The sequence below is a fragment of the Halogranum rubrum genome (genome assembly GCF_900114455.1).
Taxonomy (GTDB): Archaea; Halobacteriota; Halobacteria; order Halobacteriales; family Haloferacaceae; genus Halogranum; species Halogranum rubrum.
In genome coordinates, this window is record NZ_FOTC01000001.1 from 1,532,042 (window position 1) to 1,588,695 (window position 56,654).

Consider the following 56,654-nt stretch of genomic DNA (forward strand, 5'->3'; position numbering starts at 1 on the left):
ACTCGACTTCTCCGTCTAAGGGTACGGGTGGTACGGCCCGTCGAGTCGTGGTTCGAACCCCATCGACTCCGGAACTGTCCGTGCACGCTCGCCGAAGAACGAGTCACCCGTGAAAAGCGGTTGCGCCTGTGGACTCACGACGCGCATCGCCTCGAACCCCAACCGTTCGACGTCGCGTGGCGTCAGTCGGGCCGCGTACGCGTCGAGTCCGGCGTCGGTGACGCGTTCGACGACCGTCTCCAACTCTTCGACGCCGCCGATAGGCTCGACGTTCGCGCCGCCGACGGCGGCGGCGGAGAGCGTGCTGTCGACGTCGACGAACTGCCGGGCAGTCGCCGGGAAGTCGGCGTACTCGCCGATGGCACCTTCTTCGGCCGACGCCTGCTCGACACCCATGGTGCGTAGTTCCATCCAGTTCTGGAGTGCTTCGGCGAGCGCAGACCGGGCGGCCGCCGTCGCATCGAGGTTCGCGCCCGACCCCATCGCGAACTGCGGCCACTCCTCTTCGTGTCCATCGCGGTGGACGGCCACGGCGACGACCGGTACGTCGACATCCTGTGTCACGAGCAGCGGCGTCACGGTGAGGTTCTCCGCGCGTGCTCGCCCGACGAGTTCGTCGAACACCGGGTCGTCGACGGCGAGTCCGAGCGGGTCGAACGTCGAGTACCACGCCAGCATCGTCGCGTCGCGTTCCAGCACTTCGTAGAGTCCCGACAGCAGTGCCTCGACCGGCGAGTTCCCCAACCCGAGTCCGGTCGTAATTGCGGGTTTCGTGCGCGAGGACTCCGCACCCGGCGGCGGGAACTGGACGTACTCCGCGGGGAGTAACGCCTCCTCGTCGGTGGCGAGGTCCACTCCCTCGACCCACTGCGTCGGTGTCTCAGGGTCCGGAACGCTGTAGCCGTCGGGTCGGACGAACCGTCGAGGCGACACCGCGCGTGCGAGGTTCGCTTCGGGTGCAGTCGTGAACTCTCGTCCTCGGTAGACGCCCGCGCTGTACCGTTCGAGTCCCTCACCGAGCGCCTTCATGAACGCGCGGTCCCAGTCGGGGTCGACGCCCGCCGCGAACTCGGCGGCGCGCGCGTCGCTGAACACGGCGGTGTCGGCGGTCTGTGCGAGGTAGTACGGGACCGGGAACGACTCGCGTTCGCCGACCTGCCGGACGAGGCCGAGTCGGTCGTCGAGTCCCTGCTCCGCGCGGGCAAGCGAGTCGTCGACGGCGACGTCGCGGTGAGTTCGCTCGAACGCACGAGCGGGCCGCTCGCCACAGTCACAGCCCGGAACGGGGAGGAACGCTCGCTCGGTCCCGGGAACTTCGACGACGGTCCCTCCCAGAGACTCTCCCGAGAGGAGTCGAACCGCGCGCCGTCCGGCGACTGCACCCGCGAGACGGACCGCACTTCGGTCGCCGCGAGGGCGGTCGGCGGCCGCATCGAGGTTGGAGGCGACGCGCGCACGGAGACAGTGGTAACATCCAGAATCGCCGGAGAACACAGAGATTCCGGCGTCGACGTCGTCGAGGGCGTGGCCACCGAGTCCGCCGATTTCGACGGCGACCCACTGCTCGGCGTGTTCGTTCGCCGTTACGAAACTGTCGCTACCAGCAGGTGCGACGACGACCCCCAAGTCTACGTCACTGAGGTCGGTGGCCACCGTCTCCGTGACCGTCGTGTCGATGTCGGTGAACGCCGCCCGGGCCGCCGCTGCGGCCGGACCGCTCCCGACGAGACCGATGTGCATGGGCACGTGGTCGGCCGAGAGGGAGAAAAAGCGTCGGGTGTCGGCGACGGTCATCGTTCACCCACGGTCGTGCGAGTGTTTATCACCGAAGACGCGACCATCGCCGCCGTGACCTGAGGCCCACCGAAGCACGTTTCGCGGGTGTGCGACACCGCGTGCGACAGGATAGACGGACAGAATCGGTGTCGCCTGTTCGCTCCACGGACAGTGAGCGGTGTGACCGCGCCGGTTCGTCGGACCGGTCGCCGAGTCAGAGTCAGTACGACGTCGAAGTCACGAGCGTCCCGCTTGCGTCGTAGAGGAAGACCGTGTCTCCACCGTTGTTCCAGACTGCCCCACCCTTCCCCCAGTAGAGGTCCGTGTCGGTATCCGTCCCGGAGCCAGTATGGAGCGTCACCGTCGCACCAGCGTCGAGTGTGAACGACCCGAAGGTGTACGTCTTCCCGACTTCGTCTTGCACTTCCCACCCGGTCACGTCGGCAGCCGCGGTTCCCTGATTCTCGAAGACGACGTACTCGTCGTTCAGGTTGGTGTTGTCGTTGCCAGCGGCGTCTTCGTGAATCTGTGAGACGACGACGTCCGCACTGCCGCTTCCGCCATCCCCGGTGCTTCCGTCGTAGGCGTCAAAGAGAGGGAACGACGTGTCGAAGTCCGTCGTGGTGATGACTTGAGCGTCGCCGTCGACGTTGTTCGTGTCGTCAGTGAGAGAGTCGGCGTTCACGCGAAGGTCGGTACCGACCGCCGCAGCGACGTCGTTGAGGTTCGTGCGTGCGTCCGTCGAGGCCCAGCCGCTTCCGACGAGGACGACTGCACCACCGTCGGCGGCGAACGAGGCGACGGCGTCGCGTTCGCCCTGCGTGTAGGCGTCGGCTGGCGAGGTGATGACGAGCGCACGAACACCGTCGAGGTTGCTCGCGGTGATGTCGTTGACACCTTCGAGGCCGATGTCCTGCCCTTCGAGATAGCGCATGTAGTACGCGGTGTCCTCGACCGAGAGGCCGAAGTCGCTACTGAACTGGCCGTGGCCGCCGTCGACGAGGACGTCACCCGCGTTCGACGAGAGGGAGTCAGCGAGGTTCGTCAAGAAGACGAAGTTCTCGTAGGTCGAGGTGTCGACGGCGTAGCCTTCGGCCGACTCGTAGCTCTCGTCGACGAGTTCCGCCCCGACGACAGCCGTCCGAGCGGATTCATCGACACCGACGAGCGGGATATCTGCGTACGAGACGCCGCCGTCGAGCGTTTGGTTCGTCGTCGACGCGGCGGTAACGGGGACGCGACTCGGGTCGATTGCTCCTCCCGTCGTCCGAACGCTCGCCGCACGGGGGAAGAACAAGTCGTCGACGGCGCGGTTCCGAATCGACGTAGAGTTGTCGGGGTCGCTCTGCGCCCAGAGACCGACGCCGTTCGTCCGGGCCGTCTCTTCGGCAGCACGGAACGAATCGTGCTTCGCGAACCCGGAGTCGTAGACGCGAGCGTGTCCCGTCCGTACCGCCTCCTCGTTGTAGAGCGTATCACGACTGCCGCTTCCCGCATCGTAGTAGATGTACCCGAGAACACGGCCGTACGCGTCGCGAATCGGCTCCTCGGAGTCGAACGTGACATCGACCGTCTTTCCGCTGAGTTCGTCTTTGCCGAACGTCGTCGCGTTCGACCCCCACGTCTGCAGGTAACTCAGGTCTTCGATGCCCTCCCACTCCTCGACGCGCTCTGCCCCACTATTCGTGGCTTTCTCCGGCGTGTCGATACCGAGGATACGGATGTTCTCGACGGTGCCGTCGAGGGGGACCTTCACCGTGTCGCCGTCGAGGACCTCTTGCACTTGTCCCGTGTACGTCTTCGACGGGTCGAGTTCGAGTCCCGCGCGGTCGGTGAAGTAGTCGAAGGCAGTGTTGAACTCGTCAGTGACGGGTTTGTAGTCGCCACCGGCGTTCGAGGTAGTGTCCACCACCTCGTCGTCGTTGAACCGAAACGAGAGACCGAGTTCGCTCGGGACGTCGTTGAGGTTGGCCGTCTCGTCGTAGTTGGAGTAGTCCGACTGGTCGTGGAGGAACAGCGTCCCACCGCCGGCGACGAAGTCTGCGAGTTCGTCTAGCTCGGCAGTGGTGAACGACGACCCTGGCGACGTGACGACGACGGCGTCGGCCGTCGAGAGGTCCGCCGAGAGGTTCGTGGTCGCCTGTACGTCGTAGCCGTTGTTCTCGGCGTAGGTGTGGAACTCCGAGACGGTCGAGAGTGTGTAGTACTGGCCGTGACTCTCGTCCCACAGAACCGTTCCGCTTCCAACTTCGGCGTCCCACACGTTCAGGAGGAACTCTTCGGATCCGTACTGCCAGTCCATCCCACCCTCGACGAGTATGGAGCCGAGACCGACGACACCGTCTTCGCTGGCGACGAGTGGAATCGGAACCGAGTCGCCGTAGAGCGTCGCGTCACCGGCCCCGTCGCTGTCTGCGTTGGTCGCCGTGTCCTCTGCCCAGACGGCGATAACGGACGAGTCAGTCAACTCACCGCCAGTCTCACCGACGAGACTCGACGTCGAGTCGAACACGAGTGAGTCGAGTTGCCCGGATGCCGCCGTGACACGCTCCGCTGCACGCGTCGAGAGTCCGGTTGCCGATGCCGCCGCGAGTGCGCCGATGAATGTCCGTCGTTGCACACTCTCTTCGCAGTATCACGTGGTTAAATTTCTATTGGCTATTGAATATATTAGAAGAAGTGTGTGAAAATATATCTCCCGAAAGTTGCCGAGGGGTCGATGTCTGGCGGAGGAGAGAACAAATCGAGAAGACCGCGACGGACGCGTCGCTCGACAGGAGAAAAAGCGAGAAATCGTGTCAGTTCGCTCAGTTCAGGAGGCTCTGAGCGACACCGGCGAGTTGGTCGGTGCTGGCACCGCGCAGGCGGTCGTCGCCGAGTTTGAGACGGAGGCGTGGACGGCCGACGTCGATGGGAACCTTCTCGGTGTCGATGAGGCCCATATCTTCGAGTTTCGTCTTCGTCCGCGAGAAGGTAGCCTTGCTCGCGATGCCGACGTCTTCGCCCCACTTCGAGATGTCGTAGAGGAGCACGTCGTTCTTCGCGGCGACGAGGAGACTGATGGTGACCTCGTCGAGGCCGTTACCGTCACCGCGGGCCGTCTCCAGCGAGGCGAGCACGTTGTTGAAGTCCGTCTCGGTCTCGTCGCCGATCTCCGAGCGGAGTGTGTCGCGAACACGTGAGATAGCCGGCGTGCGGAGTTTGAAGTCTGGTGCCGACTCGAAGAGGGCACCGTACGTCTCGGATGCGCTGTCGACGAACGATCCGTCGTCCGTCGTCAGGGCGGCGACGTGGTCGCCAGCGCTGACGAGCGCCATCACGGCGTCGGCGGTGATGAGCAGTGCGTTGTCGGCGCTCTCTTCGCTCGTCCGCATCGTGAGGACACCGGCGTCGATGAGGTCTGCAGCGTTGCTGGCGACGATGAAGTCGTCCATGACATCTTTCAGTACGCCCTCGTCGGCGACCAGTCGAATCGTCGGGAGGTCGTCGTCGAACTCTGTTGCAACGTCGACGAGTTCTTCGATCGTGTCAGCCGAGGGGTCGACGATGAGGAGATCGTCGTCTGCGTCGGAGAGGACAGTCCTGATGATATCCTCGATTTGGTGTTCTAGTAAATTCGAGCTCATTGTTCTACGGTCATAATAGCACTTGAGATATTTAATATTACCGCAAGAGAGTTGGAGGAAGCCCGAGAGCTAGGCGCTTATACGAGCAAAAACGTGCGATAGAAGACTGTTATTTTTCGATATATTATTGAATCCGTTCATGTTGGGCAACAATTATATCTGACTGGTGCTCAGCGGTAACGTATGCCACAGATAGAGGTGAGCTCTCGACCAGTGTTTGCATCCATCGTTCCGTTCGTCGCTCGGCATCCTCGACTCGTCCTCACGATCGTACTCCTCGTACTAGCTATCGCAGTACAAGGGACTGTGAGTGCCGAGACGACCACGCCCCTGGAACTCGGCGACCCGACGGTCGAACCGAACTCGGGTCACGATTCGGGAACGGGTCCATGAGACGTGAGTCCGACACTCACTCGTCGGAGGAGAGGACCAACTCTTTCGACCAGTGAATGTCGCCATCGTAGACGACCGGTGCGTTGGCGAGGTTCAGAAACTCAACGAGTGTGTCCCGGTCGAGTCGGTGAGACGTCGCCTGACCGATGAGATGTGACTGCTCGGTATCCGGGAGGCGTGGTTGAAAGTAACCGCCGTGTGCGGAGGGCGAGAACACCTCGTACTGCAAGTCGAACGCCCCATCGGGACGGTGAGAGAGTGCTGCCTCTGCCGGAACGTAGTTCTCGCCCTGTGCGAGCGTGTGTGTTCCGTCGCCGACGACGGCGTAGTCTTTCCCCGTCATGATTCGCCGCCGTGCGAGGCGAAGCGCCCGCTCGATGCAGAACCCGTTCATCAAGAGTCGAACGAACACCGTCCCGACACGAACGGCCTGACTGTCGAGGACTTTGTTGAACGTCACCGCGCCAGCGACGCTCCCCTTTTTGACGAGTTCGACACCTTCGTGGAACGACCCACACGCGTTGAGGAAGAACGACTGGGCGTGTGACTCGTCGAGGCTCGATATCGAGAGATGTCCGTCTCGACACCGAAGTCCAGACTCCTCACAGTGGCCGATGTAGTGAACGAGGTCGGACGGGGTCTCGAACACCTCGGCGAGTTCGTCGGTCGAGAGATGCTCACGAACGGTGATGTCGAGGTCCAACTCGGTCGCCCGTTCACGGTAGATGCGTGCGGCCTCGGCGTGTTCCTGGGCCATCTCGTTGTCGTTGAGCACCGCGACGACTGACATCGACTCGGACACCTGTTGGTGATACTTGAGTCGGTTCGTGTACGCGCCGGGAACCGCTTTGAACACGTCGATGGGGACACCGGGGGCGAGCCAACCGTGAACTCGTCCGGGGCCGAGGTCGGGGTCGACGAGGTCGACCGAGACACTCGCCTCCCGCTGGCGGTAGAAGTCGTCGAGCGAGCGTGTCAGTCGTTCGCTCCCCGAGAGCGGTTCAGACGACGGGAGAAACACGTTCGGGAGTGTCCGCAACAGAGACGGCAGCGTCTCGACGTGGTCGAGAGTCGGGTCGACGTACATCGAGAGATGCCACTGCGGAAGTTCGTCGGAGACTCGCTCGAACGGCGTCTCGATGTACGCGTCGAGTCGGGCGGCGAGAGAGCGGTCGTACAGGCGGTCGGCGTTCAATCCGAGCGTGTCCAGATGCCGCATCTCTTCGAGGTCGGTCCCGTGCGGTCCGGCGTTTCGAACCAGACAGTCGAGCATGAACACTCGCCGAAGGAGCGCCGCACACTCTCGGGGAAACTCCGGGAGCGGTGGGAGTTCCCACGTCTGGTCGGGCGTGCGAAGCGTCGGCGTCACGTTCGACTCGGTTCGGACCGTCGCTCCGAGATAGTGTGCCAACGACGACGCCGGAAAGAGATAGTCGAAACGTGGTGGAACCGTCAGCGTCACGTCGACGGCCTCCCGTTGCTCGACGACGGCGTCGGGAACGTCGAGTTCGTCGCCGAGTTCGATAAGTGGTGGGTGCCCGTGCATCGTCGGGAACGAGCGGTCGGGAGTCGTCGTCCGGTAGCCAGCAGAGAGCAACGAGAGGGCGGTCGCTAGACCGTCGGTCGTTTTGGGGACGGTTATCGTCTCGGGGGGTGACTCTACGCGACTGCGGAATCCGAGCGTCACCTCCGTTATGTCGTCAAACGAGAGCACTGCCTGTTCGTACCCCGGCTTTTCGAGTCGTGCGGCCCCATCGAAGCGCACGTAGGCTAGGATGCCGCTTTCGACGCGAACGAGGTACTGTGCGGATGGGAGGTCGACGGGTCCGACATCGCTCCCGAGTTCGAACTGGGTGTCGGTGTCGAGTTGTTCGACGACGACGAGTACCGGCGGAAAGCGAAGTTCTGACGCCGTCCCCGTGAGCGTTGCGTCGACGGGCCGAGAGAGCGACCGCTGTTTGTCGTGTGGCGTCCAATCGGTCACGTCCACCTGCATGGAGGTTTTGGCGGAATCGACAGCGCGTACCCCCGTCTCGGTCGAATCCACCTCTATCATGCCCGGTCGTTGAAAGCTTCCATGGGATACGTAAATCTCTATCGACACGGGAAATCGTGCCGAAAGCACCCATATTCTTGTGCCCGTGTTACCGAGAGTCGACATGGACTACAGTCACGTCCGGGACGTCGACCCGGCCGTCGCCGACGCGCTCGAAGGTGAAGTCGACCGACAACGCGACACGCTCGCGATGATCGCCTCCGAGAACCACGTCTCGAAAGCGGTGCTCGAAGCACAGAGTTCCGTCCTCACGAACAAGTACGCCGAGGGGTATCCCGGCAAGCGCTACTACGCCGGCTGTACGTACGCCGACGAAGTCGAGAACCTCGCTATCGACCGCGCGAAAGAACTCTGGGGTGCAGAACACGTCAACGTCCAGCCACACTCCGGCACGCAGGCGAACATGGGCGTCTACCTCGCCATGCTCGACCCTGGCGACAAGATTCTGTCCTTGGACCTCACCCACGGTGGCCACCTCAGCCACGGCCACCCCGCGAACTTCACCGGCCAACTCTTCGACGTCGAACAGTACCACGTCGACCCCGAGACGGGCTACATCGACTACGACGAGCTAGAAGAGAAAGCCCGTGAGTTCGAACCGGACATCATCGTCTCGGGCTACTCGGCCTACCCGCGCGCCGTCGAGTGGGAGACGATTCAGGACGTCGCCGACGACGTCGACGCCTACCACCTCGCCGACATCGCCCACATCACGGGTCTCGTCGCCGCGGGCGTCCACCCCTCGCCCGTCGGCGTCGCCGACTTCGTCACCGGGAGCACGCACAAGACCATCCGCGCCGGTCGCGGCGGCATCATCATGACCTCCGAGGAGTACGCCTCCGACGTAGACAAGGCCGTCTTCCCCGGGTCGCAGGGCGGCCCCCTCATGCACAACATCGCCGGTAAGGCCGTCGGCTTCAAAGAGGCGCTCCAGCCCGAGTTCGAAGACTACGCGCAGCAGGTCGTCGACAACGCCGAGACGCTGGCCGAGACGTTCCAAGACCACGGTCTCAAAGTCGTCTCCGAGGGAACCGACACCCACCTCGTGCTCGTCGACCTTCGGGAGTCGCATCCGGACCTGACCGGCGGCGACGCCGAGGACGCCCTCGACTCGACGGGCATCGTTCTCAACGCCAACACCGTCCCCGGCGAGACGCGCTCGGCGTTCAACCCGAGCGGTATCCGCGCCGGCACGCCCGGTCTGACCACCCGTGGCTTCGACGAGAAGGCGACGAAAGAGGTCGGTGACCTCATCTACCGCGTCGTCGACAACCACGACGACACCGACGTGCTGGCGGAAGTCGCCGAAGACGTGCAGGGTCTCACCGACGAGTTCGGTCTGTACGAGTAGGACGAATCAGCCTCGAACGGTCGCTCGTTTCTTCGTTGCCGTCGTTGCTCACTGATATCGCATGTCGTTGCTCACGTCCGCCGAGACGGTGGCGGCGAGGACGAGGACGACGAGTCCGACCACGAGTGCAGCCAGTACGAGCGGGTTCGGGAGGACGGCCAGCACGTCGCCGACGCCGATTGGCCCACCAGCGACGAGTGTCGCCACCCCCTCGGGGTTGGTGACGAGCACGAACAAGAAGAGGAACAGTCCGGTCATCACGGCCGTCTGAACGGCGGTCCGAACCGGATGTCGAACGAGGTCCAACGTGTGCTGGCGAACCGACCGACCGAACCGTCGTGTGTCTTGTGTCTGACTCTGAACGAACGAATCGAGTAATCGTCCACCAATCATGGGTATTGGTAGCATGCAAGAGGGATAGCTCTAGCTCCCGAACCGGAGAGTCCAGACTGTCTGTCGATTCGACAGTTGCGCACGCGCCGCCGAACGTATCGACGAGTCGGCCGTCGATTCACCGATGTCTCGGCGCTGCACACCGACTCGACGGAGCGTGTTGTGTACGGTCGTCCACCTGGAGACGGGCGCGACGAGCGGAGTCCGGCAGGGAAGTGAGCACAGTCGCTGACAGCCGAGACGTGTCCGTGACATTCGCGGCGGGGCGATACACATTCCTGTATACTTCGTGGTTTTGAGCGGACGAGATAGGCACGAACCCGAGCATTGAAGAACGTGGCCGCACGCCTCTCAGGTATGACGACCATCATCGACGGCAACGAGGTCGCCGCCGACGTCCGCGCTGGCCTCGCCGACGGCATCGAGACACTCAAAGCCGAAGGTACGACGCCAGGGCTGGCGACGGTGCTGATGAGCGACGACCCCGCCAGCGAGACGTACGTCTCGATGAAACAGCGCGACTGCGAAGAGGTGGGTATCAACGGTATCCACGTCGAAATCGACGCCGACGCGCCCGCCGAAGAACTGTTCGACACCGTCGACGAGTTGAACGCCGACCCCGAAGTCCACGGCATCCTCGTCCAGATGCCCGTCCCGGACCACGTCGACAAGCGGCGCGTCCTCCGCGCCATCGACCCCGTGAAGGACGTCGACGGCTTCCACCCCGAGAACGTCGGGCGGATGGTCGCCGGCAACGCCCGCTACAAACCCTGCACGCCGCACGGTATCCAGAAACTGCTCGAAGCCTACGACGTCGAGACCGAGGGCGCAGACGCCGTCGTCGTCGGCCGTTCGGACATCGTCGGCAAGCCGATGACGAACCTCCTCATCCAGAAGGCTCCCCTCGGCAACGCGACGACGACGGTCTGTCACTCCCGCACGAAGGACCTCGCCGCGAAGACCCGTGAGGCCGACATCGTCGTCGCCGCCGTCGGCGTCCCCGAACTCGTCACCGGCGACATGCTCAAAGACGGCGCGACGGTGGTCGACGTCGGTGTGAACCGAGTCGACGCAGACACCGACAAAGGATACGAACTCGTCGGTGACGTCGAGTTCGAGTCGGCGAAGGACGTCGCTGGCCGGATTACGCCCGTCCCCGGTGGTGTCGGACCGATGACCCGCGCGATGCTCCTCTACAACACGGTCAAAGCCGCCGGCGTCCAGACGGACGTCGCCGTCGACCTGCCCTGACTCACCAAATTCGCATACGAGTTGATTAGCACAGGCGACCTCTAGAGAGGACATGAGCCGAACAGAGAGTAAGCCAGGAGCGGGCGAGACCGGAACACGGACCCGAGGCGACGGGTGGTCACCCGCGGCGGCCGCACGCCGGTCCGTCTCGCGGGGGAAGCGGTACGTTCGGAGCGCAGAGCGGACGGAGGTGGCCACCGCGCTCGGTGCAGTCGCGAGCGTCGTCGCCGGCGTTCGGTCTCTCCGCCGCGGCGACCGGACAGGTGGCCTGCTCCGACTGGGGTTCGGCACCGCACTCGGAGTCGCGACGCTCGCCCGGCGACGGTCGACTCGTTCATCGACCCCCTCCGACGGCGAGGCGGGAACGACGATTCCAATCGAGGACGGCGAGCAACGTGCACCTCCCGAAGAAGAAGTGGAGACAGGAACCCACGCACCGGAGACGGCGACACAGCTACACATACCCGAGCGTGAGTCACCGAGACGGCTGGGTTCGGCGGCGTTCAACGAGTACTCGAACCGACTGCCGATGCCGCAGCACGTCTTCGACACGGGGCTACTCGCCCTCGGTGCGGAGGTGTTCTGGGGCGTCCGTGAAGCCGACGATGCCGTGCTCGTCTCGCAGCTATACGACCCGATTCAGGACGGAGCGGGACTTCGATTCGTCGGCAGTACCCAAGTCGACGACGAGCGCATGCTCTCGGTGCCCGACGTCGTCTTGAACCACTGGGACCGCGTCGCCGGCGGTGGGATGGCCGTCACCTCCGGTACTCGACTCGTCTTCATCACCACCGACGCACTTCGGGAAGACAGTCAACTACTCGTCGTCCCCGAAGAGTGGGCCGAGGAACTCCCCGAAGAGGGTCGATAGCGTTCTCGGCCGGTTCGTCCCTTCACCTCGACGAACCACTTTCGACCCCCGTTTTCGGTTTGTACTCACCACATCTACTCCAGTCTCGACAGTCGGTCCTGTGCCGTCACCAGCGCCGTCTCGTCGCCGTCGACGAGATACTCGCCGAGGTCACGGGCCGTCTGGACGATGCGTTCGGAGGTCTGCAGTGACACGTCGCCCTGGAGCGACTCAGCGCGTTTGACGTGGTCTGCGAGCGCACCGAGCGTCGTCCGCGCGTTCGCGTCGGGGTGGTCCTCCAGCCACGTGACGAGGTCGCGCCGGTACGCGGAGACGGCTTTGGCGTAGGCGAGCCCGCGAGCGGCACGCATCGACTCGGGCGCGTCGTCGACGCTCGGACGTTCACCCTGGTCGGCACCGCGGACGAGTGAGAGGACGTACAGTCGTTCGTCGTCCGTCGGGTCACGAGTACGGGCGTAGACGTCAACGGTCTGCAGGAGTTCGTGGGCCGCGAGGAACGTGTCGTCGAGCGGCCGGAGTTCGCCGCCGTGGATGAACCCCCGTTGTCGCAGGTACTCCCGCAACGTGGACTTCAACTCGCTCGCAATATCGTCGACGTCGACGTCGTCGTCGCCGAGTGTGGTTCGTTGCGGTGTCAGGTCCAGCGTCCCCGCGCCGGCAGTGTGCTCGGTTCGTTCGTCGAGGCCGATGCTTCGGAGACTCTCGCAGTTCGGACACGCCACGCTCCCCGTGTCGTAGTAGGACCACTGGTGACCGCAGTCCTTGCACTCTCGGGTTCCCCGAATCTTCATACTCTGTACTGGTAGCGAGCGAACCAAAGGTGTCGTGGTCTCTTCGTTGGGTAGCCGGAGCGTTCACGTCACTGGACCGAAACGACCGGGTATGAACGAGTCCGCGCGCCGTCGCCTCCGAACCGAAGCCATCGACCACGCGGCGACACTCGCCACGGACGTCGAAGACCGGTGGGGGCCCGTCGCCGACGAGGGGTCGGTCGTCGTCTCACCGCTCCCGCACGACGACACCACGTTTCCGGAGAGCCTTCGTGCGTTTCACGAGCAGTTCTACCCCTACGCCGCAGGCTGTCTCACCCGCGACGACGACGGGCGAATCCTCGCCGTCGAGTCGACGCACCGCGGCTACTGGGAGAGCCCTGGTGGGGCCGGCGAACCCGACGAGGCACCCGCAGAGACGGCTCGCCGGGAAGTACGCGAGGAGACGGGAATCACACCGACAGTCGTCGAACCGCTCTACCGCCTGACGATGGAACTCGATTTGGGCTACGACGAGACGCTCCCGATTCCGGTGTTCGTCTTCGTCGGCGAACCCGCAGAGGGGTCGGTCGCGTCGGCCGACGCCGTCGAGACGCCCGGAGAAGTCGACGATGTGGGGTGGTTCTCTCCGTCCAATCTGCCCGAGGAGTTCCGTGACCGGAAGCTGGTTTTGAAACATCTGGAGTGAGTGGACTCGCTTCGGTTGCACCGACACCTGCCTGACCACTACAGTTACATACGGCGACACCTAACGCTCGGTCACATGACACGGAGTACCCACGCTCCTGATCGAGAAATTCTCCCGGCGTGAAACCCGCGTCTCGGACACCGAGACAGCAGTCACGACGGACGGTGCCGAACTGGTTGTCGAACTCGATGGCGAGGAGTTCCGACTCTCTCGAAGCGAGGCGGTCGAGTTACGAGAAGCACTCGGCGAGGCACTCCATCAGCGGGTGGAGTTCTTCCGCACCGCAGGCGAGTACCGCGAAGACGGCAGTTACGTCGTCGCCAGACGCAGCGCGAACTCGGCGGGCCACAGCAAGGTCTTCGAGCGCTTCGCCGAGTTGGAGGAACTCTACGAGCGACTTCCCACCGAATTCACTGCCGACGACGTCGGCCGGACCGGACTGACCGGCGGGCGGCGACACATGCTCGTGCGCCATCTGGCCGAGCATCCGGCGTTCGACTGCGAACTCGTCAGTCGACAACCGCTGACCGCCCGGAAGTCGGAGGTGAGAACGGAGCGTCCGATGCCCGCGGACTGATGGCCTCGTCGTCTCGTCCCACCCTGCCGAGGAATGAACGTTTTTGCCACGGTAGTCCGTGGCTCGGGTATGACGTTCTCTATCGTCGCCCGAGACCCCGAGACGGACGCCGTCGGTATCGCCGTCCAGTCGAAGTTCGTCAGCGTCGGTTCTGTCGTCCCCTTCGCGGCGGCGGACGCCGGTGCAATCGCCACGCAGAGTTTCGCCAACGTCGCCTACGGGCCGGACGGCCTCGACTTGCTTCGTGAGGGCCACTCGGCGAGTGAAGTCGTCGAGAAACTGACCGACGCCGACGACGAGGCCGAATCGAGACAGGTCGGCGTCGTCGGACAGGACGGTTCTATCGCGGTGTTCACCGGCGAGGAGTGTTTCGACGTCGCCGGCGACATCCAAGGGGAACACTACACGGTACAGGGAAACATCCTCGAAAACGAGGAGACGCTCCCGGCGATGGCCGAGACGTTCGAGACGACGGCGGGCGGGTTGCCCGAGAAACTCATCGCAGCGCTCCACGCCGGCAACGACGCCGGCGGCGACAGTCGCGGCGAGCAGGGCGCGGCGCTCTACATCGTCAAACCGGAGGGTGGCTACGACGGCGGCAACGACCGCTGGGTCGACGTCCGCGTCGACGACCACGAACGGCCGATAGACGAACTCGAACGCGTGTTCAAACTGTACGACGTGACCTTGCTGGCACGCGAAGAACCCGAGGAGACTCGCGAACTGGACGGCGAGACGGCACGCGCAGTGACCGCGACGCTCGCCGAACTCGGCTTCTACGACGGCGAGGCGACAGAGACGTTCGGCGACGACGAACGCGAGGCGCTCGAAGAGTTCCGCGGCCTCAACAACTTCGAGAACCACTCGCTGGCCGTCGTCGAGGACGCACTCGCCCGAGGGTGGGACGACGCTGAGGGGACGGGCGAAGAGCAGATGGTCGACGCCATCTGGCACGGTCTCTCGCGTTTAGACCGAAAGTAGCGTTCGTTGCCGACGAGCCACGACGGTCACGACCGGTCACGACGCGTCGACGAGAAGAGTGCCCACTACCGCCAAGTACCCGACACCCCAACACCACCCCATGCGTGACGAAGAGGAAATCCGTGAGCAGTACGAATTTCTCAAAGACCAACTCGACGACGAGGAGATGAAACACGAAGGTGTGAGACAGATGTTTACGTACTACAAGCGAGCACTCGGATGGGTGCTCGAAGAAGAACACATCTAGCTCGGAGTTCACGATTACGGAACCTCCGTGTCGGGCGTCGGTATGTTTAAGTGGGGACGCGCGATAGTTGCAGTTGACGCTTCGCTTTGGAGGGCCGAAGCGTCAGCGGGGACCAATTCAGGGCGGCAAGCATTCACGCGATTTTCGCGTGGCTTGCTTTCCTTTTCACGTACTCACTCACGAAGCGGCGCGTCTCGTCGTCGAAAAAAAAACTAATCGAGAGCGCTATTCGACGGAGAGCGACGCGTCCCCACCGTCGACGCCCTCGTCCCACTCTAGTTCGAGTTCGAGACTCAGTTCCGGTGTCCCACCGCTCTTCGACGTCTCGCGTTCGGCTTTGACTTCGAAAGTCGGTTGTGTCGGGACGTCGAGTGTGACAGTCTGGTCGCCCGCCGAGAGGGTAATCGACTCACCGGCGTCCAGTTTGTCCGCAATCGACCGGAGGTAACTCGCGACTTCGGCACGACTCTGTGCTGACTCCGACTTGAAGAGTACTTCTTCGGGCATACCCGGAAGAAGGTGGTATGAGCCCTTAAACCCGAGTTCGTGATTCCAATCATACATATCTTGTAATTGAAACAGTTTAGATATTCAACAACTCATCGAGATTAGTCTTTCGGAGAGCCGGAGACAAGCGACGAGTGGGCAGTTATCGGCCGTCTCTTCCTGTTCGGCCGATATATTTATTGGTATCAGACAAGAATTCTCACGCGGATATTACCGATGTACGACTTGACAGGCTTTCAGCGAGATCTGCTGTACGTAATCGCCGGACTCGAAGAACCACACGGGCTCGCAATTAAAGAGGAACTCGAAGAGTACTACGAGAAAGAGATTCACCACGGCCGACTGTACCCGAATCTCGACACGCTCGTCGACAAGGGACTCGTCGAGAAAGGTCAGCGTGACCGGCGGACGAACTACTACACGTTGACGCGCCGTGGGCGGCGTGAAATCGACGCACGCAAAGACTGGGAAGCGCAGTACATCACCGAGTAACGCTCTCACTCTCCTCCCGTCTGGGTCGCCCCGCCCGACCGCTCCGGGCCAACGTCGGGCCGTGCGTCGGTCGACTCCGCTACGGGAATCGCCTCTTCCGCATCGTCTCTCTCGTATCTTTCGTCGTCTCCGTCCAGTCTCTCGGACGCGACCGGGCCATCCGACAGATACACCGGGTCGACCACGTACGGCTGAATCTTCTTTCCTGCGAGCAGTTCCGGGAGGACGATACGCGCGAAGTTGACGACGAAGACCAGCAGTATCGGGAGGAGGAAGATGCCGTACCACCCGAAGAGTAGCGGACCGAAGGTGTACGCGAGCATGACGCTCCCGACGTGGAGACTCCGCCCCGAGACGTAGGGCCGAAGGACCAGATCCGGGATAGTGTCGACGACGACGAACGAGACGAGCACGAACGCCCCGACGAACCAGACGGTCTCTGGACCACCGAACACCAGACTCCGCACGCCCATGTAGCCCGCGACGGGGACGTAGACGAGTTTCATCCCGACCACGGGGATGAGGCTGGCGACGCCGGCGAGCAGTCCGACGAGTGCGGCCGCCGGAATCCCGAGTTCCGGCGGCGAGAAGACGTTCAACACGGTGTAGGCGATGACGCCGATGGTTCCCGTCAACACCGCGTTGAGGATGTTGCCGAAGAAGATGCTGTTGAGGTCTGAGTCGACCGCCGCGAAGTACGCACCGAGGACGCCGTCGTCGTCGGCGAAACGCTTGGTGAGCCACCGCGAGATACGGTGGTCGTCACGCAGGAGGTAGAACGCGATGGCGAGCATCACGAACAGGTGGACGAGACCGACGCCGACGAACGCGAAGGTGTCGGCGGCGGCGGCGACCTGTCGAAGCGTCGCACCGGCGGTGTCGAACGTGAGGTACTCGCGGAGTCCGGAGCGATAGAGCGTCGCCGGGTCGGCGACTTTGTTCAGCAGTCGTAAGTCGAGCGTCGTGTACGCGCCGAGGTCGAACTGCGTCGCTTTGGCCTGTTTGTCGACCTCCTTGGCGACGACGAGCAGTGCGTACAGCATCAACGCGAGTGCGGGCAACGCGAGTGCGAACATCGAGACGGCCGCCGCCAGACTGGGTGGGTAGATGTGTTTGCGGAGGCGACGGTAGATGGGCCGGGTCGCGTAGTACAGAAAGAGTCCGAAGACGAACGTTCCGACGAACGAGTAGACAACGAATAGGAGGGCAGCGGCGAGCACACCGCCGAGTGTCCACCACGCGGCGCGTGCGCGGTTGAAATCGAGGGAGGACATACTAAGATGGCTCCACGGCAGTGTCAAAAGGTTAACGCGGCCTCTGTACTTAACACCGTACCCGCCGTAGCCCGAGGAGATGTGGTACGTCGCTCTCTCTCTCGATAGTCTGTGGCCGATTCTACAGTTCGAGGACCCCGTCGCCACACCCCTACAAGACCCGGTCGTCCGTGTGGTCATCGCGGCGGCACTCGGTCTCTTTCTCGGTCTCGAACGCGAGTGGTCGAAGAAGTCCGCCGGAATCCGGACCTTCTCACTGACGAGTCTCGTCGGCGCCGTCTTCACCATCGTCGCCGAAGAGTCGCCGCTCGGCGTGGCACTCCTCGCAATCGGTGGCCTGCTCGTCATCGTCCAAGGCGTCCTCTTGGCGATACAGGGGCTCCAAAGCGACGAGGAGGACGGACTCAGTCTGACGACGTCCGTCTCGCTGCTCGTCGCCTACGGAGTGGGCGTCCTCGTCGCCTCGGGGTTCTTCGTCGCGGGTGTCGCCGTCGCCGTCATCTCGTCGGCACTGCTCGTCCTCAAGCGAGAACTCCACGACTTCGCGGGTGGTCTCTCTCGGCAAGAGCTTCGGTCGACGACAGAGTTCGCCATCCTCGCGTTCGTCATCTTCCCGCTGCTTCCCGCCGAGGAGGAGGCCTTTGGCTTCACCTTCGAACCGCGCGTCGCGTGGCTGATGGTCGTCACCGTCGCCGGAATCGGCATCGTCAACTACGCGCTCGTCCGCTCGTACGGCGGCCGCGGCATCGCCATCACGGGCTTTTTCGGCGGCCTCGCCTCCTCCACCGCCGTCGTCGGGACGATGCTCGACCAGGTCCGCCAGCGGAGCGACTCGGTCGGGTTCGCGGTCGCTGGCGTCTTACTCGCCGACGCCGCGATGGCACTCCGGAACCTCGGCATCGCCCTCGCGTTCACGCTCACGGCGGGTCGTCCGCCGCTCTGGCAGGCCGTGGTTCCGCTCGGCGTCATCGTCGTCGGGAGCATCCTCGTCGCACGGTTTACGGCCAACTGGGGCGAGAACGTCGACCTCGACCTCGACAGTCCGTTCTCGCTGAAGAACGTCCTCGCGTTCGGCGCGGTGTTCTTTCTCATCCTCGCCGTCGGCACCGTCGCACAGGACCAGTTCGGGGACATCGGCTTCTACGTGAGCGCACTGGTGTCGGGACTCGTCTCCTCGGCGGGGACGACGACGTCCGCCGTCCTCCTCTACCGAAGCGGTTCCATCGAGTCTACGACGGCCGTGGTCGGTATCCTCCTCGCGACGGCGTCGAGCGTCGCCGTCAAGGCCGGTCTCATCGCCGCCGCCGGCCCGCGAGAGTTCGCTCGGCGCGTCGCCACCTGGAGCGCCATCCTCCTCGTCGCCGCGGGCGGTGTCACGGCTGCCGTCGCACTATTTGCATAAACCGTAACGAATGTCTTAACATAGCCGTCCGCAAATCGGGTGACATGGACAGACACACCGCCGAGCCAGACGTCACGGCCATGCCGGGCGAACGCGCTCGCGAGTGGGTGGAGTACCACCACCGAAGTGCTGCCCCGAGCACCTACGTCTACGACTTCGTCTGGGACCTCTCCGGCGACGCGGAGGGGCCGTTCTGCACCGACGTCGACGGCAACGTCCTCCTCGACTTCACGAGTCACGTGGCCGCCGCCCCCCTCGGCTACAACAACCCGAAGATCATGGACAAACTGCGGGAGTTCGACCTCGTCGACCCGCTGAAGATCGCGGGACAGGACTTCTACGTCAGCGCGGGCGACAGCCACCGACCCGAAGAGAGCGAGTTCCCCGGTCCTGCGGGCTTGATGGACCGCCTCACCGACGCGACCGACCACTACGGGATGGATATGGTCTTCCTCTCGAACTCCGGGGCGGAAGCCGTCGAGAACGGCATCAAAATCGCCTACGACCACAGCGACGGCGCGAAGTATGCCATCACCTTCGACGGTGCCTTCCACGGGCGAACGCTCGGTGCGCTCTCGCTGAACCGCTCGAAAGAGAAGTACCGCCGCAAGTTCCCAGAGGTTCCCGGTGTCCACGACGTGCCTTACTGCGACGACCGGACCTGCTCACCCGCGAGTTGCGACTGCGGATTCTTCGTGGGGAGCGACGACCCGACAGAGCAAGTCTCGCTCCTCCGGAAGAAACTCGACCCGAAACGCGGCCACATCAACGCCGACGAAGTCGCCTACATCATCCTCGAACCTATCCAAGGCGAGGGCGGCTATCGCATCCCGAGTGCGTCTTTCATGGACGAGATTGCCGCGCTCGCGACGGAACACGACATCACCCTCGTCGCCGACGAGATTCAGACGGGAATGGGCCGAACGGGGAAGATGTGGGGCGCGGACCACTACAGCATCGAACCCGACGTCATCGCCGCCGCGAAGGGACTCCGCGTCGGCGCGACCATCTCCCGGTCGGACGTCTTCCCCGACGAGAAGGGTCGCATCTCCTCGACGTGGGGTGCAGGCGACATCATCGCCTCCTTGCAAGGTGCGCTCACTATCGACGCCATCCACGAGCACGGCCTACTCGACAACGCGACAGTTCGCGGGCGGCAGTTCAAAGAGACGATGCGTGACGCCGACCCGACCGGCGTCGTCGACGTTCGCGGAAAAGGGCTGATGCTCGCCGTCGAGTTCGACACACAAGAGCGCCGCGACGCCGTGCAGGAGGCGGCCCTTCAGCGCGGCTTCCTGACGCTCTCCTGTGGCTACAAAGTGCTCCGGGTGCTGCCACCGCTCGACGTGACCGAACGGGAAATCGACCTCGGCGCGGACCTCCTCGAACAGTCGATTGCCGACGTGGCGTAATCGTCGAGCGCGAACTCAGTCTTTGTCTATCATCACTTCACTCGCCTTGATGACGGCGCTGACCTCGTCGCCTTCGGCGAGTTCCAGTCGGTCCGCCGAGGACCGTGTAATCGTCGACGTGACCGTCTGACCGTCGCCGAGTTCGACGACGACTTCCGCCATGATGTCGTCCGTTTTCAGCGATTTTACCGTACCAGTCAGGTTGTTGCGGGCGCTCAGCGGCATGGGTAGCTATTGGCGAGTTGAAAACAAGTAGCTGGTGGCGACCGGGCTTTCTACATCTGGTAGCGACGTTCGTCGTCACGCTGCGGGTACTGGTCTTGGCCCGTCATCTCCTCGTAGGTCATCCCCGCGAGGAACTCGTCGTAGGTGACGTCGTAACTGCGGCGCAGTTGGAAGTCCAAGTCGCCCGAGTCGACGCTGGAGCGAAAGAGCATGTGGACGGCTCTGCGAACCAACTCGCTCGCGTCGTCCGTCTCGAAGACGGCGGCGAGGGTGGCGAGTTCGTTCTTCGTCTCGCGGTCCAGTTCGACTGCCAGTTCGTCGTCTATCTCGGAGTAGAACGACTGGACGTCGTCGTTCAGGTCGTCGAGGCTCATGCCAGAGGGGAGACGAGGGCGTCGGATACGGCTTTCGCTCCGACGAGACAAGAGACCACTACCCCTAAATCGCTCGTGGCCCACCTCTCGACAATGACCGACGCCGCGCCCGCCACCGACGACATCGAGGCGATTCGGGACGTCGCCCCCGCCCTCCCAGACGACGCCGAGGGCGTAGAGCGCGTCCGACGCGCACTGGTCGAGTGGTACGAGGCCGACCACCGCGACTACCCGTGGCGACGAACAGAGAACGCCTACGAGATTCTCGTCTCCGAGGTGATGAGCCAACAGACCCAACTCGACCGCGTCGTCGCCGCGTGGGAGGACTTCCTCGAACGCTGGCCCACGGCCGCCGACCTCGCCGACGCCGACCGGAGCGACGTCGTCTCCTTCTGGACGAGTCACAGTCTCGGCTACAACAACCGCGCGAAGTACCTCCACGAGGCGGCGAGGCAGGTCGAAGAAGAGTACGATGGCACGTTCCCCGAGTCGCCCGACGAGTTACAGGAACTGATGGGCGTCGGTCCCTACACCGCCAACGCCGTCGCCTCCTTCGCGTTCAACAACGGCGACGCTGTCGTCGACACGAACGTCAAACGCGTGCTTCACCGCGCCTTCGACGTCCCCGACGACGATTCGGCGTTCGAGGACGTCGCGCAGTTCCTCATGCCCGAGGGCGAGTCCAGAGTCTGGAACAACGCCGTCATGGAGTTGGGTGGCGTCGCCTGCGGAAAGACACCCCGCTGCGACGAGGCCGGATGCCCGTGGCGTGCGTGGTGTCACGCCTACGAGACAGGGGACTTCACCGCGCCCGACGTGCCGACGCAACCGACGTTCGAGGGGAGTCGGCGGCAGATGCGCGGGCGCGTCGTCCGGATTCTCGGCGAGTACGACGAACTCGACCTCGATACGTTGGGGCCGCGTGTCCGCGTCGACTACGGCGGCGAACACGGCCGCGAGTGGTTGAGAGGGCTGGTCGACGACTTGGCGGACGACGGACTCGTCGACGTCGACGAGGGGACAGACGACGTCGTCGTCCGACTGCGGCAGTGACGTCGGACGGCGTCAAGCTATCACACACATCGTAGCGGTTTCAACGACGGCCGCAGTAGAGCGACTCGATGGTCGCAGAGACGGGAACACTGTTGACGTTTCTAGCGGCGCTAACACTCCTGTTGGTCACCGCGCACACCCTCGGTATCGTCGCCAACAGGGCGGGATTCGCGCCAGTGGTCGGGGAACTCCTCACCGGACTGGTGCTCGGCCCGGCGGTTCTCGGCGTCGTCGCCCCCGCGGTGACCGCCGTCGTCGTGCCGGTTCCCGACCGAGTGGCTGCGCTCGCGTCGCTCGGACTCGTCTTACTCCTCGTGTTGGCCGGAACCGAAGTCGACGTGCCGGCCCTGCGGCGACACGTCCGACCGACGATAGCGCTCGCCGTGGGCGCGTCCGTCGTCCCCTTTCTGCTGGGGTTCGGGCTGGGATGGTTTCTTCCCGCGGAGTATCTGGTTACGCCTGAGCAACGACTCCCCTTCGCGCTGTTTCTCGCGACGGCGCTGAGCATCTCGGCGGTGCCCGTCGCCGTCCGCGTTCTCATCGACTTGGACGCGATGGACCGCACCGTCGGACAGCTCACCCTCACGGCCGCCGTCGTCATCGACGCCGCCGGATGGGTCGCGCTCACCGTCGTCTCCGACATCGCTCGGCAGGGACAGGTCAGTCTACTCGGCGTCGGCCGAACGCTGCTGGTCCTCGCCGTCTTCGTCGCGCTCGTCGCCGTCGTCGGCCCGAGATTCGTCGAGTGGCTCTTCGAGACGGTCGAACGAACCGACTCGCCCGTGTTGACCGGGTTCTCGGCCGTCGTCGTCCTCGGGTTCGCGCTGGCCGGAGCGTCGCTCGCGCTCGGTCTCGAAGCAGTTCTCGGCGCGTTCCTCGCAGGAGTCCTCGTGCGGAACCACCTCGACGGGGAGACGTCGCGCGTGGTTCACCTGGTCACGCTCGGTCTGTTCGCGCCGCTCTTCTTCGCGACGGCCGGCCTGCAGGCCGACCTGACCGGCCTGTTCTCTCTCGACATGCTGTTCGTCGGCGGACTCACCCTCACTGTCGCCGTTCTCGGGAAGGTACTCGGCGTGGCAGTGGGCGCTGCCTTCACCGACCTCACACGGGACGAGACAGTCTGTCTCGCAATCGGACTGAACGCACGCGGTGCGATGGAGATCGTCGTGGCGGCGCTCGGGCTGACTATCGGCATCCTCACACCCACCATCTACGCCGTCATCGTCCTCGTGGCCATCGTCACCTCGGTCATGACGCCGCCGTTACTCCGGCGTGCCTTGTCACGACTGCCGGACGAGGTGCCGTCACGATAGGGTAGTCACTCGCAGTCACGCACGTCAGTGCGGTCAGAGACGCCACTGCCTACGTCGGTCGTGTACTGCGCCCGTCTTCACGGAGTTGGAGGAGACTGGCGGCACGGTTTTTACCCTCCTCACCGACCCTCCAGCTATGCCAGACGTTCACGTCGTCGCGCTCTGCGGGAGCCTCCGCGACCGGAGTTACACTCGACTTGCACTCGAACACGCCCTACGCGGCGTCGAAGCGGCGGGCGGAACTGGAGAACTCGTCGACCTGCGGGAGTACGACCTGCCGATGCTCGACGCCGACCACGACGAACAGGGCGACAGCGCGGCGTTGAAGCAGGTGGTCCGCGAGGCCGACGCCGTCCTCCTCGGGACACCGATGTACCACGGGTCGTACTCGGGCGTGCTGAAGAACGCGCTCGACTACTGCGGGTTCGACGAGTTCGACGGGAAGACCGTCGGCTTGCTGGCCGTCGCCGGCGGGTCGTTCCCCGTGACGGCGCTCGAACATCTCCGCTCCGTGTGTCGCTCGCTCAACGCGTGGGTCATCCCACATCAGGCAGCCATTCCTCGTGCGCACAGCGCGTTCGACGACGACGGTGCGTTCCGCGACGAGGGAGTCGAAGAGCGCGTGCTGACGCTCGGGCGGCGCGCCGTCGGGTTCGCCAACATCGAGCAGGACCCCGCGACGTTCGAGAGCGCCCAGAACAAAGGTGCGAAAAACTGAGACTCGGTACTGTGGCCCCGACAGAGGTCGGTCAGACCGTCTCTCGACGGCGACGGTTTCCACGCCGAGAATGAATACGCATTTGAAGCATTAGGTGCGGTGTTGGTCTATGCACGCCATCACCCGGAGCGGCTGGATCGAGGTCATCACCGGTTCGATGTTCTCGGGGAAGACGGAGGAACTCCTCCGTCGGCTACGCCGCGCGGAGATTGCCGAACAGGAGGTCGCCGTCTTCAAGCCCGACGTCGACGACCGGTACGGCGAAGCCACCATCGGCTCACACAACGGCCGACAGTGGGAGGCCCACGTCGTCGACGCCGAAGGCGAGGGAATCTGGGACATCTACGATAAACTCGACGGCGAGAAGGTCGTCGCCGTCGACGAGGCCAACTTCTTCTCGACGGAACTGGTCGACGTCTGCGAAGCCCTCGCCGCCGACGGCCGTCGCGTCATCGTCTCCGGCACCGACCAGACGTTCCGCGCCGAGCCGTTCGAACCGGTACCGCAACTCATCGCCCTCGCCGAGTACGTCGACAAGTTGCGAGCAATCTGTACCGTCTGCGGCGAACCCGCGACGCGCAACCAGCGACTCATCGAGGGCAAGCCCGCACACGTCGACGACCCGACCATCCTCGTCGGCGCAGAGGAGTCCTACGAAGCACGGTGTCGGAACTGTCATACCCTCCGCACCGACTAGGACGAACGTGACTACTTGGGTCGAAAACCCCCGCGGCGGCCGTGACCGCGGCCCGCGCGGCATCGCCCGCGCGTGGGTCGAAGTGTTGTTCCGCCCGCGGCGGTTCTTCCGTAACGGCGTCGCCCCCGGCGACCAAGCGCCCGGTCTCGTCTTCGGCGTGCTCGTCGCCCTCTGTTACGTCGGCGGCGTGCTCTGGTTCACGCCGGAGCGTCTGCTCGGAACCGACTTCGTTCCCCTCCTCGCGGGCAGTCGCGCGGTGACGAGTCTCCTCCTCCTCCTCGTCCTCACCCTGTTCGTCGCGCCCGCGACGATGCACTTGCTCGGCGCGCTCCAGACGGTGTTGCTCGTCCTCGTCGTCAGGGACCGCGCCGGCGTGAGCGAGACGGTCCAGACAATCGCCTACGCGGCCGCACCGTGTGTCCTCGCAGGCTACCCATCGCCGTTCCTCCGCACACTCTGTGCCGTCTACGGAGCCGTCCTCTTCGTCGTCGGCCTCAGCGTCATCCACCAGACCAGCCTACTCCGGGCGACTGTCGCTGGCGCGGTTCCGGCGACGATTCTCTTCGGGTACGGGTTCGGTGGTGTCGCGGCCGCGACGACGGTGTTGCAGGCAATCGGTGTGCTCTGAGCGGCCGCGTCACCGGGAACTGACCATGGTCAGTCGGTGGGTGTTCGACCAGAATCACCGGACGACGGTCGGATTCGTCGGCTCGATGGCAGGTGACGAGCGGAAAATAACCACCCGAATCGGACCACGAAGCCGACAGCAGACTTTCGACAACAGTTTTAGGCCGCGGTGTTTCTGTCTGCTCAAATGGGTACGTGTATTATCTGCGGTACGCCCGTGGACGGTCGAATCTGCAACAGTCACCAAGAAGACGTCGTGTTCCACTTCGAGGGGAACAGCCCCGACCAGTTGATCTCCCGCCGGTTCTACAGCGGGACGGTCGACGGCTACGCCGACTTCGGTGTCTTCGTCGACATCTCGCCCGGCGTCACCGGTCTGCTCCACCGAAGCGAGCTCGACCGCCGCCTGGAGAGTCTCGACTGGGAGCCGGGTGACACCGTCTTCGTCCAGGTGAAGAACGTCCGCGACAACGGTAACATCGACCTCGGCTGGTCCATCCGCCAGTCCGAACGCGAGTTCCGCGGTGTGCTCGTGCAGGACGCCGACGGTGACCGAGACGTCGACGACGACTCAGACGACGACGGCCACGCCGACGAGTCCGCCGCTGAATCCGAAACGTCCGACTCCTCCGAGTCCTCCGACTCCTCCGAGAGTGACGAATCGTCGAGTGAACCGAACGAACCGAGCGAATCGACGCCCGAGACGAACTCTGCAGACGCCGCACACGAGTTGACCGCCGACGAGAGCGACGACGAGGAAGCGGCCGAGAGCGACGAGCGCTCGGACTACGACGAACCCGAACCCGAGGGAGAGACACAGCGTGTCGAAATCGGTTCCCTTCAGGACCGCGTCGGGCAGAGTATCCGCATCGAGGGCGAAGTCGTCGGCGCACGCCAGACCGGCGGCCCGACCGTCTTCGAACTTCGCGACGAGACCGGTGTCGTCGACTGTGCCGCCTTCGTCGAGGCAGGCGTCCGCGCCTACCCCGAAATCGACGTGGGCGACGTCGTCCGACTGGACGGCGAAGTCGAACTCCGCCGAAACGAGATTCAAGTCGAGACCGAAGCGCTCGTCTCGCTCGAAGACGAGGACGCCGAGACGGTCCAGCGCCGACTCGCCGACGCGCTGACCGCTCGTGCCCGTCCCGAGGCCGTGATGCCGCTGGCCGCTCACGACTCGGTCGAAGCCGTCTCCGAGCAACTCCTCGACGCCGCGGAGGCCATTCGCCGCGCCATCCTCGAATCGCGCCCCATCGTCGTCCGCCACGCCGCCACCGCCGACGGCTACGTCGCCGGTGCGGCCGTCGAACGCGCCGTCCTCCCGCTCATCCGCGAGGAGTACGCCAAGAGCGACGCCGAGTACCACTACTTCACCCGCCGTCCGCTCGACGACGCCGTCTACGGCATGGACGCCGCGACGAACGACGTCACCCGGATGCTGCAGGACCAGGACCGACACGACGAGAAACTCCCGCTCGTGCTCCTCCTGGGAACCGGAAGCACCGTCGAATCCAGCGACGGACTCGGTCTGCTCGGCGTCTACGGTGCCAAGCGCGTCGTCGTCGACGCCGCCGTGGCCGACGAGGACGTCGAAGACGACACGGAAGTGCTCGTCAACCCCGCTCGCGCCGAGGCCGACGCATCGGACCTCTCGACGGGTGCGCTCTCGGCGAACCTCGCCGCAGCAGTCAACGACGACGTCCGCGACGACCTCGCACACCTCCCCGCCGTCAGCTACTGGGAGGGCGCACCGCAGGCGTACCTCGACCTCGCCGAAGAGTCGGGCTACGACGCAGAGCGCGTCGCCGCACTCCGCGAAGCAGTCGCACTCGAAGCCTACTACCAGTCCTACCAGGACAAGCGCGAACTCATCACGGACCTGCTGTTCGGCGACGAGGAGGGCCACGACACCGGCCTCGCGAACCACGTCGCAGAGCAGTTCCGCATCAAACTCGACGACGAAGTCGAGACGGCACAGGCCAACCTCGAACAGCGTGACGAGAGCGGCGTCGACTTCGCCGTCATCGACACGGACTCGTTCACCCACCGCTTCGACTTCCCGCCGTCGACGCTCCTCGTCGAAGAACTCCACCGCCGCAACCGCAACGGGAGCGCCTTCGTCACCCTCGGCATCGGCATGGACGAACTCTACCTCCGCAGCACAGAGGACGTCGACGTCCGCGCCGTCGCCGAGCGTGCTCGCGAGAACCTCCCGAACGCGGGTGTCACGGCGAACGGCGTCCGCGAAGGTCGCATCGAGTTCCTCTCCGGCGTCCGCGACGACGTGCGAGAAGCCGTCGTCGACGCCGTCGTCGAACAACTCGACTAATCCCGTATCGGTCTCGCGTCGACTCCTACCGTCGTGCACCGGTTCGCGTTAACGACTGTTTTGCCACCCCTACTGTCGATTTAGACGGACTGTCCTTTCTGACCAACTGGTTCGCCACAAACCATTAACCGCTTCGACCACGTTTCTATTTGACATGAACCGTCGCCATGCGCTCGCCAGTATCGCCACGACAATCGCTGTCGCAGGATGCCTCGGTTCGGTCCCCTCATCTTCCGGTTCTGCGCAGGACGCCAGTACTCAGACGGCTACCACGACCGAGAGGGGTACCGAGACCGACGCCGACGAGCGAACGAAGAAGACGACCGGCACCGACGAGTGCACCACGCCGAAGTCGACGGCGACGGACGCGGAGACGGAGACACCGTCGGATGCGACGAGTACGGCGGACACGTCGGGTACGTCCGGCACGTCGAGTGCCGACCTACCTGACCCGCCGTTCGCGGGAATGCGCACCGACCCGGCGGCGACGTACGTCGTCGGGAAGCAGGGTGGCACGACCACGACTGCGACATCGGACGGCGCACACGTCGTCCAAATCTGGAACGACGGCCCCGACGCCCGTAGCGTGAGCGTCGTCATCACCGGACAGAAGACGGGCACGCAGTTCGACGACACGGTCGAAATCGCCGCGGGCGACCACCTGAACTTCGTGTTCGAGACGCCCGACGCGTACAAGGTCGAAGTGAGCGGCGAGGGATTCTCCTCGACGTCGTCGGTCGACCGCGAGTGGGGCGAGTGTTCGACGTCGATGACGACGATTCGTCTCCGCGAGAACGGGACGGAGATGCGGACGACGTCGCAGTCGGGGACGTGTTGAGCGTTCGACGTACGAGTTGACGTGAGCAACCAGTTCAGGCCGACTCAGACCGATTCGGCCGTCAGCGAGCTATCGTCTAGCGGTGTCGAGTGACGGCGGTAGGTGTCGTAGACGCGTTCGGCCCACTCGCGGGCGAGTACGGTGTCGGTGTCGACGAACACGCGCATCGCGCCCGTCTCCTCGTCGTAGCCACCGATTCCGACCCGGTCGTCGAAGATGGCGAGACCGTAGGGAAGCGCGTCCCGGGTGCGAAGCGTGAGACTACCCGCCTCCAGTGCGGCGTCGAGACGGCTCGGGTCGTCCGCGCGGAGTTGCTCGACGACGTCGGGGAGATAGATCAGTTCGACGTCGCGCCCGTCCAAGACGGGGTCGGAAACCGTCGCCAGCGACGGCGGCACCATGTGTGTGGTGTTGAACCCGCGGAACGTCTCGCTGTCTCGAAGCAGCGAGAGAAAGCGCGACATGGGGCCATACGGGTCCGTCGGCGTCGGCACTGTCACCGTCGCGCCCGCGAACGGTTCGACGACGAACTCCTGGTGCGACTCACAGATTGCGTCGAGGAGCGGTGAGAGGCGGTCGGCGGTCACGAGGTCACGCTCGAACCGCAGGACCGACTCGGCGACGACTTCTCCTTTGCCCGTGAGGACGAACTGCCCGCCGACGCGCTCTGCGAGTTCGTGTTCTTCCAGCCACCGAGTGAACCGGTGGCTCGTCGCCCGCGAGATGTCGAGGGCGTCTTCGATGTCGCGACGGTCACGCGGCCCGTCGAAGAGGAGTTCGAGAATCGACCGGTGGCGGACGACGTCGACCAAATCGTCGGTGTCGAGGCGGTCGATTCCTTCGGTTGGCGTGTTGCTGTATTGCTGTAGGTCGAAGGCGTGCTGGATGAGTTCGTCGAGGATGTGTTGATTGGCCATACGTGACGCTCCGCCGAGCGAGTTCGGCTGTCTCCCGTTACTACAGTGAACGTCCGCTCAGGAGTTAATCCTGTCTCAGGTCGTGAGACGACTCTCACTGCGCGGCACGAGTCGCAACGCCTGTGAGCGGAGTCGATTACAGCGACGACACTCAGAAATCAACTATAGACGGGTTCGGCACCTCCTGTGGAGTATGGCAACCAACACAGAACAGACGAAGCACGCAGAAGAGACCGAAGCGTTCGTCGACCGACTGCTGGACGCAGTCGCGGGAACGCTCACCATGGAGACGCTGTTCGTCGGCCACAAGTTGGGCTACTACGAGGCTATCGCCGAGGCAGGTAGCGTCACCTCCGAGGAACTCGCGTCGGCGACGGACACCCACGAGCGCTACGCCCGCGAGTGGCTGGAACAACAGACCGTCACTGGTATCATCGGTATCGAAGACGAACACGCCGATGCGACGAGTCGGCGATATTTCCTCCCGCCGGGGCGCGAAGAGGCGCTGACCGACCGCGACAGTCTGAACTACGTCGCTCCGTTCGGAAGCCTCCTCGTCGGTGCGGTTCGCCCGGCCGATGCGATTCTGGAGGCGTACCGGACGGGCGGCGGCGTCCCCTACGAGGAGTACGGCGAGCACTTCCGCGAGGGGCAGGCGGCCATCAACCGCCCGGCGTTCCTCCACTCGATGGGGTCGGAGTGGATTCCGGCGATGGCGGACGTCGACGACCGACTCAGAACCGACCCGTCGGCCCGCGTCGCCGACGTCGGATGCGGCTACGGATGGTCCAGCATCGGTATCGCGCAGGCCTACCCGAACGTCCACGTCGACGGCTATGACCTCGACACGAAGTCGGTCGAGGAGGCCCAGAAGAACGTCCGTGAGGCTGGCCTCGGCGACCGAGTGACCGTCGAGTGCCGGGACGCGGGCGACACCGACATCGACGGCGAGTACGACCTCGTGACGGCGTTCGAGTGCGTCCACGACCTCTCGGACCCGGTGGGCGTCCTCCGGAACATGCGTCGACTCGTCGCGGACGACGGGGCCGTCCTCGTCGTCGACGAACGCGTGGGAGACGAGTTCACTGCCGACGGCGACGACGTCGAGTGGATGATGTACGGGTGGAGCGTGCTCCACTGCTTGCCGGTCGGGATGGCCGACCACCCGTCTGCAGGGACGGGAACCGTGATGCGCACCGACACGCTCCGGCAGTACGCGACGGACGCCGGGTTCAGCGACCTGACCGTGTTGCCGGTGGAGAACTACTTCTTCCGGTTCTACCGGTTGGAGCCGTGAGGTGAGTCGATGACCACACAGCCACCAATAGATTCCGTCGACGAACCACGGGCGACCGTCCCGTGGCGCTCACGACTGGTACAAGTCGTCTTCGCCAGCACGCTCCTCGCGCCGCTCGGCGTGCCGCTCGTCAGTCCGGCGCTCCCGGTGATTCGAGACGCCTTCGGTGTCACCGACGCGACAGCGAGTCTGCTCATCAGCGCCTACTTCGTGGCCGGTATCGTGCTGTCACCGTTCGTCGGCGCGCTCGCCGACCGAATCGGTCGCAAGCGCGTCCTCGCGACGAGTCTCGTCGGCTTCGGCCTCGTCGGCGGCGCGAGCGCGTTCGCGCCGTCGTTCGGCGTGATTCTCGCACTCCGCGTCGTCCAAGGTGTCGCCGCGGCGGGTATCTTCATCTCGACGGTGACGCTCGTCGGCGACGCGTTCGAGGGGAGTCAGCGGAACGCCGTCCTCGGCGTGAACACCGCCGTGCTGTCGGCAGGGGCGGCAGTGTTCCCGGTGGTCGGCGGCGCGCTCGTCTCCTACGGCTGGAACACACCGTTCTACGCCTACTTCCTCGCCGTCCCGGTCGGTCTCGTCGCCGCCGTCGTCCTCGACGAACCCGCGCGAGAGGAAGTACGCACGCTACCGGGTCTCGACTACCTCCGAGGCGCGGCGAGTGCTGTCGCCGCCTCGGGTACGTTCCCGTTCTACGCCGCGACGTTCGCGACGGAGTTTCTCCTCTTCGGGGCCGTGTTCACGGTGCTCCCGTTCCTCCTGACGTCGCAGTACGCGCTCGCGCCCGTGTTCGTCGGAGCCGTCATCATGGCCGCCGAAGCCGCCTCGGTCGTCGCGTCGATGGCGAACGGTCGACTCTCCGAGTCGTACTCCAACCGGCGACTCGTCGCGGCAGGAATCGGGGCGTACGGCGTAGGGCTGCTCGGCGCGTGGGCGGCCCCGTCGGCGTTGTTCGTCGGCGTGTCGATGCTGGCGGTCGGTGCCGGTGTCGGCCTCGTGCTCCCCTCCGTCGACGCGGCGGTGAGCGACCGGATTCCGGCGTCGTTCCGGGCGGGGGCGCTTAGCCTCCGCAACAGCACGACGTTCCTCGGACGGGCGTCGGGTCCACTCGTCTTCGCCGGTCTCGCAGTCGTCTTCGGCTATCCGACGCTCCTGCTCGCCAGCGGCGTCGTCGCACTCGTGGGAGTCGGCGTCGGGAGTGCCGTCGGTCGGTCGCGCTCGAAGGGGCGGGCGCGTCGTACTGGCGTCGCACCTGCAGAAGAGAGCCCTCGATGACGATTTTGTGAGGGTCTCGGAGCGACACCCTTAACCCCGAAACCGGTCGAAACACACGTAATGAGCTACGCCGTCGCTCTCGTTTCGACCACGGAGGTGACTCCGCCGTGAGTACCGACACCGACGGTCAGGAGTCCCAGGAGTCCGACGCCTTCCAGAACGCCTGCGAGGAACTCGCTCGGCGTATCGTCGAAGGCGAGATAGAGCGCGACGACTTGGAAAAAGAAAAGCTTCAGGTCTGTTCGGAGTTCTCGTCGCCGAAGGTTCCCAAGAACGCCGACATCCTCGACCACGCGCCAGAGGCCCACCGCGACGACGTGCAGGAGGTCACCCGCCGCAAACCCGTGCGTACCGCCTCGGGTGTCTCGCCGGTGGCCATCATGACCTCGCCGCACATGTGCCCGCACGGGAAGTGTCTCTACTGTCCCGGCGGTCCAGCCTCGGAGTTCTCTTCGTCGCAATCCTACACCGGTCACGAACCCGCCGCCGCCCGCGGCGTCCAGAACGACTACGACCCGTACGGGCAGGTGACGCTCCGACTCGAACAACTCCGGCACATCGGCCACCCCGTCGACAAGGTCGAACTCATCCTGATGGGCGGAACGATGACCGCTCGGAGCCACGACTACCAAGAGTGGTTCGTCAAGCGGGCGTTGGAGGCGCTGAACGACTACGACGTGGACAAACGGCCCGAACCCGCCGAAGACCAGTCGTTCAAGCCCGACCCGCAGGACGTCGAGTTCGAGTATCTCGAAGACGTCATCGCCGAGAACGAGACGGCGGACATAAGGAATATAGGAACCACGTTCGAGACCAAACCCGACTGGTGTGACCCCGAACAGATAGACCGGATGCTCGATTTGGGCGCGACGAAAGTCGAAGTCGGCGTCCAGACGACCTACGAGCGCATCAACCGCGAGATGCACCGCGGCCACGGCAACCAGGCCTCCGTCGACGCGAATCGTCGCCTGCGAGACTCCGCGTTCAAAGTCGGCTTCCACATGATGCCCGGCCAACCCGGGATGACGAAGGAGATGTGCGTCGAGGACTTCCGCCAACTCTTCGAGAACAGCGACTGGCGACCCGATTACCTCAAAATCTATCCGACGCTCGTCGTTCGCGACACCATCACGTACGACATGTGGCGGCGCGACGAGTACCAACCGCTGACCAACGAGGACGCCATCGAAGTCGTTTCAGAGGTCATGGGCATGATTCCGAAGTACACGCGTCTCCAGCGCGTCCAACGCGACATCCCCGCGGACTTCATCGACGCGGGCGTCTGGAAGTCCAACCTCCGACAACTCGCCGAACAGCGCGCCGAGGAGAAGGGGATTCAGCTTCGAGACATCCGCGCTCGCGAAGTCGGGATGAACGAAGAAGACCCGAGTGAGGAGAACATCGAACTCGACGTGATGACCTACGAGTCCGGCGGTGGGCTGGAACACTTCATCTCCTTCGAGGATACGGAGAAAGACCTCCTCGTCGGCTTCTGTCGCCTGCGGTTCCCCTCCTACTCGCACGCCGCGCCCGGCCCGATGGAGGAGGGAGACACCGTCCGCCGCGAGTTGAAAGATGCCGCGCTCGTCCGGGAACTCCACGTCTACGGGAGTGAGGCAGGAATCGGTACCGCCGACGGCGACTGGCAGCACAAAGGGTACGGGAAGCAGTTGTTGAAAAAGGCGGAGCATCTCGCCGCCGACGCTGGATTCGAGAAAGTCTCGGTCATCTCCGGTATCGGCGTCCGACAGTACTACCGAGACAAACTCGGGTACCATCAGGACGGCCCGTACGTGAGCAAGCGATTGTAACTGTCGCGAGCGGAGCGAGCGGGCGCGGACGCGACCAACGGGAGCGTGAGGCGCTTTTGGCCGAGCTTTTGTCGAGCGAGTGAGCGTACGCGAACGAGCGCAGAACAAAAGGTCGAGTACTACCGCGACAAACTCGGGTACCATCAGGACGGCCCGTACGTGTCGAAACGGTTGTGAGCGACGTCGCACCCGACGCTCGCCGCGTGGGAACGCCCCATCTCTCTCCGTCGCAGCGGCGCGACTGACCAACATATCGACGGTGAAGAGCGGTACCGCCGGTCACGAGACGAGACACTGTTGAACTGTGAGCCACCAGTAGCAGGAGGAGCAGAGGGTACGTCAGCCGAGACACAGATGGGTGCGGCGGAGACGACCCGTGGCGACCGGGCAGAAGACACGGGTCGACGTCGCGGACTAACGGGTGTGTCAGGCACGGGTAGTGGGTCCCTCCAGACGCCGTTGCCGCAGAGAGACGTTCGGTCTCCGATACGGTGGGGGTTGCGGGCATGGGCGTCGTCGTCGCACGACCGCCGTCCGTCTCACGTTCTCCGCCGTCAAGCACCGTTTTTTATCCTTCGCTCTCCATTCATCACTATGGACGGAGAGACGCCCGCAGACCGCCTCCGGGACAACGCGACCGAAATCGCGTCGACCATCGTCACCGGAATCTGGCTCGCCGCCCTCCTGACGGGACAGAGTTGGTGGCTCGGCGCGCTCATCGTCGGTTACGTCATCGTCGTCCCCATCGTCTCTATGCTGTTCGGCGACGACGACGAGGAGGCGGACAACTGGCTGGACAGCGACTGGTGGGACGACCTGTGGAACAGTTCTGTTACCGTCGGAACGACCGACGAGGAACCCGAAGAGACCACAACGACGGAGACGCCGCTCGAAACCCTCCGCCGACGCTACGCGGCCGGTGAGTTGACCGACGAGCAGTTCGAGCGCAAGTTAGAGCGACTGTTGGAGACGGAGACGCTCGAAGACGTCGAAGAACGGGCGGCCCGCGAACAGTTGCGAGAGCGGGAGTACTGAGGACGACAACGACACCCCTTTTCATATCGCGTCTGAATCGAGAGCCATGGAACCGAAGCAGGAGCTTTCGAGTATCGACCTCGCCGCCCTCGTCACCGAGTTGGGACGCTACGAGGGTGCGAAGGTCGACAAGGCGTATCTCTACGGTGACGACCTCCTGCGGCTGAAACTGCGGGATTTCGACCGCGGGCGGGTCGACCTCTTCATCGAAGTCGGCGACATCAAGCGCGCCCACGTCGTCGCACCCGAGCACGTCCCGGACGCGCCGGGACGGCCGCCGAACTTCGCGATGATGCTACGGAACCGTCTCAACGGGGCGGACTTCGCGGGCGTCGAACAGTTCGAGTTCGACCGAATTCTGACGTTCAAGTTCGAACGCGGCGACGAGGACACCGAAATCGTCGCCGAACTGTTCGGACAGGGGAACCTCGCCGTCCTCGACGAGAACCGCGAAGTCGTGAGCAGTCTCGAAACCGTCCGTCTGAAGTCTCGGACGGTCGCACCCGGGTCGCAGTACGAGTTCCCGCAGTCGCGTATCAACCCGCTCGACGTCTCCTACGAGGCGTTGGAGTACAAGATGAACGAGTCCGACACCGACGTGGTGCGGACGCTAGCGACGCAGTTGAACCTCGGTGGTCTCTACGCCGAGGAGCTCTGTACCCGCGCCGGTGTGGAGAAGACGCTCGACATCACCGAAGCGGGTGAAGAGGAGTACAGGAAGATATACGACGCCATCGAACGGCTGAAAGAACCGCTGCAGACCGGGGAGTTCGACCCTCGCGTCTACGAGAAAGACGGAAACGTCGTCGACGTGACCCCGTTCCCGCTGGAGGAGTACGAAGGGCTGGACTCCGCCGCCTTCGACTCGTTCAACGCCGCACTCGACGACTACTTCTTCCGACTGGACCTCAGCGACGAGGCCGAGAAAGGCGGCGGTGGCCCAGAGGCCAACCGACCCGACTTCCAAGAGGAGATAGAGAAACAGAAGCGCATCATCCAGCAACAGGAGGGTGCCATCGAAGGGTTCGAAGAGCAAGCACAGGAGGAACGCGAGAAGGCAGAACTCCTCTACGCCAACTACGAACTCGCAGACGAGGTGCTCTCGACCGTTCGTGGCGCACGCGAGGAGAACATCCCGTGGGCGGACATCGCCGACACGCTCGCCGAAGGGGCAGAGCAAGGGATTCCCGCCGCCGAGGCAGTCGAGGACGTCGACGGGTCGACGGGGACGGTCACCATCACCATCGACGGCCAGCGAATCGACCTCGACGTGTCGATGGGCGTCGAGAAGAACGCAGACCGCATCTACACCGAGGCGAAGCGCGTCGAAGAGAAGAAAGAAGGTGCGCTCGAAGCCATCGAGAACACTCGCGAGAAACTCGAAGCGGTCGAGAAGCGCCGCGACGAGTGGGAGGCCTCGGACGACGAACCCGACGAGGACGAAGACGACGAGGAGAAACCGGACATCGATTGGCTCTCGCGGAACTCGATTCCGATTCGGAAACAGGACAAGTGGTACGACCGGTTCCGGTGGTTCGAGACCTCTGACGGCTTTCTCGTCATCGGCGGCCGCAACGCCGACCAGAACGAGGAGATCGTCAAGAAGTATCTGAACAAACACGACCTGTTCTTCCACACGCAGGCTCACGGTGGCCCGGTGACGATTCTCAAAGCGACCGGCCCCTCCGAACCCGCCCGCGACGTGGACATCCCCGAGCAGAGTCGAGAAGAGGCCGCGCAGTTCGCCGTCGCGTACTCCTCTATCTGGAAGGAGGGACGCTTCGCCGACGACGCCTACATGGTGAGCGCCGACCAGGTGTCGAAGACACCCGAGAGCGGTGAATACGTGGAGAAAGGGTCGTTCGTCGTCCGAGGCGACCGAACCTACTACGAGGACGTCGCCGCCGAAGTCGCCGTCGGTCTCCGCTGTGAACCCGACACTCGCGTCGTCGGGGGGCCGCCGTCGGCTATCGAAGACGACACGGAGACGAGTATTCGCCTGCAACCTGGTCGCTACGCCCAGAACGACATGGCGAAGATGCTCTACCGGAAGTTCCGAGAGCGGTTCGCCGACCAATCGTTCGTCAGAAAAGTTGCGAGTGCCGATATGATTCAGGAGTTCCTGCCATCGGGTGGGAGCGACATCGTCGACGGCGACGGCAACTGAGCAAGTAGCGCTCACGAATCGAAATTCTACTTCAGTGATAGGTATCCAGAAACGTTTATCCCGTAATCCGTCGTATTAGGAGGGTGAGAATTGGTGAGTCGAGAGACTGCCGTTCTCGATTCAACCATGATTACAGAATCCATCGAGTACCTTCGAAACAGTGAGGACTGGGTCAAGACCTTCCTCATCGGTGGCGTCCTCAGCCTGCTGAGCGCACTCGTACTGCCAACCATCCTCGTCGTCGGGTATCTCATGCGCGTCCTCCGCGGGACGATGCGCGGAGACGAAGAACCGCCGGTCTTCGACGACTGGGGTGACTTAGCCGTCGACGGCCTGAAAGGGTTCGTCATCGGGTTCGTGTACTTCCTCATCCCGGCCATCGTCGTCGGTATCGCCGTCTTCCTCGGCGTCGCCGGGGCTATCGCCGGTGGCGGGTCCGACGCTGCGGGCCTCTTCGGTGGCCTCGTGGCACTCGTCGGCGCACTCGTCGGGTTCGTCCTGACCATCTTCGCGGCGTACGTCACGCCCGCGGCGCTGGCCAACTACGCCGAAACCGACCGGATGGGGGCAGCGTTCGACTTCGGTGAACTCCGACCCATCCTGTTCAGCGGAAAGTACGCCACGGCGTGGCTCTACGCCTTCGCGCTGTTCATCGCCGCCGGTATCGTCTCCGGCCTGCTCGGTGCGACCGGTGTCGGGGCCATCCTGAGCGCGTTCATCACGTTCTACGCCCTCGTCGCGGTGTACTACATCTTCGGTACGACGTGGGGCGAGATGCACCACGTCGAGATGCGCAACGACGACATGCCCGACGAACGCGCGACCATCTGAACAACACAGGGCTAACCGCTCTGTTCGGCTCGATTTTCCGATTTTCGTCACCTCGTCACCTCACTCCCGCGTCGTTCGACGCCGAGTGACGGCTATCGATGACGCGTGTCACCTGCCACTGAGGCACCGTTATGTGCCCACCATCCGACCAGTCGTGTAGATGTTCAACGAGGCGCTCGCGGCACCGATACGGAGCGACGACGCAGCCGTGACGCTGTTCATGGGCGGTGTCCTCACATTCCTGTCAGCAGTCGTGCCCGTCGTCTGGCTCTTCGCCGTCCTGTCGACGCCGCTCGGACTCCTCCTGACGCCACTCGCCGTCTTCCCGTCACTCGTTCTCCGCGGATACGACGTCCGAACCGTCCGCACCGGTCTCCGCGGCGACGACGCGACGCCCTCGTTCGTCCGCTGGGGCGAACTCGTCCGCGACGGTCTGAAGTCTGTCCTGCTCAGTGTCGGCTATCTCCTCCCGCTCGGCGTGCTACTCGCCGTCGTCGTCGGACTCGCCGTACTCCTCGGCGCACGCGTCGTCACTCCCGGCTCTGTTGCCGGTGTCGTGGTTGCAGTTGGCATCGTCGTCGGCGGGGTCGGTGTCTTCGGCTACGGTGTCGCGTATCTGTATCTGCGTCCAGCGGCCCTGACTCGCTTCGCCGCCGAGGGCCGTCTCCGAGACGGGTTCGCACTTCGGCAGGTCGTCGACGTGGCACGAGATGGTCGGTACGCTGGCGGGTGGTTCAGGGCGACGGCCGTCCTCGTCGGCGGCGTCGTCGTCGGCGTCCCGACGACAGTCGTCGTAGTCGGCGTGTTCGTCGCCTTCTACGCTCGTGTGGTGGCACACGTCCTGTACGGACAGGGAGCGGCGGATAGAACGGCCGAGACGACCGAGATGACGGAGGCGACCGGGGCGAGCGCGTCGTCTGCACGTGACCGCCGACTCGACGAGGAGCGAACTCCAGAAGTCCCGCCGTCGGTCCAGACGGGCCGAACGGTCGGAGTTGTCGACAAGTGGACAGATACGGGAGAGAGGACGAGTACGCGGAGTGACGAGTCCGACGGTGACGACTCGGACGAGGCGCGAGTCGAAGCGGACACTGCGACACGCGGGAGCGACTCGTTCGTCTGGGGCGGAGACGACCGCGACGAGACGTAGCTATCGTTTCGGGTACATGTCGACTTCGAGGGAAATTCTTTTCTCGGTGACGAGAGAGGAGACGGATATGCTCAGTGATGCACTGTCGTTTCCCCGCTCCGGCGACGACTGGCTCCCCACGCTCGTCATCGGCGCACTGCTGATTCCGTTGAGCGTCCTCGTGATTCCGGCGTTCATCCTCCAAGGCTACTTCGCCCGAGTGATTCGGGCGGCGGCGACGAACGATTCGACTGCACCGTCGTTCACCGACTGGGGTGACCTCCTCGTGACGGGGCTGAAGATGGCGGTCATCGGCTTCGCGTACTCGCTCGTCATCAACGTCCCGAGTTTAGGATTGCAGCTCTTGATAGCCTTCGGCGCGAACGGGTCGGGCACCGGCGCACTCTTGGTACTGCTCGTCACCCTCGTGTTGAGCCTCGTCGTCGGCTTCTTCGCCCCTGCCGCGCTGGTGAACTTCGCCATCGAGGACTCCTTCGGGGCCGCCTTCGACTTCGGCACCATCTGGAGCGGCGTCGCGACGAGCGAGTACGTCGTCGCGTGGTTGCTCGCGATGGTCGTCGGTGTCGTCGGATTCCTCGTCGGCGGAGTGCTCAGCATCGTCCTCGTCGGCTTCCTCGTTCTGTTCTACGTCCAGATAGCCACCTACTACCTGCTCGCACGCGGCTTCGTGAAGGGACTCGGCCGGACGCCCGGCGAGTCGGCGACGACCACGACGCTCTGAGGCGAGAAAGCAAGGGTTGTTAGGCCGCAGGCCGATGGTTCGGCCATGCGAATCGTAAGCCGTGGTCGCGGCGAGGAGGGGCGCGAACGGATGACGCTCGTCCCCGAGAACGTCGACGACCTCTGGCATCTCTCCTACGTCCTCGAACCGGGAGACCTCGTCTCCGGCGACACGACGCGCCGTATCCAGCGCGACGACGACCAGATGCGCGACACCGGTGGCGAACGCGAACACCTCCACATCACCCTCGAAGTCGAAGACGTCGAGTTCGCCCGCTTCGCCAACCGACTCCGCGTCGGCGGCGTCATCGTCGGTTGTTCCCGCGAAGACCAACTCGGCCACCACCACACCATCAACGTCGAGGAGCGCAACGAGTTCACCATCGAGAAGCACTTCAAGAAGGACCAGAAGGACAGACTCGAAGAGGCCGAGCAGGCGTCTGAAAACCCCGACGTCGCCATCGCGACGGTCGAAGAGGGCGCGGCCTACATCCACACCGTCCAACAGTACGGGACGAAGGAGTACGGGTCGTTCACCCGACCAACTGGGAAAGGCGAGTACGCCCGGCCGCGCTCCGAGTTGTTCGCCGAGTTGGGGAGTGCCCTCTCGCATCTCGACGTCGACGCCGTCATCCTCGCGGGACCGGGGTTCACCAAACAGGACGCCCGCGACTACATCGAGGAGAACTACAAAGAGGTCGCCGAGAAGATGACCGTCGTCGACACCTCCGGTGTCGGTGACCGCGGCGTCCACGAAGTACTGAAGCGCGGTGCCGTCGACGACGTGCAGACGCAGACACGCATCTCGAAGGAAGCGGAACTCATCGACGCGCTGATGGAGAACATCGCGCAGGGTGCGAAGGCGGCCTACGGTATCGACCAAGTCGCCGAAGCCGCGGACTTCGGGGCCGTCGAGACGCTGCTCGTCCTCGACGAACGCCTCCGCGACGAGCGACAGGGCCGCGGCGACTGGGACGTCGACGTCAACGACGTCATCGAGTCCGTCGAGCAGAAAGGCGGTGACGTCACCGTCTTCTCCGAGGAGTTCGCGCCCGGTGAGCAGTTGAAGAATCTCGGCGGCATCGCGGCGATTCTGCGCTATCGGATGCAGTGACAGGGGTGTGGACGACGCACCCACCCGGGTAAGCGTTTACTCGGTTGCGACCTATTGACACTATGTGACAGGGTCGTCGAATCGTACGTTGAACGCTCGGTTCGAGCGCTGGCTAGACTACGTCTTCTTCGCGCTCTTGGAGGTCTGTGTACTTCCGCTCCCGGTGCTCGCCTTTCTCACCAGCGTCCCGAACCAGGACGCCGTGTCACTCTCTGCGTTGACGTCGATGGCCGTCGCGACGGTCGGTATCGGATCGTTCCGCGGGCAGTATGTCGACGTCGGCGCGTGGCCACAACCGAGCGACTTCGTCACGATGCCGTTTCGGTCCGCCTACTACGGCGTCGCCATCGGCGGTGGAACGTGGCTGGGCGTCGTGGCGCGCACGACGGCCGAACTGTGGTGGGTCGGTGTCGTCGTGACGGCAGTCGTGGTCCTCCTCTTTCTCGGGGCGTTCCCGTTCGTCGTCCGCGGTGTCCAGTCGCTGTCGCGGTGGCACCTGTGAGACCGAATGGTCAAGTCGTCGAATCACCGAACCGGGCGAATCCGCTCGCGACGTTCGTCGAGCACGGTGAACGACTCGTCACGGCGGGTCTCCAGCCAGTAGAGTAGCCGCTCGGCCCAGCGCAGTTTCTTCGCCTTCATCGCGTCGACCTGTGGGTCGTCGAAGTCCCACCCGAGAAAACGGAGTTCAGTTGCGCCGAACTCGTCGGCGAGGAACGCCGCTCTGTCGCCGTCGGTGAACCCGCCGTAATCGACGACGGGGCCGACTGGAGCGGCCTGCGTCGTCGCCAGCACGTGGTCCGTATCGAACTGCGGAACCCACTCACGGACGGCGGGGACGTTGTCGCCGTGGGCGTGGGCCGCGACGGGCGTTCCCTCGCGAGTCAACTCCACGGCCGTCTCGGGATTTTTGTCTAAATCGGTGACCATCAGGTCGACGTCGACACCGGCGTCGAGAAGGATGTCCGTCGCCGTCGACGCCGCGAACACGACGTCGGCGTCGGCGGCCGTCTCTAGTTCGTCGGCGAGCGAGGGACCAGCACCAGCGACGGCGACAGTCGCGCCAGCGACGTGGTCGAACCGACTCGTGTCGAAGGGGCGAGCCAGTTCGGCGAGGACGTCTCTGGCGTGTTCGTCGGCATCGCGTCCGAAGCCGAAGTCGGCGAGAATCGATTCGTACACCGGTTCCCAGTCGTCGAAGTTCATAGCTGTGGCTCCGGAGTGTAACGGTATGAGCCGGAGTGACACCAAGTACCCCTACCCGTGTGTCGTTCCGGCTTCCACCTGCACGGTTGCTTCTGGGGAGTCATAAGTTTTCTCTTCGACGTATCGAGCGTGGAGTTATCTCGACGACTCCGTGATTCGTTCGAGTGCGGCGTCGAGCGCACCGGATACTCCACCCACCGCAGTCGCCGTATTCTCGAACGCGACGGGCGTGCCAACGGCGAGAAGACTGGTTCCGTCGTCCCCCTCGACGAGGACGAGCGTCGTCTCTGTCGCGGCGGCCCGGAGCGCACCCTTCTCCTCGCTGTCGAGACCGGTGAGTTCGAAGACGCGGGTCGTCGCGTGTCGGGCGGCGTCGGCGTCGCCACCGACTCTGTCGACGTGGCGGCGTGCCTCGCTGACGCTGGTGACGTCGAGTTCTTCGACGTCGACATCGCCTGCCTCGCGGACACGACGGCGGGCGAACCGCTTACCGATGAGCGCCGCGTCGCGCGTCTCGGCGACGTCGTGGGTGCGGACGACGTGGGCACCGCGTTCGACGGCCATCGACGTGGCGGCGAGACTGACGGGCAGTGCCTCCTCGGTCGAACGCCCGGCGACGTCGCGGAGGAAGTTCTTCCGGTTGATGGACACGAGGATAGGCTGGCCGAAACCGCGGAACTCCCGGAGTCGCTCGAACGTCTCGCGGTCATCCTCCAGCGTTTTGGCCTCGCTCCACCCGCCGAACGCCGGGTCGACGATGGTCTTGTCGGTTATGCCGTTGAGTTTCAGTGCCTCGTAGATGTCGTCGACGTCCTCGACCGCGCCGGGGCGTTCGAGGTCCGGTGGACTCGCCATCTTGGCGACGGCGGCGTCGCGGGCGTCGCACACCTCGGGCATCTTCGGGTCGGCGAACCCGCAGATGTCGTTGACCATGTCGAAGTTGGCGTCGAGGGCGGCTTCGGCGACTTCGTGGTATCTCGTTTCGATAGAGAAGACGGCGTCACCGGAGACGCTCTCGACGACCTCGATTGCCGTGTCGAGGCGGTCGAGTTCGTCTTCTGCAGACAGGACTTCGAACTTCTTGTTGGCAGATTCGAGGCCGACGTCGACGATATCCGCACCCTCGTCGATGAGTTCGCGGTCGACGTACTCGGCGGCCTCGCCGGCGTCGTCGAAGACGCTCGGCTTGTACGGTGACTCCTTCGAGACGTTCAGCACGCCCATGATTCGCGGGGGATAGTCGTCACCGATGCCGAGTCCGGCGGCGTCCACGTTTCGCATGAGAAGGTGTGAGGACCCGGCCTACATATGCCACCCGGAAGCGGCCGTCCGTGGTCCGAGTTACTCGAACGAGACGGTCAGCGTCGGCGGCGTCGACCCTTCGGCGGACGAGAAGTCCCAGCCGTCTCGTCCCGACGGGTGGAACAGCCACCCGTAGTTCGAGTCGCCGTCGACCCACGATTGCACGCTGGTCGTGACGTCGATGTTCGTCGACCCGACCCGGACGAATCCAGTGGTCGCGTCGGCCCCGCTGGCCGCCTCGCTACCCACCTGCACACCATTCCCGAGTGAGTCCCACGTGTCGCTGTCGCTCCACGCGGTACGCATCCGGTAGAGAGACGCGCCGTGACCTTCGCCGGTCGTCTGGATGGTGAGCGTCGCCGACGTCACCGTCGCACCACTGGGAACCTGCCCGCTCGAACTGCCGACGATGCTGTCGAAGCGAACGAGCGCCTGGACGACGTCGCCCGACCCGCGGGGGTCGCTACGGTCGACGTTCAACACTCCCGCCGACCCGTTGTCGGCGGTCGGTTCTGCCTCTTGCAGGTAGGTGTCGACGGTGCCGCTGTAGCCGTCGCGTCCCGACTGGAAGGTGACGGTGCCTGCTTCGTCGTCAGGGTTCGGTTCGGGTTCAGGTTCGGGTTCGGGTTCAGGTTCTGGCTCCGGTTCCGGCTCAGGTTCTGGCTCAGGTTCGGGTTCCACACTACCCGACGGTTCGCCGAAGCGGTCGACGAAGTCGAGGTCGAAACTGAACTCGCTGTCGCTGTCGGTCTCGAATCGGCCGAGCGACGGCGAGTACGTCCGGACGAGAATTCGGTCGTCGCCGCCCGACCCACCGCCGGGGTGGAAGGTGAGCAGTCGCATCCAACCGTCACCGCCGCGTGACCGGTCTTGGTAGTCGGCCACTATCTCGTAGACTGCGAGGCCGTCGTTGTTCTCCGAGACTTGGTGAGCTTCGCCGTCTCTGTTGGTGAAGTGGCCGTTGAGAACCATGAACACCTGGCTGTTCGACTGGATGAGCTTTCGCCACGTCCTGCCGCCGGGGTTCCCGTTCGGGCGATTGTCGTCCGAGCTGCCGTCGATAGTCGTGTTTCCCCACTCGCCTTGGATGCTCTTCATGTAGCCACCGCTGTCTTTGAGATAGGAGTGCGTCGTGACGATGGTCGGATAGTCGCGATACTGTCGGAGGATTCGGTTCGCCCACCCGAACGGGGTGTCCGCGTCGCTACTACTCCCCGGAATCTCCCACTCCAAGGCGAGGTGGAGGAACTCGTAGCCACCGGCAGAGAAGAACTGGTAGTGACTCAGTCCGTCGGGACCGCTCCCGCCGTACCAACTGTACCCGCTGTACCGAGACGGGCCGAAGTACTCGCGGTAGTGCTCGACGCTCCTCACCCCCCACGTCCCCTCACGGACCCAGTCGTGGTTACCGGGAATCGCGGAGTAGGGGACGACGCCGTCGAGTCGACTCATCACCTCGTCCATCCGTTGCCACTGGTCTTCTTCCTCGGCGGTTTCGACGATGTCGCCGACGTGCGAGACGAACCGGATGTTCTGGGCGTTGCGGTTGTCGGCAATCCACTCCGTCTGGTCGTGAGCGTATCCGACGAGCGATGAACTCTCTGCGTACTTCTGTGTGTCGGGGAGGACCGCAACCGTCCACGGGGCGGTCTGTGCACTCACGATTCGGGTGCCGAGCGTTCCGACGCCCCCGAGGAGGGCGAGGCCGGTGACTCCAGACAGTTTCAGTGCGTCTCGCCGACTGAGTCCGCCTTCGGCCCAATGTGACGCTTTCTCGTCAGTAACGGTCCACCTCGGTGAGGATATCTGTCGTTGCATCGTAAATCTCCGAAAGATAATCACGCTCTGAGAGCATCTTTCTTGTGTATGTATTGTCATTTATGTCGACTGTCCGGTGTTCCGTCTCGTCCGCCCGACAGAGTCCTCGTTCGTCGCGGTCCGACACCGAGTGAGTCGAGCAACATCGTTAGGGCGTTCGCGCGAAAAGTCGGCGCATGGACTGGTCACCCGACTGGAATCTTCGCGTCCGAATGATGCTCGCCATCGCCCTCCTCCTCGTCCTCGCCGCCGGGTTCGTCGGCGTCGTGACGGCGATTCTGGCTGCTGTGTCGAGGCTTCTCGGCCTCCCGCTGTTCGTCGCTCCCGTACTCGCGACGTTCCTCCTCGTCGGTCTGACGATACTGGAACTCCGTCAGCGCGACCACGTCGTGCGTGAGTCCGGTGCCGTCGACGTCGACGCATCGACCGCCCCGCGACTCCACCGAATCGCGACGAACGTCGCCCAGCAAGCGGACGTGCAACTGCCGACGCTCGCTGTCGCGAAGACAGAGACGCCGGAGGCGTTCACAGCGGGCTTTCGCCCGAGTACGACGACGCTCGTCGTCTCGACGGGATTGCTCAAGATACTCGACGACGACGAGTTGCGGACGGTCGTCGCCCACGAACTCGCGCACGTCAAGAACCGTGACGTGGCCGTGATGACGGCCGTGTCGTTGCCGACGGCAGTCGCAGAGCGGTTGTACGAGTTGGGGACGTCGCCGTCGGATGAACTGACGTTGCAGAACTGGGAGTATCGTGCCAGCGGCGAACGGGAGTCGAAGAGTCTCGTCGGGTTCGCGGCGGCGACGGTCGGACTCCTGTTCGCGTTCGTCGGGCGCGTCCTCGTCGCCGTCTTCTCACGTGCCCGTGAACTGGCCGCCGACCGCGGTGCCGTCGCCATCACGGGAGACCCCGCCGCACTCGCGAGTGGACTCACAGAAATCGAGGGACGACTCCGCGACCGACCGAGCGAAGACCTCCGGACGGCGACGAGCGTCAGTGCGTTCTCTATCGTCTCGCCGGAGTCGGTCGACGAGGTCGGTACGGAACCGATTCGGCTCGGTGCAGAGGGGCAGAGGGCGGCGACGTATCACCACCGATGGAGGCGTATACAGGCGTTCGTCGGCCAGTACCTGCAGACCCATCCGCCGGTCGCCGAACGCCGGGAGCGACTCAAAGAACTCGCTCACGGACAGTGAATACGCACAAGACACGCTCTTTTTATCCGCGTACCCGCTAGCCACGACGTATGGCAAAGGTCAGCGTCGGACTTCGAGGGTGGCGATTCGAGGAGTCCGAAATCTTCAGCGAGGCGGGGGAGTTCAAACCGCTCGACGAGATTCCCGAGGAACCGCGACAGCGACTCGTTCGACTCGCGCACCTCGTCGAAGAGCCGTGTGACGCCTGCTATCTGGTCCACGGTGAGGCCGAGAAGCAGCGGTGCAACCAATCGACCATCGTCTACGGCGAACCGGGCGACGAACTCCTGCTCTGTGACCGTCACGAACCGCACTTCCTCTACTGGTTCCGTGAGGAGGGTGGCGAATCTCTGGTCGGCGACGAGGAGTTCCGCGACGAGTTCCACCTCTGGTTCGCCGACGGCGGGCGCGCTCCGGAGGACTTCGTCGGGATGGAGTACGTCGAGACCGACCCCGACAGTCTGCCGACGCCGCCGGACGCCGAAGAGCTCCACCAGCGGCTGAACGAGAACTTCGAGGGACGACGTATCGAGATGCTCTCGCCGGAACAGCGAGAAGCGATGCGAAAGGAGACACAGGAGGTCGACACGGACAGTCTGGACCTCGACACCGAGTATCCGACGAAATGACCGACGAGATGCCTGACGAGACGGACGGCGAGACGCCCGACGACGAACCGGAGCAGGCGGAGCGAGCGAGCGGCCCCCGGGCACACAAACCCGTCGTCGTCGTCGTCGAACCCGAGACGCCGGGCAACATCGGCACCATCGCCCGAGCGATGAAGAACTTCGGACTGTACGACCTCAAACTCGTGAACCCGCCGGAACTCCACCGCGACGGCGAGGCATACGGCTTCGCCGGGCACGCCCGTGAGGACGTGCTCCCGAACGCCGAGACGGTGACGTTCGAAGACGTCGTCCAGAACTACCACACCGTCGGCTTCACCGGTATCACGAACGAGTCCAGCTACAGCCACGACCGCTTCCCGTTCAAGACGCCCGTCGAACTCAAAGAAGACCTGAAGACCGTCGACACGAAGACGGCACTCGTCTTCGGTCGCGAGGGGAAAGGCCTCAGCAACGACGAACTCGCCCAACTGGACGAGGTTGCCTCGATTCCCGCCGACAGTCGCTACCCCATCCTCAACCTCGGGCAGGCCGCGACAGTCGTGCTCTACGAACTGCGGGACCTGACCGTCGAGGAGACACAACTCCCCGACGTCGAACACGCCCGTGCCGACGAACCCGAAATCGACCGACTCTACGACTACTTCGCGGAGTTCCTCGACGCGTCGCACTTTCCGGAACACCAGCGCGACCGAAGCGAGTTGATGTTCCGACGACTGTTCGGCCGCGCGCATCCGACCGACCGCGAGGTCAAGACCCTACTCGGCCTATTCCGCCGCGCCAACGAACAACTGCGAGAGCGTGAAGACCTGCTCGACGAACTCGGCCGGACCGACCGCTGGAACCACTAGCCAGACGGCTGGATTGCAGCGGTTGCGTCGACACCGACGACGTCGTGAGACCCAGAACGTCTGGACGGTTACTCGCCGTCGCGGCGGGCGTACATCACTTCCGACACCATCGTCATCACGGCGTCGCCGTCCTGATTGAGCGTCTTCGTCTCACTCAAGACGGTGCCTCGACTGTCCGTCTCCGCCTCTTTCTCCAACACCTCGACGCGCACCGAGAGCACGTCGCCGGGTTCGACCGGAACGCGCCAGCGGAGTTCGTGCAACCCCTTCGCGCCGAGCGACGCCGCTTCCGAGAAGTGGTGGTCGACGAGCATCCGCATCGTCATCGACGCGGTGTGCCATCCGCTGGTGATGAGGCCGCCGTACATCGACTCTTCCTCGGAGCGCTCCTTGTCGACGTGGAACCACTGCGGGTCGTACTGCTCGGCAAACGAGAGCAGTTCTGCTTCTGTCACCTCGTACTCGCCGAACTCCTCGACCTGTCCGACTGCCAAATCTTCGTAGAAGATGGTCATAGCTGAGGGGTCGAAGGGGACGGTAAAGTAGGTTGTTCCGCCGACGCGAGGACGACAGTCAGGGGTTGAAAGTGAGAACGGAGCGTTACGAGCGCTTCTGTATCTCTTCGCGCAGCGTCGAACTGACGATTTCGCCGTCGGCCTTCCCGCGGAGCGCACCCATCGCCTCGCCCATGAGCGCCGAGAACGCGCCCATTCCCTGCTCTTCGACCTGTTCCTCGTTGCGGTCGACGACTTCTTCGACGGCGGCGCGAACCTCCGCCTCGTCGACACCGGAGAGACCCGCTTCTTCGACGGCTTCCTCGGCCGAGAGGTCGGGGTTCTCCGCGAGGACGGTCAGCACGTCGACGATACCCTCTTTGGCGAGGTCACCCGCGTCGACGAGTTGGAGCACGTCGAGCAGGTGGTCGTCGGTGAGGTTCTGCACGGGAACGTCGTCGCGGCGAAGTTCCGTCGTGGTCGATTCGAGGGTTCCGGCGGCGAGCGTCGCGTCGATGCCGTCGGCGACGGCCTGCTCGAACAGTGGCATCCGGCGGCCGAAGGCGACCTGTTCGGCGAGGCCGGCGTCGAGACCGAACTCCGCTTGATACCGGTCGACACGCTCGGTGAGGAGTTCGGGAATCTCCACCTCCGAGGGGTCGGGTTCCACCGGCGGCACGTCCGTCTCGGGGTACATCCGCGCCGCACCCGGCAGCGGACGGAGGTAGCGCGTCGTCGCCTCGTCGTTGGCACCGCGCGTCTCCTCGGGGACGCCCTCGATGGCAGCCTCGGCGCGTTCCTTGACCGCGGCGATGGCCAACTCCGCCGTCTCGGTGTCGGCGGCGGCGATGGCGACGGCGTCGTCGTCACCCGCGCCGACGGCTTCCTTCAGCGCGTCGACTTCCTCCTGCGTGACGCCGTAGGCCGGGAGTTCGTCCGTGTGGAAGATGCCGCCCGCACCGTGACGCTTGGCGTGGTCGGAGAACTCCGTGCCGAGACGGCGGTCTGGCTGGAGTTCGTGGCCGACGAGTCCGTCGAAGCCGAAGAGCGGAACGGCGGTGACTTTGCCGCCGTCGAGTGCGCCCTCGATGACGCCGCTCTCGGTTCCTTCGAACGTGTCGGTCACGTCCTGCGTCTCGCCGACGCTGGCGTCGCGGGCTTGCAGTTCGTCACGGATTTCGAGGAGTTCGACCTGGCGCTGCACTTCGAGACGGACGAGGTCTTCGATGTCGTCGAGCGTCTGGACGCCCTTCATCTCGACGCGCGCGCCGTCGGCGATAGAGACGTTCACGTCCTGTCGAATCGTCCCGAGGCCGCGCTTGACCTTCCCCGTCGAGCGGAGGAGCATCCCGATGCGCTCGGCGGCCTCGCGGGCCTGTTCGGGCGAGGAGATGTCGGGTTTGGTGCCGATTTCGACGAGCGGGATGCCCAGTCGGTCGAGACTGTAGCGCACGCCGTCGTCCGTCTCCTCGACGCGGCCCGCGGACTCCTCTTCGAGGAGCAGGTCTTCGACGCCGACGGGGCCCTCGCTCGTCTCGATTTGACCCTCTTGGCCGATGAGCGTCGTCCGCTGGAAGCCGGAGGTGTTCGAGCCGTCGACGACGAGTTTGCGCATGACGTGCGCCTGGTCGACGACGGACATGTCGAGCATCGCCGCGATCTGCATCCCGACGTCGAGCGCCTCGTCGTCGATGTGGTGCGGCGGTTCGTCGTCCTCTTCGACGAGACAGGTCGTGTCGAACGCGAGATATTCGAACTCACGGTCGACGCGACTCTCTTCGAGCGCAGCGTCGTCGATTTCGCCGAGTTCACTCTTCGTGGGGTGGAGATAGCGGGTGAACGTCCGCGTCGCTTCCTCCGGTTCACGCCGGGCCGTCGGGCACTGACAGTAGAGTTTCGTCGCGGTGTCGAGTTGCTGGTGAATCTCCAGCCCCGCGACGAGTCCGAGGTCCTCGTAGTCGTACTCGCTCATTGTGGCCATGTGCGCGCGGGGGGAGTAAAAATTGTTCAGTCTGCGGCGCGCGTCGCCACTGTAGGGTGGCAGTGTCGAACACGAGAGGAGAGACGACGGCGCGCACCGCCCCCGACGGTGGACGTCGTCGTTCGGGTGTTCCGGGAGTTACCGTTCGTCGTCTCGAAGTCGGCGCAGGCCTTCGCCTATTCCTTCGGCGTCGCAGTCGTCTTCCGGACAACGATAGTACCAGCCGTCTTGTGTTGCTTTACCTTCCGGGAAACGTGTGCCACACTTTCGGCATACGAGTAGTTCCCGACCCTGTGTCTCTCGATGAAGGTTCACCCCAGGCATGTGTGAAAGAACAACGTCGTATGTCTTGAAAATGTCGCTTAGTCCCGCTTCCGTGACTATACGGGCCAAGTCGCCGCCTGCATCCGATTAACCGTCGAGAGAGTGGTTTTGTGCGTTAGCATACAGCACGGCAATAGTCAACAATCTACGAGTATTCGGCTGAGAGAAAAGAGACTCGCACAGCGACGGGTACCGTTCAGTCGTCTACACCACCGCGGCAGGAGGAACACGCGCAGGCTCACGCCGCTCGGTCGTCTACACCACCGCGGCAGGAGGAACACGCGCAGGCTCACGCCGCTCGGTCGTCTACACCACCGCGGCAGCACGAGGCGCGCGACGAGCGCGCGCCCGGGTGACGCCGCTCAGTCGTCTACACCACCGCGGCAGCACGAGGCGCACGACGAGCGCGCGCCTGGGTGACGCCGCTCAGTCGTCTACACCACACGACTGCAGTGTCGTGCGCGACGAGACGCGCACAGACTGGTGTCGTTTAGTCGTCTTGTCCCAAAATCCCGCGGTGCGTCATCTTCTCGGGGTCGAGCACCTCGTCGGCCTCCTCCTCGGTGAGGTAGCCTTCGTCGACGGCGACTTCTCGAACCGTCTTGCCGTCTGCGAGCGCCTTCTTCGCGACTTTCGAGGCCTTGTCGTAGCCGATTGCAGGGTTGAGCGCCGTCGCCAGCGCCATGCTGCGTTCGACCTGGTCGGCGCAGTGCTCCTCGTTGGCTTCGAGTTTGGCGACGAACCGCTCGGCAAAGACCTCTGACGCGTTCGACAGCATCGAAGCCGATTCGAGGAAGTTGTGCGCGAGCACCGGCTTGTAGAGGTTGAGGTCGATCTGTCCCTCCGCGGCACCGGCGGAGACGGCGGCGTCGTTGCCGACGACCTGCTTGTGGACTTGGTTCACTGCCTCGGCGACGACGGGGTTGATTTTGCCGGGCATGATGGAAGAACCGGGCTGGTTCTCGGGCTGTTCGAGTTCACCGAGACCGTTGCGTGGGCCGGAGGCCAGAAGCCGAAGGTCGTTGGCGATCTTATTCAGGCTGCCGGCGATGGTACGGAGCGCGCCGTGGGCCTCGCTCATCGCGTCGTGGGCGGCCTGCGCCTCGAAGTGGTTGTCGGCCTCGCGGAACGCGACGCCAGTCTCCTCGGAGATGTACTCCGCGGCTTTCGCGGGGAACTCGGGGTGGGTGTTGAGACCGGTACCGACGGCGGTGCCGCCGAGGGCAAGCTCACCAAGATGGTCACGGACGTAGTCGACGCGAGCCAGTCCCTTCTCGACTTGCGTCTTGTAGCCGCCGAACTCTTGGCCGAGCGTGACGGGTGTGGCGTCCTGCAGGTGTGTCCGACCCGTCTTGACGACGTCGTCGAACTCCTCCTCTTTGGCTTCGAGCGCCTCGCGCAGCGTGTCGAGTGCGGGCAGGAGGTCCTTCTCCACCGCTTCGAGCGCGGAGACGTGCATTGCCGTCGGGATGACGTCGTTCGACGACTGGCCGTAGTTGACGTGGTCGTTCGGGTGGACGACGCGGTCACCAATTTCCGAGCCCATAATCTCGGCGGCGCGGTTGGCGATGACCTCGTTGGCGTTCATGTTCGAGGAGGTTCCCGAGCCGGTCTGGAAGACGTCGACCGGGAACTGGTCGTCGTGTTCGCCGGCGATGACCTCGTCGGCGGCCTCGACGATGGCCTCGGCTTTGTCGTCGTCGAGGAGGCCGAGGTCGTTGTTGGCCTGTGCGGCCGACTTCTTGACGACACCCAGTGCGCGGATAAAGCGTCGGCTGAACGTGATGCCCGAGATTGGGAAGTTCTCGACGGCACGCTGGGTCTGTGCGCCCCAGTAGGCGTCCGCCGGAACCTGCATCTCTCCGAGGCTGTCGCGTTCGGTTCTGTAGTCCTCGCTCATGCGCGTGACCACGCAGCATGGTGCGTAAAAGCCATCGGTAACGGCTCACGTGCGAGCGCACTCCCGTCACCTCCGGTACCGGAACCGAGCGCCGTACTCGACGCGAGGAGATAAATGCAACTCACAATCGTGATAATTTCGACAAGCTTTTTGTGTCGCTGTCATGTTGGTGCGAACGGCACTCACACGAGAAAGACAATGACAGAAGACGAATCACAGTTCTCTCGTCGGTCGGTGGTCAAGGCAACAGCCCTCTCAGGTGCGGCTGGAATAACTGGACTCGCAGGCTGTACTGGCGGCGGCGACGGTGGCGACGGTGGCGACGGCGGTGGCGACGGCGGTGGCGGCGGCGACGGTGGCAACGGTGGCGGCGGCGATGGCGGTGACGGCGGCGACGGTGGCAGCGGCAACACCTTCGAAATCGTCCACTGGTGGACGGGCCGGTGGCGAACAGGAGGCACTACAGGCACTGCTGGACGGGTTCAAAGAGAAGTATCCCGACATCTCGGTCGAGAACAACCCCGCACCCGGCGGCGCGGGCAGTGCACTCGACACGGTCATCAAGAACCGCGTTCTCAACGAGAACCCGCCCTCCTCGTTCCAGATTTGGCCCGGTAAGGCGCTGTACCCTACACCGAGGCGGACATCCTGAACGACATCTCGGACAGCGTCTGGGGCAAGAACAGCATGAAGGAGAACTACCTCCAAGGCGTGAAGTCGGCCGCGAAAGGCGGCACCGAGAACTTCGTCTCGGTCCCCATCAACATCCACCGACTGAACAACCTGTTCTACAACAAGGAGGTAGTCGAGAGCGCCGGCGTCGACCCGACGAATATCGGCGACCCCAGCGCACTCATGGACGCGATGGACACCGTGGCCCAGGAGACGGACGCCGTCCCGATGGCGCATCAGACGCAGTCGCCGTGGTCGACGGTCCAACTCTGGGAGACGGTACTCATCGGCGAGCAAGGCGTCGGGGCGTTCGAGACGTTCACCTCCGGCGACGTCGCCGGTGTCGAGAGCGCCGTCAAGAGCGCACTCAAACGCGTCAAAGAGTACAGCGAACACTACCCCGAGGACGCCGGGTCCATCTCGTGGGACCAGGGGAACTCGATGATCGTCAACGGCGAGGCGGCGTTCATCCACCAGGGCGACTGGGCGGCGGGTCAGTACAAGGCCGCCGATAGCTTCGAGTACGACTCCGCGTGGGGCAACGTCGCGTTCCCCGGCACCGAGGGCATCTACTCGCTCGTGATGGACTCGTTCGTCTTCCCGAAGAACAACCCGTCGCCCGACGCGACGACGAAGTTCCTCACCTACTGCGGGACGAAGGACGCCCAGAAGCGGTTCAACACGAAGAAGGGCTCTATCCCGCCACGGACCGACGTGTCGATGGACGAGTTCGGGCCGTTCCTGCAGGCGCAGAGTGAGGACTTCGCGAACTCCAACCAGCAGCCGGCGACCATCGCCCACGGGACGGCCGTCCGCCCCGAAATCAAGAGCAACATCGAAGGGGCGTTCGCCAGCTTCCTCGAATCGTACAACGTGAACAAGACCTACGACGAACTCGTCACGGCGTTCGACGTCTGACTGGTCTATGTTCGACGCTTTCTTTCGTGCGCTCGGGCGCAGTCGCGAGACTCGCGAGACCGAGAGCCACAGCGACGACGTTCGAACGGACGGCGGCGTAGCCGACCCAGCGATGGCGGGCGAAGCCGAGGCGAGTTCCAGTTCGGTACTCGACAGCGAGTTCGTCCAGTCGCTGCCCTTCTGGGGACCGCCCGCGCTCCTCGTCGGTCTGTTCGTCTACGGGGCCGTCGCGTGGAACGTCCTCATCTCGCTGACCGACTGGAGCGGACTCGGCCAACCGGAGTACGAGAACTTCGACCTCTCGGTGTACAGTCAGATGCTGAACGACCTGCTCGACCCGACGTCGAACTTCTTCGTCGCCACCCGCAACACGGTGGCGCTGCTCGTCGCGTTCACCGTCATCACGCTCCTGTTGGGACTCTTACTCGCCATCCTCGTCGACCAAGGGGTTCGCTTCGAGAACACGTTCCGAACTATCTACCTCCTGCCGATGAGTCTCTCGTTCGTCGTCACGGCCATCTTCTGGTCGTGGATGTACAACCCGAGTATCGGACTCATCAACGAGACGCTCCGCACAGTCGGATTGGGTGCGTTCACACAGGCGTGGCTCTCGAACCCGCAGTTCAAACTCGGCGCGGTCATCTTCGCGCTGATGTGGCAGTTCTCGGGATACGCGATGATTGTCTATCTCGCGGGTCTGCAGGCGATTCCGAACGAACAGTACGAGGCGGCGCGGACGGACGGCGCGTCGACGTTTCGGATGTACCGCCGCGTCGTCGTCCCGCAACTTCGGTCGTCGACGACCAGCGCCGCCGTCGTGTTGATGGTGTTCGCGCTGAAGGCGTTCGACTTCCTGTTCGTCATGTTCGGCCCGAACCCCGGTCCCTCCACGGACATCCTCTCGGTGATGATGTTCCGCGAGGCATTCATGTCCACGAACTGGGCGTACGGGTCCGGCATCGCGACGGTGCTGTTCCTGATGGCGCTCGGCGTCATCGCGCCCTATCTCTACCGCCAGTACCAGCGGGGTGAGCTATGAGTTCCAACTCCGGTTCGTGGTCCGAGAGCGTGAACCTCCGGCGCGTGAGCGTCTACGGCGTGCTCGTCGTGATGGTCGCGTTCTACCTCGCACCGCTGGAGACGGGACTGATGACGGCGTTCAAGACGCAGAACGCCTTCTTCAGCACGACGCCGTTCGCGCCGCCGCCGGCCGACGGCGTGACGGTCCAACCGTGGGCCGCGGCACTCGACAGACTCGGTCCCGGCGTCGTGAACAGTCTCCTGTTCGCGGTGCCCGCCACGATGCTCTCGGCACTGTTCGGGTCGATGGCGGCCTACGGGATGACCAACCTGAACTGGAAGTATCAGGTCGGCGTCCTCTCGTTGTTCGTCGCCGGCGTGTTCATCCCGTATCAGTCGGTACTCGTGCCGCTGACGCGGTTCTGGTCGATGGTGGACGTGGCGAGCCTGTTGGCGTTCATCCCGCCGTTGGCCGACCGCGCCGGACTCATCGAACTCGGCGTGACGCACGCCGCGTACGGTATCCCCATCTGTACCGTCCTGTTCCGCGGGTACTACCTCTCGCTGGACGACGAGATGCTGGAGGCCGCCCGACTGGACGGGGCGTCGCCGGCCCGCATCTACCGGAAGATCGTCCTCCCGCTCTCGAAACCCATGTTCGCGGTGACGCTCATCTACCAGTTCACGAACATCTGGAACGACCTGTTGTTCGCGCTGGTGCTGGTGAGCGACCCCTCGAACGCACCGGTCACCATCGCACTCAACACGCTGAAAGGGTCGATGGTCCAGCAGTACAACGTCCAGATGGCGGGCGCGTTCATCGCGGCGCTCCCGACGCTCGTCATCTACGTCCTGTTCGGCGAACAGTTCGCGAAAGGCGTCGCAGGAGAAACCTAATGGCACGACTCACACTCGACTCGGTCACGAAGCGGTTCGACGACGTCGTCGCCGTCGACGGCGTCTCGGTAGACATCGAAGACGGGGAGTTCCTCGTCCTCGTCGGCCCCTCGGGGTGCGGAAAGTCGACCACGCTCCGGATGATTGCGGGGTTGGAGAGCATCAGCGAAGGCGACATCCGACTCGGGCAGACCTCTCTCTCGGGCAAGCGTCCGAAGGAACGCGACATCGCGATGGTGTTTCAGTCGTACGCGCTCTACCCGCATATGACGGTCCGCGAGAACATGTCGTTCGGCCTCGAAGAGTCGACGGACCTCGACGACGACACCATCCGTCAGAAGGTCGAAGACGCCGCGTCGATGCTCGACATCGACGACCTACTCGGCCGGAAACCCGACGAACTCTCGGGAGGTCAACAACAGCGTGTCGCCCTCGGGCGCGCCATCGTGCGCGACCCCGAAGTGTTCCTGATGGACGAACCGCTCTCCAATCTCGACGCGAAACTCCGCGCCCAGATGCGGACGGAACTCCAGCGCATCCAGGAGAACCTCGATACGACGACAGTGTACGTCACCCACGACCAGACAGAGGCGATGACGATGGGTGACCGAATCGCCATCCTCGACGGTGGTCACCTCCAACAGGTCGGCACACCGTTGGAAGTCTACCACAAACCCGCAAACCGGTTCGTCGCGGGGTTCATCGGCGAACCGTCGATGAACTTCTTCGAGATGGAGGTACAGGGCGACCGATTAGTCGGCGACGACTTCGCCTACCCGCTCTCCGAGGAGAGTCGCGCCGCCGTCGAAGGGAGTTCTCACGTCACGCTCGGTATCCGTCCGGAAGACGTCGAAGTGGTTGAGGAGGGTGACGGTCGACACGAGTTCGAGA

The 56,654-nt window shown here is 64.1% G+C and carries 53 protein-coding genes and 1 pseudogene (2 of these 54 running past the window's edge); 36 read left to right on the plus strand and 18 right to left on the minus strand.

Annotation, left to right across the window (positions count from 1 at the left end; translation table 11 throughout):
• Nucleotides 1–19 carry the 3' portion of a DUF7522 family protein gene (locus tag BM083_RS07630; protein ID WP_089867869.1) on the plus strand. The gene continues 365 nt to the left of window position 1, outside the view, so the window shows 19 of its 384 coding nt (coding positions 366–384); its start codon lies beyond the left edge, outside the window; the stop codon is at nt 17–19.
• On the opposite strand, the gene BM083_RS07635 is transcribed toward BM083_RS07630, so the two are convergent.
• From BM083_RS07635 to tbsP, 3 genes are all read right to left on the minus strand, one after another.
• Nucleotides 16–1,740, minus strand: a complete 1,725-nt coding sequence (locus BM083_RS07635; RefSeq protein ID WP_089868443.1) for a YcaO-like family protein — start codon at nt 1,738–1,740, stop codon at nt 16–18. The genes BM083_RS07630 and BM083_RS07635 overlap by 4 nt on opposite strands.
• Nucleotides 1,741–1,996: 256 nt before the next feature.
• Entirely contained in the window at nt 1,997–4,396 is a 2,400-nt protein-coding gene (locus tag BM083_RS07640; RefSeq protein ID WP_089867873.1) for a DUF4350 domain-containing protein, read from the minus strand.
• Between the two features lie 187 nt (nt 4,397–4,583).
• Entirely contained in the window at nt 4,584–5,402 is an 819-nt protein-coding gene (tbsP, locus tag BM083_RS07645) for a transcriptional regulator TbsP (RefSeq protein ID WP_009367427.1), read from the minus strand.
• Nucleotides 5,403–5,585: 183 nt separating this feature from the next.
• Between tbsP and BM083_RS07650 the strand changes: the two genes are divergently transcribed.
• Nucleotides 5,586–5,795, plus strand: coding sequence for a hypothetical protein (locus BM083_RS07650; protein ID WP_089867875.1), 210 nt, complete (start codon nt 5,586–5,588; stop codon nt 5,793–5,795).
• A gap of 16 nt (nt 5,796–5,811) precedes the next feature.
• Here BM083_RS07650 and BM083_RS07655 read toward each other — a convergent pair whose 3' ends face one another.
• Entirely contained in the window at nt 5,812–7,851 is a 2,040-nt protein-coding gene (locus BM083_RS07655) for a hypothetical protein (protein WP_089867878.1), read from the minus strand.
• 103 nt (nt 7,852–7,954) lie between these two features.
• Between BM083_RS07655 and glyA the strand changes: the two genes are divergently transcribed.
• Nucleotides 7,955–9,202 (plus strand): serine hydroxymethyltransferase, encoded by a 1,248-nt coding sequence (glyA, locus tag BM083_RS07660; RefSeq protein ID WP_089867882.1) that lies wholly within the window; start codon nt 7,955–7,957, stop codon nt 9,200–9,202.
• 48 nt (nt 9,203–9,250) lie between these two features.
• On the opposite strand, the gene BM083_RS07665 is transcribed toward glyA, so the two are convergent.
• Entirely contained in the window at nt 9,251–9,595 is a 345-nt protein-coding gene (locus BM083_RS07665) for a hypothetical protein (RefSeq protein ID WP_089867885.1), read from the minus strand.
• Nucleotides 9,596–9,952: 357 nt separating this feature from the next.
• Here BM083_RS07665 and BM083_RS07675 point away from each other — a divergent pair, with 357 nt between their 5' ends.
• Together BM083_RS07675 and BM083_RS07680 are read left to right on the plus strand one after the other, a co-directional pair.
• Entirely contained in the window at nt 9,953–10,846 is an 894-nt protein-coding gene (locus tag BM083_RS07675; RefSeq protein WP_049893834.1) for a bifunctional methylenetetrahydrofolate dehydrogenase/methenyltetrahydrofolate cyclohydrolase, read from the plus strand.
• Nucleotides 10,847–10,898: 52 nt separating this feature from the next.
• Nucleotides 10,899–11,717 carry a hypothetical protein gene (locus tag BM083_RS07680; RefSeq protein WP_089867892.1) on the plus strand — a complete coding sequence of 273 codons (819 nt, stop codon included), beginning with the start codon at nt 10,899–10,901 and terminating at the stop codon, nt 11,715–11,717.
• Between the two features lie 74 nt (nt 11,718–11,791).
• On the opposite strand, the gene BM083_RS07685 is transcribed toward BM083_RS07680, so the two are convergent.
• Nucleotides 11,792–12,508 (minus strand): DUF7117 family protein, encoded by a 717-nt coding sequence (locus tag BM083_RS07685; RefSeq protein ID WP_089867896.1) that lies wholly within the window; start codon nt 12,506–12,508, stop codon nt 11,792–11,794.
• A gap of 91 nt (nt 12,509–12,599) precedes the next feature.
• Between BM083_RS07685 and BM083_RS07690 the strand changes: the two genes are divergently transcribed.
• The 4 genes from BM083_RS07690 to BM083_RS23235 all read left to right on the plus strand — a co-directional run bounded on the left by BM083_RS07690 (nt 12,600) and on the right by BM083_RS23235 (nt 14,980).
• Complete coding sequence (locus BM083_RS07690; protein WP_089867899.1) at nt 12,600–13,175, plus strand: NUDIX hydrolase; 576 nt, start codon at nt 12,600–12,602, stop codon at nt 13,173–13,175.
• Nucleotides 13,176–13,347: 172 nt separating this feature from the next.
• Nucleotides 13,348–13,752: a DUF7528 family protein gene (locus BM083_RS07695; RefSeq protein ID WP_089867903.1), complete on the plus strand. Its 405-nt coding sequence runs from the start codon at nt 13,348–13,350 to the stop codon at nt 13,750–13,752.
• Nucleotides 13,753–13,821: 69 nt separating this feature from the next.
• A complete protein-coding gene (locus BM083_RS07700) occupies nt 13,822–14,733 on the plus strand; it encodes a DUF1028 domain-containing protein (RefSeq protein ID WP_089867906.1) in 912 nt (303 codons plus the stop codon).
• Nucleotides 14,734–14,833: 100 nt separating this feature from the next.
• Nucleotides 14,834–14,980: a hypothetical protein gene (locus BM083_RS23235; protein ID WP_009367414.1), complete on the plus strand. Its 147-nt coding sequence runs from the start codon at nt 14,834–14,836 to the stop codon at nt 14,978–14,980.
• 225 nt (nt 14,981–15,205) lie between these two features.
• On the opposite strand, the gene BM083_RS07705 is transcribed toward BM083_RS23235, so the two are convergent.
• Complete coding sequence (locus tag BM083_RS07705; RefSeq protein WP_089867911.1) at nt 15,206–15,487, minus strand: amphi-Trp domain-containing protein; 282 nt, start codon at nt 15,485–15,487, stop codon at nt 15,206–15,208.
• Nucleotides 15,488–15,703: 216 nt separating this feature from the next.
• Between BM083_RS07705 and BM083_RS07710 the strand changes: the two genes are divergently transcribed.
• Nucleotides 15,704–15,979 (plus strand): helix-turn-helix transcriptional regulator, encoded by a 276-nt coding sequence (locus BM083_RS07710; protein ID WP_089867914.1) that lies wholly within the window; start codon nt 15,704–15,706, stop codon nt 15,977–15,979.
• Nucleotides 15,980–15,984: 5 nt separating this feature from the next.
• Here BM083_RS07710 and BM083_RS07715 read toward each other — a convergent pair whose 3' ends face one another.
• Nucleotides 15,985–17,253, minus strand: a complete 1,269-nt coding sequence (locus BM083_RS07715; protein WP_089867919.1) for an AI-2E family transporter — start codon at nt 17,251–17,253, stop codon at nt 15,985–15,987.
• A gap of 79 nt (nt 17,254–17,332) precedes the next feature.
• Here BM083_RS07715 and BM083_RS07720 point away from each other — a divergent pair, with 79 nt between their 5' ends.
• Together BM083_RS07720 and BM083_RS07725 are read left to right on the plus strand one after the other, a co-directional pair.
• Nucleotides 17,333–18,655, plus strand: coding sequence for an MgtC/SapB family protein (locus BM083_RS07720; RefSeq protein WP_218148934.1), 1,323 nt, complete (start codon nt 17,333–17,335; stop codon nt 18,653–18,655).
• Between the two features lie 44 nt (nt 18,656–18,699).
• Entirely contained in the window at nt 18,700–20,067 is a 1,368-nt protein-coding gene (locus BM083_RS07725; RefSeq protein WP_089867923.1) for an aminotransferase class III-fold pyridoxal phosphate-dependent enzyme, read from the plus strand.
• 15 nt (nt 20,068–20,082) lie between these two features.
• On the opposite strand, the gene BM083_RS07730 is transcribed toward BM083_RS07725, so the two are convergent.
• Both BM083_RS07730 and BM083_RS07735 read right to left on the minus strand, forming a co-directional pair.
• On the minus strand, nt 20,083–20,292 hold the full coding sequence (locus BM083_RS07730; protein WP_089867926.1) for a TOBE domain-containing protein: 210 nt from the start codon (nt 20,290–20,292) through the stop codon (nt 20,083–20,085).
• Nucleotides 20,293–20,342: 50 nt separating this feature from the next.
• On the minus strand, nt 20,343–20,666 hold the full coding sequence (locus BM083_RS07735) for a ribbon-helix-helix protein (protein WP_089867929.1): 324 nt from the start codon (nt 20,664–20,666) through the stop codon (nt 20,343–20,345).
• 93 nt (nt 20,667–20,759) lie between these two features.
• Between BM083_RS07735 and BM083_RS07740 the strand changes: the two genes are divergently transcribed.
• From BM083_RS07740 to BM083_RS07770, 7 genes are all read left to right on the plus strand, one after another.
• Nucleotides 20,760–21,719 carry an HhH-GPD family protein gene (locus BM083_RS07740; protein ID WP_089868446.1) on the plus strand — a complete coding sequence of 320 codons (960 nt, stop codon included), beginning with the start codon at nt 20,760–20,762 and terminating at the stop codon, nt 21,717–21,719.
• 68 nt (nt 21,720–21,787) lie between these two features.
• A complete protein-coding gene (locus BM083_RS07745; protein ID WP_089867933.1) occupies nt 21,788–23,032 on the plus strand; it encodes a cation:proton antiporter in 1,245 nt (414 codons plus the stop codon).
• 136 nt (nt 23,033–23,168) lie between these two features.
• On the plus strand, nt 23,169–23,750 hold the full coding sequence (locus BM083_RS07750) for an NADPH-dependent FMN reductase (protein WP_089867938.1): 582 nt from the start codon (nt 23,169–23,171) through the stop codon (nt 23,748–23,750).
• Nucleotides 23,751–23,859: 109 nt separating this feature from the next.
• Entirely contained in the window at nt 23,860–24,447 is a 588-nt protein-coding gene (locus tag BM083_RS07755; RefSeq protein WP_089867941.1) for a thymidine kinase, read from the plus strand.
• Between the two features lie 7 nt (nt 24,448–24,454).
• Nucleotides 24,455–25,075: a YIP1 family protein gene (locus tag BM083_RS07760; RefSeq protein WP_089867944.1), complete on the plus strand. Its 621-nt coding sequence runs from the start codon at nt 24,455–24,457 to the stop codon at nt 25,073–25,075.
• A 186-nt stretch (nt 25,076–25,261) separates the two neighbouring features.
• A complete protein-coding gene (locus BM083_RS07765) occupies nt 25,262–27,403 on the plus strand; it encodes a DHH family phosphoesterase (RefSeq protein WP_089867947.1) in 2,142 nt (713 codons plus the stop codon).
• 154 nt (nt 27,404–27,557) lie between these two features.
• The gene (locus BM083_RS07770; protein WP_089867952.1) at nt 27,558–28,241 is read left to right on the plus strand and encodes a hypothetical protein; all 684 of its coding nucleotides are present in this window, start codon (nt 27,558–27,560) and stop codon (nt 28,239–28,241) included.
• A 44-nt stretch (nt 28,242–28,285) separates the two neighbouring features.
• Here the strand turns inward: BM083_RS07770 and BM083_RS07775 are convergent, their stop codons facing one another.
• Complete coding sequence (locus BM083_RS07775; protein WP_089867955.1) at nt 28,286–29,158, minus strand: helix-turn-helix transcriptional regulator; 873 nt, start codon at nt 29,156–29,158, stop codon at nt 28,286–28,288.
• A gap of 193 nt (nt 29,159–29,351) precedes the next feature.
• On the opposite strand from BM083_RS07775, the gene BM083_RS07780 reads away from it, so the two are divergent.
• From BM083_RS07780 to BM083_RS07825, 10 genes are all read left to right on the plus strand, one after another.
• The gene (locus BM083_RS07780) at nt 29,352–30,455 is read left to right on the plus strand and encodes an SAM-dependent methyltransferase (RefSeq protein WP_089867959.1); all 1,104 of its coding nucleotides are present in this window, start codon (nt 29,352–29,354) and stop codon (nt 30,453–30,455) included.
• 9 nt (nt 30,456–30,464) lie between these two features.
• Entirely contained in the window at nt 30,465–31,727 is a 1,263-nt protein-coding gene (locus BM083_RS07785) for an MFS transporter (RefSeq protein ID WP_089867962.1), read from the plus strand.
• 107 nt (nt 31,728–31,834) lie between these two features.
• Nucleotides 31,835–33,538 (plus strand): tRNA uridine(34) 5-carboxymethylaminomethyl modification radical SAM/GNAT enzyme Elp3, encoded by a 1,704-nt coding sequence (locus tag BM083_RS07790; RefSeq protein ID WP_089867966.1) that lies wholly within the window; start codon nt 31,835–31,837, stop codon nt 33,536–33,538.
• A 594-nt stretch (nt 33,539–34,132) separates the two neighbouring features.
• A complete protein-coding gene (locus tag BM083_RS07795) occupies nt 34,133–34,573 on the plus strand; it encodes an SHOCT domain-containing protein (protein WP_089867969.1) in 441 nt (146 codons plus the stop codon).
• A gap of 46 nt (nt 34,574–34,619) precedes the next feature.
• A complete protein-coding gene (rqcH, locus tag BM083_RS07800; protein ID WP_089867972.1) occupies nt 34,620–36,740 on the plus strand; it encodes a ribosome rescue protein RqcH in 2,121 nt (706 codons plus the stop codon).
• Nucleotides 36,741–36,866: 126 nt separating this feature from the next.
• The gene (locus tag BM083_RS07805; RefSeq protein ID WP_049893823.1) at nt 36,867–37,571 is read left to right on the plus strand and encodes a DUF4013 domain-containing protein; all 705 of its coding nucleotides are present in this window, start codon (nt 36,867–36,869) and stop codon (nt 37,569–37,571) included.
• A gap of 160 nt (nt 37,572–37,731) precedes the next feature.
• On the plus strand, nt 37,732–38,721 hold the full coding sequence (locus BM083_RS07810) for a DUF4013 domain-containing protein (RefSeq protein ID WP_089867976.1): 990 nt from the start codon (nt 37,732–37,734) through the stop codon (nt 38,719–38,721).
• Between the two features lie 67 nt (nt 38,722–38,788).
• Nucleotides 38,789–39,442, plus strand: coding sequence for a DUF4013 domain-containing protein (locus tag BM083_RS07815; RefSeq protein WP_089867982.1), 654 nt, complete (start codon nt 38,789–38,791; stop codon nt 39,440–39,442).
• 45 nt (nt 39,443–39,487) lie between these two features.
• Nucleotides 39,488–40,555, plus strand: a complete 1,068-nt coding sequence (locus BM083_RS07820; RefSeq protein ID WP_009367391.1) for an mRNA surveillance protein pelota — start codon at nt 39,488–39,490, stop codon at nt 40,553–40,555.
• Between the two features lie 64 nt (nt 40,556–40,619).
• Entirely contained in the window at nt 40,620–41,057 is a 438-nt protein-coding gene (locus BM083_RS07825) for a DUF8215 family protein (RefSeq protein WP_089867985.1), read from the plus strand.
• 23 nt (nt 41,058–41,080) lie between these two features.
• Here the strand turns inward: BM083_RS07825 and BM083_RS07830 are convergent, their stop codons facing one another.
• The 3 genes from BM083_RS07830 to BM083_RS22780 form a co-directional block, all read right to left on the minus strand.
• On the minus strand, nt 41,081–41,761 hold the full coding sequence (locus tag BM083_RS07830) for a 6-hydroxymethylpterin diphosphokinase MptE-like protein (RefSeq protein ID WP_089867988.1): 681 nt from the start codon (nt 41,759–41,761) through the stop codon (nt 41,081–41,083).
• A 135-nt stretch (nt 41,762–41,896) separates the two neighbouring features.
• On the minus strand, nt 41,897–43,042 hold the full coding sequence (locus tag BM083_RS07835; RefSeq protein WP_089867991.1) for a dihydropteroate synthase: 1,146 nt from the start codon (nt 43,040–43,042) through the stop codon (nt 41,897–41,899).
• Nucleotides 43,043–43,102: 60 nt separating this feature from the next.
• Nucleotides 43,103–44,881: a DNRLRE domain-containing protein gene (locus BM083_RS22780; RefSeq protein WP_143085693.1), complete on the minus strand. Its 1,779-nt coding sequence runs from the start codon at nt 44,879–44,881 to the stop codon at nt 43,103–43,105.
• 176 nt (nt 44,882–45,057) lie between these two features.
• Between BM083_RS22780 and BM083_RS07855 the strand changes: the two genes are divergently transcribed.
• Genes BM083_RS07855 through BM083_RS07865 form a run of 3 tightly spaced genes read left to right on the plus strand, consistent with a single transcriptional unit; the run spans nt 45,058 to nt 47,557 of the window.
• Nucleotides 45,058–46,080 (plus strand): M48 family metalloprotease, encoded by a 1,023-nt coding sequence (locus BM083_RS07855; protein ID WP_089867998.1) that lies wholly within the window; start codon nt 45,058–45,060, stop codon nt 46,078–46,080.
• Nucleotides 46,081–46,130: 50 nt separating this feature from the next.
• Nucleotides 46,131–46,709 carry a DUF8114 family protein gene (locus tag BM083_RS07860; protein ID WP_009367385.1) on the plus strand — a complete coding sequence of 193 codons (579 nt, stop codon included), beginning with the start codon at nt 46,131–46,133 and terminating at the stop codon, nt 46,707–46,709.
• Complete coding sequence (locus BM083_RS07865) at nt 46,706–47,557, plus strand: RNA methyltransferase (RefSeq protein ID WP_089868002.1); 852 nt, start codon at nt 46,706–46,708, stop codon at nt 47,555–47,557. Before BM083_RS07860 ends, BM083_RS07865 begins: the two co-directional genes overlap by 4 nt.
• Before the next feature lie 68 nt (nt 47,558–47,625).
• Here BM083_RS07865 and BM083_RS07870 read toward each other — a convergent pair whose 3' ends face one another.
• The 4 genes from BM083_RS07870 to BM083_RS07885 form a co-directional block, all read right to left on the minus strand.
• On the minus strand, nt 47,626–48,072 hold the full coding sequence (locus BM083_RS07870; protein WP_089868006.1) for a MaoC family dehydratase: 447 nt from the start codon (nt 48,070–48,072) through the stop codon (nt 47,626–47,628).
• 85 nt (nt 48,073–48,157) lie between these two features.
• On the minus strand, nt 48,158–50,023 hold the full coding sequence (gene gatE, locus BM083_RS07875) for a Glu-tRNA(Gln) amidotransferase subunit GatE (protein ID WP_089868010.1): 1,866 nt from the start codon (nt 50,021–50,023) through the stop codon (nt 48,158–48,160).
• A 147-nt stretch (nt 50,024–50,170) separates the two neighbouring features.
• A complete protein-coding gene (locus BM083_RS24065; RefSeq protein WP_083851038.1) occupies nt 50,171–50,356 on the minus strand; it encodes an HVO_2901 family zinc finger protein in 186 nt (61 codons plus the stop codon).
• Between the two features lie 490 nt (nt 50,357–50,846).
• Complete coding sequence (locus BM083_RS07885) at nt 50,847–52,256, minus strand: class II fumarate hydratase (protein ID WP_089868013.1); 1,410 nt, start codon at nt 52,254–52,256, stop codon at nt 50,847–50,849.
• A gap of 198 nt (nt 52,257–52,454) precedes the next feature.
• On the opposite strand from BM083_RS07885, the pseudogene BM083_RS07890 reads away from it, so the two are divergent.
• From BM083_RS07890 to BM083_RS07905, 4 genes and pseudogenes are all read left to right on the plus strand, one after another.
• Nucleotides 52,455–53,846 (plus strand): annotated as a pseudogene (locus tag BM083_RS07890) (ABC transporter substrate-binding protein).
• A gap of 7 nt (nt 53,847–53,853) precedes the next feature.
• A complete protein-coding gene (locus tag BM083_RS07895; protein ID WP_089868016.1) occupies nt 53,854–54,885 on the plus strand; it encodes a carbohydrate ABC transporter permease in 1,032 nt (343 codons plus the stop codon).
• Complete coding sequence (locus tag BM083_RS07900) at nt 54,882–55,763, plus strand: carbohydrate ABC transporter permease (RefSeq protein ID WP_089868019.1); 882 nt, start codon at nt 54,882–54,884, stop codon at nt 55,761–55,763. The genes BM083_RS07895 and BM083_RS07900 overlap by 4 nt, the downstream gene beginning before the upstream one ends.
• Nucleotides 55,763–56,654, plus strand: partial view of an ABC transporter ATP-binding protein gene (locus tag BM083_RS07905; protein WP_089868023.1) — the 5' portion only. Its footprint extends 236 nt past the window's final position; the window shows 892 of its 1,128 coding nt (coding positions 1–892); its start codon is at nt 55,763–55,765; its stop codon lies beyond the right edge, outside the window. The genes BM083_RS07900 and BM083_RS07905 overlap by 1 nt, the downstream gene beginning before the upstream one ends.

Coding starts and splice junctions, on each gene's coding strand:
- BM083_RS07860 (WP_009367385.1), top strand. CDS start 46,131: ATGGCAAAGGTCAGCGTCGGACTTCGAGGGTGGCGATTCGAGGAGTCC.
- BM083_RS07690 (WP_089867899.1), top strand. CDS start 12,600: ATGAACGAGTCCGCGCGCCGTCGCCTCCGAACCGAAGCCATCGACCAC.
- BM083_RS07750 (WP_089867938.1), top strand. CDS start 23,169: ATGCCAGACGTTCACGTCGTCGCGCTCTGCGGGAGCCTCCGCGACCGG.
- BM083_RS07770 (WP_089867952.1), top strand. CDS start 27,558: ATGAACCGTCGCCATGCGCTCGCCAGTATCGCCACGACAATCGCTGTC.
- BM083_RS07870 (WP_089868006.1), bottom strand. CDS start 48,072: ATGACCATCTTCTACGAAGATTTGGCAGTCGGACAGGTCGAGGAGTTC.
- BM083_RS07820 (WP_009367391.1), top strand. CDS start 39,488: ATGCGAATCGTAAGCCGTGGTCGCGGCGAGGAGGGGCGCGAACGGATG.
- BM083_RS07700 (WP_089867906.1), top strand. CDS start 13,822: ATGACGTTCTCTATCGTCGCCCGAGACCCCGAGACGGACGCCGTCGGT.
- BM083_RS07835 (WP_089867991.1), bottom strand. CDS start 43,042: ATGCGAAACGTGGACGCCGCCGGACTCGGCATCGGTGACGACTATCCC.
- BM083_RS07650 (WP_089867875.1), top strand. CDS start 5,586: ATGCCACAGATAGAGGTGAGCTCTCGACCAGTGTTTGCATCCATCGTT.
- BM083_RS07795 (WP_089867969.1), top strand. CDS start 34,133: ATGGACGGAGAGACGCCCGCAGACCGCCTCCGGGACAACGCGACCGAA.
- BM083_RS24065 (WP_083851038.1), bottom strand. CDS start 50,356: ATGCCTGGGGTGAACCTTCATCGAGAGACACAGGGTCGGGAACTACTC.
- BM083_RS07815 (WP_089867982.1), top strand. CDS start 38,789: ATGCTCAGTGATGCACTGTCGTTTCCCCGCTCCGGCGACGACTGGCTC.
- BM083_RS07735 (WP_089867929.1), bottom strand. CDS start 20,666: ATGAGCCTCGACGACCTGAACGACGACGTCCAGTCGTTCTACTCCGAG.
- BM083_RS07900 (WP_089868019.1), top strand. CDS start 54,882: ATGAGTTCCAACTCCGGTTCGTGGTCCGAGAGCGTGAACCTCCGGCGC.
- BM083_RS07685 (WP_089867896.1), bottom strand. CDS start 12,508: ATGAAGATTCGGGGAACCCGAGAGTGCAAGGACTGCGGTCACCAGTGG.
- glyA (WP_089867882.1), top strand. CDS start 7,955: ATGGACTACAGTCACGTCCGGGACGTCGACCCGGCCGTCGCCGACGCG.
- BM083_RS07780 (WP_089867959.1), top strand. CDS start 29,352: ATGGCAACCAACACAGAACAGACGAAGCACGCAGAAGAGACCGAAGCG.
- BM083_RS07740 (WP_089868446.1), top strand. CDS start 20,760: ATGACCGACGCCGCGCCCGCCACCGACGACATCGAGGCGATTCGGGAC.
- BM083_RS07810 (WP_089867976.1), top strand. CDS start 37,732: ATGTTCAACGAGGCGCTCGCGGCACCGATACGGAGCGACGACGCAGCC.
- BM083_RS07725 (WP_089867923.1), top strand. CDS start 18,700: ATGGACAGACACACCGCCGAGCCAGACGTCACGGCCATGCCGGGCGAA.
- BM083_RS07895 (WP_089868016.1), top strand. CDS start 53,854: ATGTTCGACGCTTTCTTTCGTGCGCTCGGGCGCAGTCGCGAGACTCGC.
- BM083_RS07705 (WP_089867911.1), bottom strand. CDS start 15,487: ATGCCCGAAGAAGTACTCTTCAAGTCGGAGTCAGCACAGAGTCGTGCC.
- tbsP (WP_009367427.1), bottom strand. CDS start 5,402: ATGAGCTCGAATTTACTAGAACACCAAATCGAGGATATCATCAGGACT.
- BM083_RS22780 (WP_143085693.1), bottom strand. CDS start 44,881: ATGCAACGACAGATATCCTCACCGAGGTGGACCGTTACTGACGAGAAA.
- BM083_RS07715 (WP_089867919.1), bottom strand. CDS start 17,253: ATGTCCTCCCTCGATTTCAACCGCGCACGCGCCGCGTGGTGGACACTC.
- BM083_RS07635 (WP_089868443.1), bottom strand. CDS start 1,740: ATGCACATCGGTCTCGTCGGGAGCGGTCCGGCCGCAGCGGCGGCCCGG.
- BM083_RS07730 (WP_089867926.1), bottom strand. CDS start 20,292: ATGCCGCTGAGCGCCCGCAACAACCTGACTGGTACGGTAAAATCGCTG.
- gatE (WP_089868010.1), bottom strand. CDS start 50,023: ATGAGCGAGTACGACTACGAGGACCTCGGACTCGTCGCGGGGCTGGAG.
- BM083_RS07805 (WP_049893823.1), top strand. CDS start 36,867: ATGATTACAGAATCCATCGAGTACCTTCGAAACAGTGAGGACTGGGTC.
- BM083_RS07785 (WP_089867962.1), top strand. CDS start 30,465: ATGACCACACAGCCACCAATAGATTCCGTCGACGAACCACGGGCGACC.
- BM083_RS07865 (WP_089868002.1), top strand. CDS start 46,706: ATGACCGACGAGATGCCTGACGAGACGGACGGCGAGACGCCCGACGAC.
- BM083_RS07720 (WP_218148934.1), top strand. CDS start 17,333: ATGTGGTACGTCGCTCTCTCTCTCGATAGTCTGTGGCCGATTCTACAG.
- BM083_RS07765 (WP_089867947.1), top strand. CDS start 25,262: ATGGGTACGTGTATTATCTGCGGTACGCCCGTGGACGGTCGAATCTGC.
- BM083_RS07675 (WP_049893834.1), top strand. CDS start 9,953: ATGACGACCATCATCGACGGCAACGAGGTCGCCGCCGACGTCCGCGCT.
- BM083_RS07655 (WP_089867878.1), bottom strand. CDS start 7,851: ATGATAGAGGTGGATTCGACCGAGACGGGGGTACGCGCTGTCGATTCC.
- BM083_RS07745 (WP_089867933.1), top strand. CDS start 21,788: ATGGTCGCAGAGACGGGAACACTGTTGACGTTTCTAGCGGCGCTAACA.
- BM083_RS07680 (WP_089867892.1), top strand. CDS start 10,899: ATGAGCCGAACAGAGAGTAAGCCAGGAGCGGGCGAGACCGGAACACGG.
- BM083_RS07885 (WP_089868013.1), bottom strand. CDS start 52,256: ATGAGCGAGGACTACAGAACCGAACGCGACAGCCTCGGAGAGATGCAG.
- BM083_RS07665 (WP_089867885.1), bottom strand. CDS start 9,595: ATGATTGGTGGACGATTACTCGATTCGTTCGTTCAGAGTCAGACACAA.
- BM083_RS07710 (WP_089867914.1), top strand. CDS start 15,704: ATGTACGACTTGACAGGCTTTCAGCGAGATCTGCTGTACGTAATCGCC.
- BM083_RS07755 (WP_089867941.1), top strand. CDS start 23,860: ATGCACGCCATCACCCGGAGCGGCTGGATCGAGGTCATCACCGGTTCG.
- BM083_RS07855 (WP_089867998.1), top strand. CDS start 45,058: ATGGACTGGTCACCCGACTGGAATCTTCGCGTCCGAATGATGCTCGCC.
- BM083_RS07775 (WP_089867955.1), bottom strand. CDS start 29,158: ATGGCCAATCAACACATCCTCGACGAACTCATCCAGCACGCCTTCGAC.
- BM083_RS23235 (WP_009367414.1), top strand. CDS start 14,834: ATGCGTGACGAAGAGGAAATCCGTGAGCAGTACGAATTTCTCAAAGAC.
- BM083_RS07830 (WP_089867988.1), bottom strand. CDS start 41,761: ATGAACTTCGACGACTGGGAACCGGTGTACGAATCGATTCTCGCCGAC.
- rqcH (WP_089867972.1), top strand. CDS start 34,620: ATGGAACCGAAGCAGGAGCTTTCGAGTATCGACCTCGCCGCCCTCGTC.